At 69.9% G+C, this 56,475-nt stretch carries 48 protein-coding genes, 10 pseudogenes and 1 riboswitch (1 of these 59 only partly in view); of the genes and pseudogenes, 26 read left to right on the top strand and 32 right to left on the bottom strand.

Annotation, left to right across the window (positions count from 1 at the left end):
- The 3 genes from SVTN_RS00275 to SVTN_RS00265 all read right to left on the bottom strand — a co-directional run.
- A protein-coding gene (locus SVTN_RS00275) for an IclR family transcriptional regulator (protein WP_041127295.1) crosses the window boundary here: on the bottom strand, positions 1–281 show its start. 442 nt of this gene lie to the left of the window's left edge; 281 of the gene's 723 nt are visible here — the first part of the coding sequence; its start codon is at positions 279–281; its stop codon lies off the left edge, out of view.
- Between the two features lie 190 nt (positions 282–471).
- A riboswitch (SAM riboswitch) is annotated at positions 472–613 on the bottom strand.
- A 154-nt stretch (positions 614–767) separates the two neighbouring features.
- Positions 768–1,049 (bottom strand): hypothetical protein, encoded by a 282-nt coding sequence (locus SVTN_RS00270; protein ID WP_041127294.1) that lies wholly within the window; start codon positions 1,047–1,049, stop codon positions 768–770.
- Positions 1,046–1,483, bottom strand: coding sequence for a hypothetical protein (locus SVTN_RS00265; RefSeq protein ID WP_041127293.1), 438 nt, complete (start codon positions 1,481–1,483; stop codon positions 1,046–1,048). The genes SVTN_RS00270 and SVTN_RS00265 overlap by 4 nt, the downstream gene beginning before the upstream one ends.
- 392 nt (positions 1,484–1,875) lie before the next feature.
- On the opposite strand from SVTN_RS00265, the gene SVTN_RS00260 reads away from it, so the two are divergent.
- On the top strand, positions 1,876–2,289 hold the full coding sequence (locus SVTN_RS00260; protein ID WP_041127292.1) for a hypothetical protein: 414 nt from the start codon (positions 1,876–1,878) through the stop codon (positions 2,287–2,289).
- Positions 2,290–2,418: 129 nt separating this feature from the next.
- Here SVTN_RS00260 and SVTN_RS00255 read toward each other — a convergent pair whose 3' ends face one another.
- Both SVTN_RS00255 and SVTN_RS00250 read right to left on the bottom strand, forming a co-directional pair.
- Entirely contained in the window at positions 2,419–2,682 is a 264-nt protein-coding gene (locus SVTN_RS00255) for a hypothetical protein (protein WP_041127291.1), read from the bottom strand.
- Between the two features lie 202 nt (positions 2,683–2,884).
- Positions 2,885–3,403 carry a helix-turn-helix domain-containing protein gene (locus tag SVTN_RS00250; protein WP_041127290.1) on the bottom strand — a complete coding sequence of 173 codons (519 nt, stop codon included), beginning with the start codon at positions 3,401–3,403 and terminating at the stop codon, positions 2,885–2,887.
- Positions 3,404–3,920: 517 nt separating this feature from the next.
- Between SVTN_RS00250 and SVTN_RS00245 the strand changes: the two genes are divergently transcribed.
- A complete protein-coding gene (locus tag SVTN_RS00245) occupies positions 3,921–5,066 on the top strand; it encodes an SMI1/KNR4 family protein (protein WP_041127289.1) in 1,146 nt (381 codons plus the stop codon).
- Positions 5,067–5,212: 146 nt separating this feature from the next.
- Complete coding sequence (locus SVTN_RS00240; RefSeq protein ID WP_078908104.1) at positions 5,213–6,019, top strand: transposase family protein; 807 nt, start codon at positions 5,213–5,215, stop codon at positions 6,017–6,019.
- Positions 6,020–6,052: 33 nt separating this feature from the next.
- Here the strand turns inward: SVTN_RS00240 and SVTN_RS00235 are convergent, their stop codons facing one another.
- From SVTN_RS00235 to SVTN_RS00220, 4 genes and pseudogenes are all read right to left on the bottom strand, one after another.
- On the bottom strand, positions 6,053–6,457 hold the full coding sequence (locus SVTN_RS00235; RefSeq protein WP_041127287.1) for a RidA family protein: 405 nt from the start codon (positions 6,455–6,457) through the stop codon (positions 6,053–6,055).
- A 313-nt stretch (positions 6,458–6,770) separates the two neighbouring features.
- Positions 6,771–7,327 (bottom strand): annotated as a pseudogene (locus SVTN_RS46485) (winged helix-turn-helix domain-containing protein); the annotation flags it as partial.
- 82 nt (positions 7,328–7,409) lie between these two features.
- A complete protein-coding gene (locus SVTN_RS00225; protein WP_041127285.1) occupies positions 7,410–8,222 on the bottom strand; it encodes a hypothetical protein in 813 nt (270 codons plus the stop codon).
- A 277-nt stretch (positions 8,223–8,499) separates the two neighbouring features.
- Positions 8,500–9,098: pseudogene (locus SVTN_RS00220) on the bottom strand (transposase family protein); the annotation flags it as partial.
- 582 nt (positions 9,099–9,680) lie between these two features.
- Here SVTN_RS00220 and SVTN_RS00215 point away from each other — a divergent pair.
- On the top strand, positions 9,681–10,226 hold the full coding sequence (locus SVTN_RS00215) for an RICIN domain-containing protein (protein WP_041127284.1): 546 nt from the start codon (positions 9,681–9,683) through the stop codon (positions 10,224–10,226).
- Positions 10,227–10,416: 190 nt separating this feature from the next.
- Positions 10,417–10,920 (top strand): hypothetical protein, encoded by a 504-nt coding sequence (locus SVTN_RS00210; RefSeq protein WP_041127283.1) that lies wholly within the window; start codon positions 10,417–10,419, stop codon positions 10,918–10,920.
- A 4-nt stretch (positions 10,921–10,924) separates the two neighbouring features.
- Here the strand turns inward: SVTN_RS00210 and SVTN_RS00205 are convergent.
- Positions 10,925–11,293 (bottom strand): annotated as a pseudogene (locus SVTN_RS00205) (transposase); the annotation flags it as partial.
- 5 nt (positions 11,294–11,298) lie between these two features.
- On the opposite strand from SVTN_RS00205, the pseudogene SVTN_RS00200 reads away from it, so the two are divergent.
- The 4 genes and pseudogenes from SVTN_RS00200 to SVTN_RS00190 all read left to right on the top strand — a co-directional run.
- Positions 11,299–11,697, top strand: a pseudogene (locus SVTN_RS00200) (transposase family protein); the annotation flags it as partial.
- Positions 11,698–11,705: 8 nt separating this feature from the next.
- Positions 11,706–11,871 (top strand): annotated as a pseudogene (locus SVTN_RS43000) (transposase family protein); the annotation flags it as partial.
- A 132-nt stretch (positions 11,872–12,003) separates the two neighbouring features.
- Positions 12,004–12,690, top strand: coding sequence for a hypothetical protein (locus SVTN_RS00195; RefSeq protein WP_245727399.1), 687 nt, complete (start codon positions 12,004–12,006; stop codon positions 12,688–12,690).
- Between the two features lie 85 nt (positions 12,691–12,775).
- Positions 12,776–13,999: pseudogene (locus SVTN_RS00190) on the top strand (IS1380 family transposase); the annotation flags it as partial.
- Between the two features lie 209 nt (positions 14,000–14,208).
- Here SVTN_RS00190 and SVTN_RS00185 read toward each other — a convergent pair.
- Complete coding sequence (locus SVTN_RS00185) at positions 14,209–14,622, bottom strand: hypothetical protein (RefSeq protein ID WP_041127281.1); 414 nt, start codon at positions 14,620–14,622, stop codon at positions 14,209–14,211.
- 16 nt (positions 14,623–14,638) lie between these two features.
- Complete coding sequence (locus tag SVTN_RS00180; RefSeq protein WP_167352184.1) at positions 14,639–22,027, bottom strand: polymorphic toxin type 27 domain-containing protein; 7,389 nt, start codon at positions 22,025–22,027, stop codon at positions 14,639–14,641.
- Between the two features lie 1,150 nt (positions 22,028–23,177).
- On the opposite strand from SVTN_RS00180, the gene SVTN_RS40805 reads away from it, so the two are divergent.
- The gene (locus SVTN_RS40805) at positions 23,178–23,687 is read left to right on the top strand and encodes a transposase (protein ID WP_052498799.1); all 510 of its coding nucleotides are present in this window, start codon (positions 23,178–23,180) and stop codon (positions 23,685–23,687) included.
- Between the two features lie 15 nt (positions 23,688–23,702).
- Here SVTN_RS40805 and SVTN_RS00170 read toward each other — a convergent pair whose 3' ends face one another.
- Complete coding sequence (locus SVTN_RS00170; protein ID WP_159026392.1) at positions 23,703–24,500, bottom strand: hypothetical protein; 798 nt, start codon at positions 24,498–24,500, stop codon at positions 23,703–23,705.
- Positions 24,501–24,900: 400 nt separating this feature from the next.
- Between SVTN_RS00170 and SVTN_RS00165 the strand changes: the two genes are divergently transcribed.
- Complete coding sequence (locus tag SVTN_RS00165) at positions 24,901–25,860, top strand: serine/threonine-protein kinase (protein WP_041127279.1); 960 nt, start codon at positions 24,901–24,903, stop codon at positions 25,858–25,860.
- A 3-nt stretch (positions 25,861–25,863) separates the two neighbouring features.
- A complete protein-coding gene (locus SVTN_RS00160) occupies positions 25,864–26,934 on the top strand; it encodes a hypothetical protein (RefSeq protein ID WP_052498798.1) in 1,071 nt (356 codons plus the stop codon).
- Positions 26,935–26,964: 30 nt separating this feature from the next.
- Here SVTN_RS00160 and SVTN_RS00155 read toward each other — a convergent pair.
- The 4 genes and pseudogenes from SVTN_RS00155 to SVTN_RS00145 form a co-directional block, all read right to left on the bottom strand.
- Positions 26,965–27,135, bottom strand: a pseudogene (locus SVTN_RS00155) (transposase); the annotation flags it as partial.
- A gap of 8 nt (positions 27,136–27,143) precedes the next feature.
- Positions 27,144–27,893, bottom strand: coding sequence for an IS5/IS1182 family transposase (locus tag SVTN_RS00150; RefSeq protein WP_041127278.1), 750 nt, complete (start codon positions 27,891–27,893; stop codon positions 27,144–27,146).
- A gap of 106 nt (positions 27,894–27,999) precedes the next feature.
- Positions 28,000–28,659 (bottom strand): annotated as a pseudogene (locus tag SVTN_RS41580) (IS5 family transposase); the annotation flags it as partial.
- Positions 28,660–28,954: 295 nt separating this feature from the next.
- On the bottom strand, positions 28,955–29,623 hold the full coding sequence (locus SVTN_RS00145; protein WP_041127277.1) for a P-loop NTPase family protein: 669 nt from the start codon (positions 29,621–29,623) through the stop codon (positions 28,955–28,957).
- A gap of 181 nt (positions 29,624–29,804) precedes the next feature.
- Between SVTN_RS00145 and SVTN_RS41575 the strand changes: the two genes are divergently transcribed.
- The 3 genes from SVTN_RS41575 (at position 29,805) to SVTN_RS00125 (ending at position 32,218) form a co-directional block, all read left to right on the top strand.
- Positions 29,805–30,730 (top strand): IS5 family transposase gene (locus tag SVTN_RS41575; RefSeq protein WP_425428935.1). Its coding sequence is split into 2 segments (ribosomal slippage): positions 29,805–30,216 and positions 30,216–30,730, totalling 927 coding nucleotides; the frame shifts between segments, so codons are not numbered across the junction.
- 133 nt (positions 30,731–30,863) lie between these two features.
- Positions 30,864–31,496 carry a CBS domain-containing protein gene (locus SVTN_RS00130; protein WP_041127275.1) on the top strand — a complete coding sequence of 211 codons (633 nt, stop codon included), beginning with the start codon at positions 30,864–30,866 and terminating at the stop codon, positions 31,494–31,496.
- 35 nt (positions 31,497–31,531) lie between these two features.
- Entirely contained in the window at positions 31,532–32,218 is a 687-nt protein-coding gene (locus SVTN_RS00125; protein WP_041127274.1) for a response regulator, read from the top strand.
- Between the two features lie 8 nt (positions 32,219–32,226).
- Here SVTN_RS00125 and SVTN_RS00120 read toward each other — a convergent pair whose 3' ends face one another.
- From SVTN_RS00120 to SVTN_RS00105, 4 genes are all read right to left on the bottom strand, one after another.
- The gene (locus SVTN_RS00120) at positions 32,227–33,960 is read right to left on the bottom strand and encodes a sensor histidine kinase (protein ID WP_041127273.1); all 1,734 of its coding nucleotides are present in this window, start codon (positions 33,958–33,960) and stop codon (positions 32,227–32,229) included.
- A gap of 51 nt (positions 33,961–34,011) precedes the next feature.
- Positions 34,012–34,428, bottom strand: coding sequence for a cation-transporting P-type ATPase (locus SVTN_RS00115; protein WP_078908103.1), 417 nt, complete (start codon positions 34,426–34,428; stop codon positions 34,012–34,014).
- A gap of 35 nt (positions 34,429–34,463) precedes the next feature.
- Complete coding sequence (locus SVTN_RS46320) at positions 34,464–34,673, bottom strand: universal stress protein (protein WP_342669639.1); 210 nt, start codon at positions 34,671–34,673, stop codon at positions 34,464–34,466.
- Between the two features lie 647 nt (positions 34,674–35,320).
- On the bottom strand, positions 35,321–36,223 hold the full coding sequence (locus SVTN_RS00105; protein ID WP_041127271.1) for a universal stress protein: 903 nt from the start codon (positions 36,221–36,223) through the stop codon (positions 35,321–35,323).
- Between the two features lie 268 nt (positions 36,224–36,491).
- Here SVTN_RS00105 and SVTN_RS00100 point away from each other — a divergent pair, with 268 nt between their 5' ends.
- Positions 36,492–37,115, top strand: a complete 624-nt coding sequence (locus SVTN_RS00100) for a CBS domain-containing protein (RefSeq protein ID WP_041127270.1) — start codon at positions 36,492–36,494, stop codon at positions 37,113–37,115.
- Between the two features lie 34 nt (positions 37,116–37,149).
- Positions 37,150–38,136, top strand: coding sequence for an Acg family FMN-binding oxidoreductase (locus SVTN_RS00095; protein WP_041127269.1), 987 nt, complete (start codon positions 37,150–37,152; stop codon positions 38,134–38,136).
- Positions 38,137–38,174: 38 nt separating this feature from the next.
- Here the strand turns inward: SVTN_RS00095 and SVTN_RS00090 are convergent, their stop codons facing one another.
- From SVTN_RS00090 to SVTN_RS00080, 3 genes are read right to left on the bottom strand one after another with little or no spacing between them, the layout of a single operon-like run.
- Entirely contained in the window at positions 38,175–40,565 is a 2,391-nt protein-coding gene (locus tag SVTN_RS00090; protein ID WP_041127268.1) for a glycoside hydrolase family 65 protein, read from the bottom strand.
- The gene (locus tag SVTN_RS00085) at positions 40,562–40,954 is read right to left on the bottom strand and encodes an HAD family hydrolase (protein WP_041127267.1); all 393 of its coding nucleotides are present in this window, start codon (positions 40,952–40,954) and stop codon (positions 40,562–40,564) included. The genes SVTN_RS00090 and SVTN_RS00085 overlap by 4 nt, the downstream gene beginning before the upstream one ends.
- Positions 40,951–42,033: a zinc-dependent alcohol dehydrogenase family protein gene (locus SVTN_RS00080; protein ID WP_041127266.1), complete on the bottom strand. Its 1,083-nt coding sequence runs from the start codon at positions 42,031–42,033 to the stop codon at positions 40,951–40,953. Before SVTN_RS00080 ends, SVTN_RS00085 begins: the two co-directional genes overlap by 4 nt.
- 176 nt (positions 42,034–42,209) lie before the next feature.
- On the opposite strand from SVTN_RS00080, the gene SVTN_RS00075 reads away from it, so the two are divergent.
- From SVTN_RS00075 to SVTN_RS00055, 5 genes and pseudogenes are all read left to right on the top strand, one after another.
- Entirely contained in the window at positions 42,210–43,658 is a 1,449-nt protein-coding gene (locus SVTN_RS00075) for an MBL fold metallo-hydrolase RNA specificity domain-containing protein (protein ID WP_078908102.1), read from the top strand.
- 93 nt (positions 43,659–43,751) lie between these two features.
- Positions 43,752–44,222, top strand: coding sequence for a Crp/Fnr family transcriptional regulator (locus SVTN_RS00070; protein ID WP_041127265.1), 471 nt, complete (start codon positions 43,752–43,754; stop codon positions 44,220–44,222).
- A gap of 10 nt (positions 44,223–44,232) precedes the next feature.
- A complete protein-coding gene (locus SVTN_RS00065) occupies positions 44,233–44,883 on the top strand; it encodes a CBS domain-containing protein (protein WP_041127264.1) in 651 nt (216 codons plus the stop codon).
- Between the two features lie 22 nt (positions 44,884–44,905).
- A pseudogene (locus tag SVTN_RS00060) lies at positions 44,906–45,361 on the top strand (CBS domain-containing protein); the annotation flags it as partial.
- A 36-nt stretch (positions 45,362–45,397) separates the two neighbouring features.
- Positions 45,398–45,727: a DUF4389 domain-containing protein gene (locus SVTN_RS00055; RefSeq protein WP_174518216.1), complete on the top strand. Its 330-nt coding sequence runs from the start codon at positions 45,398–45,400 to the stop codon at positions 45,725–45,727.
- A gap of 109 nt (positions 45,728–45,836) precedes the next feature.
- On the opposite strand, the gene SVTN_RS40800 is transcribed toward SVTN_RS00055, so the two are convergent.
- The 5 genes from SVTN_RS40800 to SVTN_RS00030 form a co-directional block, all read right to left on the bottom strand.
- On the bottom strand, positions 45,837–46,430 hold the full coding sequence (locus SVTN_RS40800) for an Rv1733c family protein (RefSeq protein ID WP_052498796.1): 594 nt from the start codon (positions 46,428–46,430) through the stop codon (positions 45,837–45,839).
- A 47-nt stretch (positions 46,431–46,477) separates the two neighbouring features.
- On the bottom strand, positions 46,478–46,933 hold the full coding sequence (locus SVTN_RS00045) for a flavodoxin domain-containing protein (protein WP_041127263.1): 456 nt from the start codon (positions 46,931–46,933) through the stop codon (positions 46,478–46,480).
- A complete protein-coding gene (locus SVTN_RS00040) occupies positions 46,930–47,382 on the bottom strand; it encodes an Hsp20/alpha crystallin family protein (RefSeq protein WP_041127262.1) in 453 nt (150 codons plus the stop codon). Before SVTN_RS00040 ends, SVTN_RS00045 begins: the two co-directional genes overlap by 4 nt.
- 282 nt (positions 47,383–47,664) lie before the next feature.
- Complete coding sequence (locus tag SVTN_RS00035; protein WP_063782226.1) at positions 47,665–48,777, bottom strand: universal stress protein; 1,113 nt, start codon at positions 48,775–48,777, stop codon at positions 47,665–47,667.
- Complete coding sequence (locus tag SVTN_RS00030) at positions 48,774–49,679, bottom strand: universal stress protein (RefSeq protein ID WP_052498795.1); 906 nt, start codon at positions 49,677–49,679, stop codon at positions 48,774–48,776. The genes SVTN_RS00035 and SVTN_RS00030 overlap by 4 nt, the downstream gene beginning before the upstream one ends.
- Before the next feature lie 212 nt (positions 49,680–49,891).
- Here SVTN_RS00030 and SVTN_RS46080 point away from each other — a divergent pair, with 212 nt between their 5' ends.
- Positions 49,892–50,140 carry a universal stress protein gene (locus tag SVTN_RS46080; protein WP_041127261.1) on the top strand — a complete coding sequence of 83 codons (249 nt, stop codon included), beginning with the start codon at positions 49,892–49,894 and terminating at the stop codon, positions 50,138–50,140.
- On the opposite strand, the gene SVTN_RS00020 is transcribed toward SVTN_RS46080, so the two are convergent.
- Both SVTN_RS00020 and SVTN_RS00015 read right to left on the bottom strand, forming a co-directional pair.
- Positions 50,141–50,836, bottom strand: coding sequence for a helix-turn-helix domain-containing protein (locus SVTN_RS00020; RefSeq protein ID WP_041127260.1), 696 nt, complete (start codon positions 50,834–50,836; stop codon positions 50,141–50,143). It abuts the gene before it with no gap.
- Positions 50,836–51,747, bottom strand: a complete 912-nt coding sequence (locus tag SVTN_RS00015; protein WP_041127259.1) for a universal stress protein — start codon at positions 51,745–51,747, stop codon at positions 50,836–50,838. Before SVTN_RS00015 ends, SVTN_RS00020 begins: the two co-directional genes overlap by 1 nt.
- A 469-nt stretch (positions 51,748–52,216) precedes the next feature.
- Between SVTN_RS00015 and SVTN_RS44080 the strand changes: the two genes are divergently transcribed.
- From SVTN_RS44080 to SVTN_RS41560, 3 genes and pseudogenes are all read left to right on the top strand, one after another.
- A complete protein-coding gene (locus tag SVTN_RS44080; protein ID WP_159026391.1) occupies positions 52,217–52,363 on the top strand; it encodes a BON domain-containing protein in 147 nt (48 codons plus the stop codon).
- A gap of 462 nt (positions 52,364–52,825) precedes the next feature.
- Complete coding sequence (locus tag SVTN_RS45185; RefSeq protein WP_041127258.1) at positions 52,826–53,062, top strand: CBS domain-containing protein; 237 nt, start codon at positions 52,826–52,828, stop codon at positions 53,060–53,062.
- Between the two features lie 939 nt (positions 53,063–54,001).
- A pseudogene (locus SVTN_RS41560) lies at positions 54,002–54,875 on the top strand (IS5 family transposase); the annotation flags it as partial.
- 465 nt (positions 54,876–55,340) lie between these two features.
- Here the strand turns inward: SVTN_RS41560 and SVTN_RS00005 are convergent.
- Positions 55,341–56,432: an IS630 family transposase gene (locus tag SVTN_RS00005; RefSeq protein WP_041127257.1), complete on the bottom strand. Its 1,092-nt coding sequence runs from the start codon at positions 56,430–56,432 to the stop codon at positions 55,341–55,343.
- Positions 56,433–56,475 lie beyond the last annotated feature (43 nt).

Here is a 56,475-nt window from a genome sequence, read left to right as displayed (position 1 = left end):
AGGGAGGTGAGGACCGGGCCGGCGGCGGCCAGCAGGCAGTCCTCGCCCGCGGCGGCCGAGAGCTCGCCGAGTCGAGGGCCGAGGACGAAGCGGCCCTGCAGGTCCCTGGTGACCAGACGGTGACGTTCGAGTGCGAGGGCGAGTCGGTGCGCAGTGGGCCGTGCCAAGCCGGTGGAGGCGACCAGCCCGGCCAGAGTGGCCGGACCCGACGCCAGCGCACCGAGGATCACCGCGGCCTTGTCGAGGACGCCAACGCCACTAGAAATATCTGAAATGTCCATGAAAGGGGGTACTCCAGTCTCGGTCCGCGAGTCGAGGCTCGCGGCGGCCTTGCCAGAAAAAGGGCAGGGACGATCAGCGGGAAAGGGCCGAAGCGGTCGACCGATATGCCGCGGCGATCACGAGATGGGTACGCGGAAAGCCCGGGGCGGACAGAACCGGGGCGAAAGGCAGCACAGAGAGCACCGTGTCTCCTCATCTTTTCCCGCGCCACGTTGGCGCGGGCCGGAGTTGGCACTGATCCCGACGGCGCGGCGCGAACATGGAACGCCGAGTCGACCGGGGAGTTGCCGGGGCTTCGTAGGGCCGGTCCCTCCACCCCTCTGGATGATTCGCGAGAAACCATACAAGACTTCTGGGACTACCCGCCAACGGCTTCCTGCACAGGATGGCTGCAGGTCAGGCCGACTGTGACGCCGCCGCCGGGTGAACCGAATCCGGGCGGGGGAGAGGCAGAGCAAGAGACCCTGGGTGGTTGTGCTGGCCCACTACGGGCAGCCAGATTGCCCAGGCCCATGAGCATGGTATGTGCAGCAACCACTATGCCGTCGGAGCCGGACTGCGCCGACCAGGACCACGACCTCGTCGCCCTCGCCATCGCCGCCGAACGCGCCGAGGCGCTCTGCAACCTCTGGGGAAGAGGTGAGCCGAAGCTGGAGGCTCTCTTGGCGGACGGCACCGGTGTGCTCCCCGCTCCCGCTCAGCCAGAGGCCCGGCTTGTCGATGTCGAGCCAGGTGACCTGCTCGCTGTACTCGTCGTCGTCGATCACGCACTCGACTCTGTGTCTGATCCATGAAGCGGCTCTCCAGGGCTCTGCGCGTGGACGCGGCGCACGCGCTTCACCGTCACCGCCGCCGGGAGACCGGCCAGGAGAAGGGACAGCCCCACAGGCAGCACCCCAGCCCACACCGTCGGCGAGACGTACGCGGTACCGGACGCACCGTCCACCAGCCACGCACGGACCGGTTGCGCATCGATGTCGCCCTCGACGGGGACGTCGAACGACGAGCCGCCGCCGTCCGGGCTGAAGACGCCCGAGCAGGACGTCGACGTTCCCGCATTCGCCACGGTGTTGTCGTACGTCCGGCAGCTGGCTTCGGTCACGGTGCCGGGCTCGCCCCACAGCGCCGCCCGCAGCTCTGCGGTGAAGTTCGCCAGCACGACGTAGGCCAGAAACAGCCCGACCAGACAGGCCAGCGCCAACCACGGGGCGGGTCCGACCTGCTCCGACCTGCTCCGGCCTGCTCCGTTGCCCGTCCAGAACGTTCCCACCCTCGCTCACCCCCACCCTCGGGTCGCCGATGGACCTCCATGGTGACCGATCCGAGGTGCCCTCGGAAGCCCTCCATGACGTGCTGATGGGCTCGCACGATCGTCGAGTCGACCGACACCGGCCAGTCGATGCCACCGGTCGTGCGACCTCTTCACCGACCGGCAGCAGGTCTGCATCCTTCCAGCGGAGTGCCCGCGTCACGCGTATACCTGACAGCCCGGAAGGGACCGGTCCTGCCCCGCATCGCGCCGTGCCGTAGGCCCCCTATCGGCATGCAGTGCAGCGAATGTGTACTGGAGGTCTGCCGCATCGAGGGGGAGGCATGCCGAACACACCGGATCCGGGAACACCAGAGCCGGCGCACGAGGAGGAGCCCTGGCTCAGCAGCGACGAAGTCGCGAAGCTGTGGCCAGTGCGTAAGGACTGGCTCCCGGGCGTGGCCCATCGTACGGATGTCCGCGTCCGCAGCTCCGGCGGGGCGAGCCGGGGCACGTGGGGGGCGGAGCCGACCTTCTATTACTTCCACCCAGGGGACGTACGCAGGGCCGCCTCGGTCATCGCCGACGGACACGTCGACATCCCGTCAGACTGGCGCACTGACACTCCCGACGGTCGGCGGGCAGAGTTCTGGGGTGCGCTGAGTGCCCGTGTCGCCGGCACGCTGTTCATCGCGGCCGTCCTGTGCGCGCTCATCATCGGCCTGGCCACAGTGATCTTCTTGCTGACAGTCGAATGATCACCAGCGTCGTAGCCGACGGGCAACTTCACCCGGTACTACCGGTTCGGGAGCGCCCCGGCCGGGAACGGCGACGGCGCCCCTCCCTCTCGGGGGCGCCGTGGTGATGCGCGATACGGGGGCTGCGGTTCAGCCGGCTAGCCGAAGGACGGGCCGGGCCTCGGGGGCGGGCGCGTCCTCGCCGCCATCCGGGTCGGGGTCGAAGCCGGTGCCGGTGCGCCCGTCGCGTACGCGGGGCGGGCGGATGTCGCCGACAGGGAAGTCGATGGGCCACACGTGGGTGTCCGGGGCCTCGAGGCGGTCGGTCATGTGGGCGAGCGACTCGTAGCCGGCCAGCAGGGGGTGAATGAGCAGCGTGCCCTTGCTGCGCGGAGGCCCCTGTCTGCTGCTCATGCCGCACGGTCAACCCTTGCTGACCGATCACGCAGTTCGGTGACGCTACTGTCACCACCTCCGTGGCAGCAGCGTCACCAAGCGGGACGGTGGCCTGCGCCTTTCCCCTCCGGGGAACCGGGCACGTCTCGAGCATGCGAACGGCGCCGCACCCTGGCGCGGCGCCGTAAGTCGCCACGTATCGCCCAGATGGACGGCTGGATCAGCCGACGGCATGCAGCGTGCCGCGGCGCTTACCGTTGGCGGCCTTCTTGGCGGCGGCGAGGGCGGCACGCTTCTTGCGCTGCTGGGCGAGCTGGTCCTGGTAGACGGCGACGGCCTTGTGGTAGTTCGCCACATGGTCTTTGTCGTCCAGGCGGTCGGCCCTGGGCATCGCCCTGACGTCGGCCTCGTCGGCCTCGTCGGCCTCGTCGGCCTCGGCGTCCTCGTCGGCCTCGGCGTCCTCGGGGTAGGCGTAGCCGGCGAGCATCGGGTTGAGCTGGTAGACACCATGACGAACCTTCTTGACCAGTCGGGCCAGCTCCAAGCTTCTCAGGGCGGCGTTCACGCTGGGACGGCTCAGTCCGAGCAGCGTCGCCAGGGTGGCCTGGTCCGTGGCGATCTGCCCGCCCGGCTCGCTGCGCCCACGGAGCTTGAGGAACGCGCGGTAGGCGGCCGGGGGCAGGTCCAGGTCGGCGAGCAGGCTGTCGGCGTTCGTCGCCGCCCACTTCAAGGTGCTCACGCTGCTGTTCCCTTCTCCTGTCGCTGCGCACGGGCCAGCCGGCGCGCAGCTCGTTCTGCGGACCTCTGTTTGCGCAGTTCCTCGATTGCCTCGCGCATGTGCTCCAGCAACGGGAACCCGCACCAGGTCCGGCAGGCTCTCATCCTTGCGGATGTTCACGATCGCCTTGTCCCGGTCAACCCTCACGTACTGGGCCTCAACCAGCTCCGTGCCCGGGACGAACTCCGCTGCACGGGACGAGTAGGGCGGGTTGAACTGGTAGAGGCCCCGGCGCACCTTGAACAGGATGCCGAATTCCATGATCTCGTTCAGTGGGCTTCTTCGGGTTGGCCACCGATCGGGTGATTGCGACTGAGCGCTTCAGTGTCGAGTGGGCGGCTGCAGCGTCCGGTGCCAGCAGCTTGGTGAGCCGGGACAAGGGGCCGCTCGAAGCTTGCCGGCCTGAACGCCAACCCGGCGGCAAGGCCGGTGAGCGACGATCAAGCTGTTGTCAGCCGCTGGTTCTAAGGTCGGCCCTATGACATCAGACCTGGTCCAGGACTCATGGACTCGCATCGACGCGTGGCTGCGCGAGCACGCGCCCCGCACGTTTGCCACGCTTCGGCCGCCCGCAGGCGACGAAGAGATCGCAGCAGCGCAACGGGAACTGGGGGTCATCTTTCCTCCGGACCTGGTCGCTTCACTCCTCCGGCACAACGGGGCGCTGGAGGGACCTGAGGCTTTCCGCTTCAGCACGGGCGACCGGCTGCTCGGAGTGAGCGGAATCCTTGGGAACACCGGGTTCATGCGCGGCATCGACCAGGGCCTCGACGGGGAGACCGAGGACTACTGGCTTCACGATTACGTGAAGTTCGGTTCTTACGACGCGACGTCGGACGGTCTTCTGATGGATTGCCGTACCGGGCGGGACTCCTTCGGTGCGATCGGACGGTTCTTCGACGAGACCGGTACCAGTTTCGGGCAGGCCGGCTCGCTGGGTGAGTATCTGGCCGAACTGGCCGGCACGCTTGAGCGCGGCCAGGACGCCGGTGTCGTCACCTTCAACGGCCGGCTGTTCTGGGAGGGGCGTCCGCCTGCCAGGCCGCAGTACAGTGCCGACGAGCCCCTTCCCGCACCGGATGAGCAGCTGCCAGAGCTGAACCTGTCCTACAGTCCCACCGACCTCCTCCACGTGAGCCACCTGGACGGGCATGGGGAACTCGGTGCGCTGATCGCAGTCCTGCCGTATGAGCAGGTGGTCGACGCCGCGCGGAAGCAGCTGCGCAGACTGGCGGTCGAAACGGGCCTGAACAACTACCCGGAGGTCAAGACAGCCCTGGACGCGTGGGAGTGCGGTGTGGCCCCGCCGCAGCCGGACCAGACCGGCCCGCTCGCCTTGCGACTCCGCGCGGTGCTCGCACAGGCCGACACCGGCCGAGACCACACGCGCAGGTGGGCCGCGGAGAAAATAGCCCTCGGGATCTGGGGGTCCCCGTACAGGTCCGTGTGCGAGAGCGCGGAGACCCGGAGTCACTTCACTCTCGACTGGCGTGCGGATCTGCATGCGGACCTGGGCAATCAGCCCCTGCCACCGATACCTGACGACCGATTCTGGGGGGCGCTGCGCAACCCCGCCATCGACTCCAGTTGGTACGCGGCCCAGTACAGCCAAGATCAGGACTGACCCCAGGGGTTTCGGTTCCGCGTGAGCGCTTCATGGGGCGGTTATCGCCGGACGAAGCGCTCACTGAACCTCTTTCATCCTGTGCTGGAGGATGAAATGGGCTGGTCAGCAGGGCTGGTGACGAGGCAGGGCCCCTCGTCGTCGGCGTGGTGATTCCACTCATCACACCGGCGACCGAAGGGGCCCTGTTGGTTCCGTATCCTGCCATGCTCGACGTCCCGCATGAGCTCGTCGAGCATGTTGCCTGGCTGCTGTACGAGCATCGCCTGGCCCGCAACACCCGCCGGCGCAAGCTCGGCTGCTTCCAGCAGGCGTTGCTCACTCTCGTCCACCTGCGGAAGAACGAGACGTTCTCCCAGCTCGGAGTGGGTTTCGGGATATCCCAGGCCACGGCCTGGCGGTACGTTGACGAGACCCTGGACATCCTGGTCTCCTGGGCGCCCGGCCTCCACGAAGCCCTCGCCGGCCTCGGTGAGGGCGACCACGTCATCGTTGACGGCACCCTGATTCCCATCGACCGGATCCACGCCGACGAGCCGTACTACTCGCAGAAACACAAGAAGCACGGCATGAACGTGCAGGTCATCGCCCGTCCCGACGGCACACCGCTGTGGTTCTCCCGGGCAACACCGGGCCGCACCCACGATCTGACCGCGGCCCGTGCCCACGGCATCGTCCAGGTCTGTCTCACCCGGCAGATCCTCGTGCTCGCGGACCGCGCCTACCAGGGCGCCGGCGCCACCTTCCGGACCCCGTACTACCGCCACCGAGAACAGCCCTCGCTTTACCAGCAGTTCAACCGCGACCACGCCCGGCTGAGGGCGCCTGGCGAACGGGCCTTCGCGCAGTTGAAGTCCTGGCGGCTACTACGGCGAGCCAGATGCTCCACCCGCCGCATCAGCACGATCGTCCAAGCTGTCCACACGCTGCTGACCTGCAACTATTCAGGATGAAAGAGGCCGAAGGAATCAGGCCGGCCTCCTCACCTATGGCTTCACATCGAGACGCACGAGCGCGCCGATCTCCACGAGTTGGTCCGGCAGTGCCAAGTCGGAAACGCCCATGACCGTGCTGGCGGGCCGGTGCTCCCCGAAGTACTCGGCGTGGAGGCGTGCTGTCGTGTCGAAGTTCTCCCGCAGCTTCCTCACCAGAACCGTGGTCTCCACTATCTGGCTACGCTCGGCCCCGAACTGCCTCAGCACCAGGTCCAGGTTCTCCAGCGTGGTGCGGACCTGCAGTTCAAAGTCGTCGGCACCCACGAAGTTGCCGTGACGGTCATGAGACAGCTGCCCCGACACATAAACCGTGTCACCGATCTGAGTGGCCTGACTGTACCCGTACAACGACTCCCACGGCATGCCGAACCCGAATGCCTTCACCTGAGAACTCATGGCTCACTCCCTTGATACAGCGCGCGGGACCGTCAGTTGCAGACAGGTCCCTTGCGCATAGAAGTTACGGGTCCGTACAAACGATGCTTGTCTGGTAGCGCCTTCCAAGTGTTCTCTGCGCGCACAAAATTGGCTGCAGTGGGCTCCTTCGGGCGACCGGTGTGATGAGTGGACCACTACGCCGACGACAAGATGCCCTGCCTCCTCACCACACCCGTCGGCCAGCCCGTTTCACCCTCCAGCAGAGGACGAAAGAGGCTCACTAAGGATCTTCAGCGCTGCCGCTCCAGCGTGAGGATGGCCTTGACGATCAGGTCTTCGCCTGCGGCGGCGTCATGGAGAATCCGGCTTCGTCTTCGAAGGCCAGCCAGGCTCCACGGGCCGCCGCGAGCCTTCCGCGCAGGGCCACACCTCCTTCACCCATCCGGCCACCGCGTCGTCGTCCCGCTCCATGGCGCGTCGGACCGGCATCTGGCAGGACCAGCCGTTGCGGACCAGGAGCTTGCGCACGCCCTGGACCGTGTAGGTCAGGTGGAAGCGCCGGCCGATCACCGTCTTCACACGACTCAGGGTCCACCGCTGGTCCTCCCAGCCGTGCGCGGCCGGCCCCTTGGTCAACTCCGCCTCCAGCTGTGCGAACTGCCTGTGACTCAGTCGCGGTAGTGACGCAGGCCCCTGCGACCGCAGAGCCCGCGGACCACCGTCGCTCCACGTCCGCCACCGCTGCACCGACCGGACACTGACCCGCAGGTCCTTGGCGATCGCCGGGCTGGCCTCGCCCAGGGCAAATCGTTCCGCCGCCTGGAGCCGTAACCCTTCGCGGAACTGCTGTCGTTCGGCGGTCAGACCGCCTCCTTGTGGATATCGCATCCCCGGTGGTACCGCAGAGGACGACCAGCCGTCAGCCCCTACGACACCACGAGTCGAGCCTCAATAGCCATGCACGAGCTGGTTAGCCGTCGAGGAGGAAGACCACCGCCATCACGACGTGGATGAGGGCCAGGAGGCCGCCGCAGACGACCAGGAAGGCGCCGGCGTAGGTGTCCACCAGGTGTGTGAAGGGGGCCACCGGAACCAGCACGTCCGCCGGGTCCTCCGGCGGGTGGGCCACGGTGATCGCGGGACCGGCCTCGCCGTGCAGGAAGCCGCGGTACGTGCCGGTCGCGTCCGGGTAGACGTATCCGCCGCGGGTCATCGTGGCCCGGGTGGCGGTCACCATGACGCCGTGTCGGTACAGCCACCGTTCCCGTCGTGCGCGGATCACCCCGTACAGGCCGATCCACAGGCCCAGCCAGGCCAGGCCGCCGACCGGGATCGTGAGGATGACCACGTCCCACTTGTCCAGCGCGCCGGCCACCACGCAGAGGACGACGAGCGCCAGTAGGTGCCACAGCGCGCCCCGCAGGATCCGGCGGTGGAACCTCGTCCGCCAGGTGGGGGCGAGCGAGCGGACCACGGCGAACGGGGCCCCGTCGACGTCGTCGCTGTCCGTCCGGTTCGCCAGGATCGCGTTGACCCCGTCGGCGAAGGCGGTCGCCGCCACCTCGTCCACGTCGTCGATGCGGTGGACGCGCGGTGTCGTCCCGGCCTTCGCCCGCAGCTCGATCAGGACCGAGCCCCCCTCGGCGCGTATCCGGCCCAGCCCGTCGGGGGTGAAGGTGACCTGCTCGCGCGGGAGGTCGAGGACCAGTCCGATGTCCTCGGCGGACAGGACGGCCCCGCCCCGGCCTCGGAGCACCGGGAGGGAGGAGATGGGTGTCGACATGGGCATGATCGTAGAGCGGGTTTTCGCCCAGGTCAGCCCCTCGGATCCCCGTTCCCCCGGCCCTTGCGCGGGAGGAAGGGGCGAGGACCGCCGCGATCCCCGGCCGGCGGCTCCGGCGCGACTCCGGGGCGCGGGGCGCGCTGGTCGTGACGAGTGCGGCGCCGTCGGGCGCCGGGGTGTCGAGAGGGGTGGCGGTGACGACCTCCGCGAAGGCGAGCGCCCCACTCCCGTCGACATCGGCGAGCAACCGCACGACACCACGAGTTCAATCTCAGTAACCGGCGGAAAGAGTGTCCCAGCGGCCCCAATACGAGGTGCGGACGGTTCCGCCGGAACCCCGATAGGCCTTGTCCGCCCAGCACTTGATGCCAGCTGCGGCGAGGGCGTCGACGATGCCGTGTTCGCGAGCCGCGCGGACATCGTGGACGGCGCCGGGCAGGGCCGGCGAGGCCCACAGCAGCCGGCCGAAGGGATCGGTGAGGACCTGCAGGTTCCTCCCGTGTTTCTTGTGTTTTCCGGAGCAGAAGGGCCGGTCCGCGGCGATGCGGTCGATCGGCAGGAGCGTGCCGTCGAGAATCACGAACGCCTTCGTCGACGCGGTCCGTATCGCGTTGTCCAGGGTGGGCGCGAGGTCTGCCAGCAGTTTGACCGCCTCGGTGGCATGGCGGTAGGCGGTAGTAGTTCCGATGTCGAATCCTGCTGCGAGCTGGGCATACGTGTGTCCCATCCTCAGGTGGGCGAGTGCGAGCAGGGCCTGGCGGCGGGGCCCAGACGCCGTCAGCGGGAGCCAATCGCGCGACGGTGCTGCCGCAGACGGGCGGACAGGAAGCACAGGTCAGAGCTGGACACGTCGACGCCCGACGGGTAGACAAGCACGCGAAGCCTCTGGTGGAGACGGTTCTCTTGGTCGAAAACCCATCTACCAGGGGCTTCACCGTGTTGTCATCCCAACTGGCAACCTCCCGTGCCAGGTTGGAAAGAGCTCAGTGGGGCGACGAGCAACCCTGGCCAATTTCAGAGATCCTCATCATCGACGGATGTCTTGTGTTCGGTCATGGGTGTGCTCGTATCTTCTGTCGGTGGCAGGCGAGTTGGTGGCCGTAGATGGCGGCGCACTCGTAGCCGAGGTATTCCGCGGGGATGTCGTGGGACCAGCCGCAGGGACACTCGGCCCGGCACCATCAGTACCGGAGGCCCCGGTACCGCCAGTACCGGAGGCCCCGGTATCCCCGGACGCGGATCTTCACCGGGCCCCTTACAAACACCCTAGATGCCCTCCCCTCAGCGCCCGGCGCTTTGAGGGCGCACCGGGAGGGGGGCGGAGGAATCGGTTCCGCCAAGCCGTGCGATTGCGGCTCGTGTAATGGCACAAGTGGGCTGCTCGTGAGGCTTGTTGGCCGAAAATCTGTGCGATCATGATCATCAGTTTCCGGCCGGTCGCCGGATTTCCCTTCTTGATTGCAGAGGATCATGAAACTCACCGCGTTTGCCCGTGCCAGGCACGGGCTGCTTGTTCTTGCCGCCTCCCTGGGGCTCGTCTTCGGCGTCTCGGCCGTTCCGGCCCAGGCCTCGTCCTTCATTTATCTGGGCACCGTCGAGATCCAGGCGGCGCACTCTGGGAAGTGTCTTGAGGTGGCGGACTGGAGCAAGGCGGATGGCGCGCCCGTCCGGCAGTGGGACTGCCACCATGGCGACAACCAGAAGTGGTACCGCTGGGGCCTCTCGGACGACCCCAACGCGTTCTTCTACATCAACGTCAACAGCGGTAAGTGCCTGGAGATCGGCGGCTGGAACCGCAACAACGGTGCGACCGCCAATCAGTGGGGCTGCCACTACGGCCTCAACCAGATGTTCCGCGGTGATCGCGGACTCCGAATGGACGGGGCGTACGCCTACCAGAAGTGCCTGGAGATAGCTGACTGGCGCACGGACAACGGCGCCCCGGCGCGGCTGTGGGACTGCCACAGCGGCGACAACCAGTACTTCTACATCTACGCCGCGTAACTCCTAAGGGCTGTCCCGCGAACGAGTCTGGTGCCGCTATGGAACACGTGGTCCACTGAGCGATCGAGGTGGGGTTTCAGTGGCCACGTGGTCTCGTCTGCCCTGGGCTGACCAGCTGGGTCACACCTGCCCCAGTAGCCCCCATCAGCTTCGATAGTCTGCGCTAGTGGCTGACGTTTCGCTGAGATTCATGATCGATGCCGATCACGGACAGTTCTACCTTCAAGACCTTGATCCCTATGACGCGTGGATCGCCGAGCACGCTATGGACCCGGATCTGGCACCCGCCGGCTGGACGGACGAAGCGGTCTACGTCCACCGCATCGGTGTGGAACCGCACTCGATCTCTGTCGGCACGGCTCGGGACGACATGGTCGAGTCGTTCATCACTGTTCATGCTTCCGCGCCAACGACGGACCCGGCGGCCGAGCACATCGTGGAGACCGACCTTGACGCCCCCACGGGTCAGCTCACCATGTCCAGCCCCGGGACCGATCCTGCCGACGGGCCGAGCCTGGCCGTTCCCGCTGGATTGCTCCGTGCTCGGGTCTCCTACATTCCGGCCGGACCACCACCGGTCGGCACTGGTGGCGGTCCCGGTGACCACTTCCTGTACCAGGTGGATCTCTGGCCCTCCGACCGGACGTACGGACTCGTCATCGTCAAGCAGGGGCCGGAAATCTGGGCAGGGTAGGTCCTCATCTACCGCTCGCCTGCCGACTGAGTGCGAGGTTGTGCAGGCGGGCGATGCCTCTCATCGCGTGATGGAGGCCATCGCCCTTCAACCGGCAGTCGCGGAGGATCTTCCAGGTCTTCATACGGGCGAAGGCGTGCTCGACACGGGCGCGGACCTGGCGGTGGGAAGCGTTGTGCTCTTCCTTCCAGGCCGGCAGCTCGCTCTGCCTGTGCTCGCGGCGGTGCGGGATGACCAGGCCGGTGCCGCGGTAGCCGCCGTCGGCGATCACGGTGGTGCGGCCGACGGCGTCCTTGGCTCCGGACAGTGCCCACGCCTTGCAGTCGTTGCGGTTGCCGGGCAACGGCCGTCCGACCACGACGACGCGCCGGGTGGCAGAAGCACCGCCGTCACGGCGTGAACGTGCAGGTCGTCGCCGACCCCGCGGGCAAGCTGCTGTGGATCTCGCCCGCGCTGCCCGGCCGCACCCATGACCTGACCGCGGCCCGCATCCACCGCATCATCCGGATCTGCGAACGTCAGGGCGTTCTCGTCCTCGCCGACCGCGCCTACATCGGCGCCGGCCCCTGGGTGACCACACCCATCAGACGGTCTCCTCGCCAGGACCTCACCATGACCCAACAGACGATCAACCGGGCCCTTTCAGCGGCGCGAGCGCCGGTCGAACGAAGCATCGCAAGGCTGAAGTCCTGGCGAACCTTCCGCAGAGCCTGCTGCAGCCCCCACCGCATGACCGCCATCGCCGCCGCAATCCTCACCCTGGAGCGGCAACGCTGAAAATGCTCAATGAGGCGTTCTCGCAGCTCGGAACCAACTTCGGGATATCCCAGGCAACGGTCCTGACGATACGTCGACGAGACCTTGGACGTTCTGGCCTCCTGGGCGCCTGGCCTGCACGAAGCTCTCACCGGCCTCGGCGAGGGCGACTACGTCATTGTTGACGGCGGACTGTAGCCGAACCGTAATCCGGCGCTCTCGCTGCCGTCGGTAAGATCATTTCGTTTGTGATCCGATCCACACGCCTGCGAACACCCGGAAAGAACAAAGAACATGAAACTGCGCAGGGTCCTTCCCCTAGTCGCCGTGATACCCGCCCTTTTCCTGGCGACCGCGTGTAGCGGTGAATCCGCGGATTCCGAGGAGAACAAGCCGAAGCCCTCCGGGAAGAGTGCGCAGAGCGCCCAGGAGAAGGAAAGCGCCGAGGCGAAGCGGCTCGGCGCCCTCGACACGCCCGCCCTGGAGAAGGTCGTCCTCACCGGCCGCGTCGCCGGCTTCGACGCGAAGAAGATCGCCAAGGCGGAGGTCGAGGCCGGCCGGGGCATGAAGGCCGATCGGAAGGAGTGCCAGCCGCTGGCCAGCCTCATCGGCGGCTTCACCCACATTGCCCCGGTCGCCACCGCCCACCGCTCCCTCCAGGGCTTGAAGGCCACCGACGCCACTGTCGGCTCCATGTGGCTCGCCTCCCACTCCGAGCAGAACGCCACCCGGGTCATGGACGAACTCGGCGCAGCGGTCACCGCCTGCCCCAAGGGCTTCAAGACTCTCGGCCTCACCTACGGCAAGGTCGAGAAGCTGCCCGCGCCGAAGCTGGGCGACCAGGCAGTGGCGTACCGGATCACCGGCGACATCGGTAAACAGAAGATGCCGATGACCTACACCGTCGTCCGCGGCGGCGGCGTCATCGCCGCCTTCTACGGCGTCAACATGCTCGACCCGAATCACGCGGCGATCCCGGAAGCGGTCGTGAAGGCCCAACTCGACCGGCTCTGAGCCCTTGACCTCGCCGTTTCGCTTGGCCTGAGGCCGGTTGCTGGCCGGGAACGCGAAAGTGCCTTCCGAGTTGGGACGATGAACCTTGTCGAGGGGTTCTGTCGGTCCAGCGGAAGGCACTTTCTGCGTGCAGGGTATCGGTTCACGTCCCAGGCTCCACGTCTCCGCCGACGGTGCGGGGGTGGTCGGTCACGCCGGAACACGGCTACTGGCTGATCTCGCCGACGCGACCGGGCCGACGGCGGCGTACTCCACGGCACTTCGGCCCCTTCGGCCCCGTGGGACCGGCCACGACCCGGCCCGGATCGCCGTCGATCTCGCGGTGACGCTCGCTGACGGCGGCGAGGCCATCACGGATCTGGCCGTGCTGCGCGACCAGGGCGAGGTATTCGGCCCGGTCGCCTCCACGCCGACGGCCTGGCGGCTGCTGGCCGCCATCGACGAACGAATGCTGGACCGGCTGCGGTCCGCCCGCGCTCAGGCCCGGGAAGCGGCCTGGCTGCAGGCCGAGGAGACCGGCTCCGGCACATCCGCGGTGAAGGCCGGCGGACGCGAGGCGACCGGCCTGGTCCTGGACCTCGACGCGACCCTGATCACCTGCCATTCCGAGAAGGAAGCGGCCGCACCCACCTACAAAGGCGGCTTCGGACTCCACCCGCTGCTGTGCTTCCTGGCCAATACCGGCGAGGCGATGTCCGGCATCCTGTGGCCCGGAAACGCCGGAGCCAACACCACCACCGATCACATCACGGTGCTCGACCAGGCCCTCGCACAGATCCCCGACGCCCACCGGCACGGCACCGACATCCTCACCCGCACCGACAGCGCCGGATCCGCGAAAGCCTTCCTCACCCACGTCCGCAACCAGCGAACACGCGAAATCCGCACCTTCTTCCCGGCCGGATACGCCATCACCGAGCCGGTCCGCCGCGCGATCCGGGCCCTGCCCGCGCAGGTCTGGCACCCCGCCCTGGACCAGGACGGCACGCTGCGCGAGTCCGCCGAGGTCGCCGAACTGACCGGCATGGTCGGCCTTGCCGGCTACCCGGCCGGCACCCGCATCATCGTCCGCCGCGAACGCCCCCACCCCGGAGCCCAGCTCTCGCTGTTCGACCAGGACGAGGGCCTGCGGAACCAGGTATTCCTCACCGACACCCCCATCACCTCAGGCTCGGCCCAGTTCCTGGAGGTCCGCCACCGCCAACACGCCACCGTCGAGGACCACATCCGGTGCGGCAAGACCACCGGCTTCGGCCGCTTCCCCTCCCGCCACTTCCCGGTCAACGCCGCCCGGCTCGAGCTCAGCCTCTACTCAAGGACCTCGGAGAACCCGACCCCGCGCCGGACCCTCACCATGTCCACCGGCCGACACGGCCTCAAACAACCTTGCTCAGCCGCCCAGCAACCCCAACTGAAACGGCGAGGTTGAGCGAAAACCCGTACACGGAAGAAGGGGGCCTTCCCGGTGCACAGAGCACCGGGAAGGCCCCCTTCCTCATTCACTCGGGCGGCAGACGGTCAGCTGACGTGTCCCGATTCCGCCGGGAACTCCGGCGGCCAGGGCTCACGCGGGTCGTACAGCGACTGCCGTTCGCCCATCAGGGCGTACTCCGCCTCCCGCCAGCTCGGATTGGCGCTGACGACGAAGCTTTCGCCGTCCGGATCCAGGATCCAGGTGTAGTCGGCGTCCGCCTCCGGAATGCCGTGCCGTGTGCTGAGCACGCTGAACTCGGCGGCGGTCGCCCGCCGGATGTGGAGCCCGTTCCGGTAGAGGGGCTTGAGGAACATCAGTTCCACATGCCCGAAGGAGACCTCGATCCTCGTCGTGGTCCGGTCCACCAGCGTGGCCTCACTGGTCAGAAAGAGCTGCCGGTGCGACGGGAGGAACCCGCCGACTCTGAAGAGCCGCCCTTCCCGGACGAAATCCGTCATGCCCACCATCTCCTCATCAGTCGGCGACCGGCGTCCCGTTGGCGTACTTCCACTTCTCCGGGTAGACCTGTACGACCTTGCCCTCCTCGTTGGTCATCCACCAGTCGATGGACTTCCAGCCGCGGTCCTCCATCCGGACGGCCGAACGAAGCTTGACCATCTCCCATGCGGTTCCGAAGCCGCCCGTCCGGACGGTCTCCCAGTCGCCGACCGCGATCGTCTCCCCTCGCTGCAGAAGCATATTCAGCGCCTCGTCAGCAGTCTTGGCGCCTTCGACACCGTCCAGGGACACCGAGATTTTCACGCTGCCGTTGGACACCGCTTGCTCCACTCCCACCGTCCAGATCGGGCGTTCTCCCAACCCCATCTCCTTCGGCAGTTGAATACCGAACTCCTTGTTGTTGAAGGTGCGCCCACCGGTGATCTTGGTCAGGCCGTCCGAGTAGGGGTTGACTCCGAGGACGATGCGCTCGCCGTCCTTGACGATGTTCTCGGCGATGTCCTTGAGGATCGCCTGGCACTTCTCGATGAGCTCGTTGCTGGCCGACGCCGCGGCGAACGACGCGACCTGGAAGCTCGCGACCTTCGAGGTGACGGGGCTGACCGCCTGGCACGCCTCGCCGGCCTTCCGGAAGATGCGGCTGAGGATGCCCTGGACGGCGGCCTCGGTCAGGCCGATGGTGTGGAGCGCCCGGTAGGCGTCCATGAACCCGATGCCCGTCCTGAACGCCGCGTCCAGCGCGTACACCGCGGCCTTGCCGGCCCGGAAGAGCGGGCCCGCGACGAACCAGCTGGCCGCCCAGGCACAGTCGCCCCAACTGCCCGACTCGCCACCCGGCGTGATCTTCTGGGCGCAGCCGATGAAGTCGCCGAGCAGGACGTCGACCGGATCGATCCCCGAGTTGAACTCGACCATCGACAGCGTGTGGCTGAGCCGCTCGGTCCTGGGTTCCGTCACCTCGGGGCCGAGGTAAACGGTGTCCGCCTGCGGGCAGCGGCCGAAGTACGTGTCCGGCGAGGCCCCGCACATGTACACGTCGACGTGCGCCTTGTACGTGACGTCGGCCGTGATCGTGCAGTCCCCGACGTGGATGATCGGGTTGCAGTTGTCCTTCTTGACGTTCTGCGGCTCGCCGATGTACTCGATGTGGTCGAGGACCACCCACACGTCGCCGATCCCGGTGGTCAGACCCTGCGAGATCTGCTCCTTGTCACCGGTCGTCTCGGTGCGGTCGGCGGCGGCCTGGGCCTCCGCCGCCGCGTCCCTGGCACCGGCCGCGGCCGTCTCGGCCGCCGTCGCGTCGTTTTCCGCCTTGGTGGCGGTGGCACGGGCGCTGGCGGCGTCCTCCTCGGCCTTGGTGGCCACGGCGCGGGCGTTGGCGGCGTCCTTCTCCGCCTCGGTCGCCGCCGCGTCCGCCGCCGCCGCGTCGGACTCGGCGTCCATCGCCGCCGACCCCGCCGCCATCGCGGCGGTTCCGGCCGTCGTGGCGTAGCCGTCGGCTCGGCCCGCCGCAGCCTGGGCCCCCTGAGCCTCCTCAGCGGCCTGGGTGGCCGAGGTCTGGGCCCGCTGGTACGCCTTGGCGGCGCGGGCCGCGTCCGCTGCGGCGGACGCGGAGGCCTCCGCCGCGAGCTTCATGTCCGCGGCAGCCTGGTCGGCCAGTGCCTTCGCCTCCGCGGACATGTCCTCGGCCTGGTTCGCCGTGGCTGCCGCAGCGGCGGCCTGCTGCTGTGCGATCGTCAGCGACTGCTGACCGGTCAGCACCGCGAACGCGGCCGAGCTGTCGACCTCCTGGAACGGGCTGCCGAGCGCGATCGCCTCGTTCGCCGGCTTGGTCACCGCGGCAGCCGAGTCACGGGCCGCGAGCGAGGACTGCACCGCCGCGAGCGCCTTGCCCGCGGTCGTCGCCGCCCAGGACGCGGTCTGCGCCGCTTCCGAACGGGCCGACGCAGCCTCGGTCTTGGCGACCTTGGCCGCCGCGGAGGCCTTCTCCGACTGCTCCTGAGCGGCCTTCGCGTCAGCCGCAGCGTCTTCCGACGCGTCGATGGCCTCGGCCGCCGCCGCGTGTGCCGCCGCGGCGGCACCGGACGCGATCCAGAAGGACGCCCAGGCACTGTCGGATGCGGCCCTGGCGCGGGCCGCGGAGCCCTGCGCCTTGGTGGCCGCCTCGCGGGCGTCGGTGGCCGCGGCCGTGGCCGCGTTCGCCGAAGCACGCGCGCTGGTGGCCGCGGTGGTCGCCTCGTTCGCGGCGGCCCGGGCATCGGTCGCCGCAGTACGGGAGGCGGTCGCCGCGTCCGTGCCCTCGTCCGCAGCGGCCTTGGCCTCCAGGGCCGCAGCCTTCGCGTTCAGCGAGTCCCGCCGCTGCTCGGCCTCGCGGGCCTTGTCACGTGCGGCGACCGCGTCGCGCTCCGCCTGCTCCGCCACGGCCCGCTTGGAGGAGGCCGTGGATCCCGCCGCCTCGGCCGAGGCACGGGCGTCGCTCGCGATCCGGCCCTGGGCGACGGCGTCGGCCTCATGGCCGGCCGCCTTGTCCCGCTCGCGCTCGGCGGTGGCCCGGTAGGCCGCCGCGTTCGCACGCTCCAGCTCGGCCACGGCACGCTGCGCCTGCGCGTCGGCCGCCGCCTTCTTGGCGTCCTGCTCCTCCGCGAGGGCCTTCTCCTTGGCCTTCTTCGCGGTCTCGGCGTTCGCCGCGGCCGAGGCCGCGTAGGCGTCGGCGCTGTCCGCCGCGGCCTTCGCCTGGGCGGCGGCCTCCTGGGCGGCGATCCGGCGGAACTCGGTGTTCACCGCGTGCGCCTCGGTCTTCGCCAGCGCCAGCAGCGCCTCGGACGTCGACACGGTGGCGTTCGCCGCGTTCAGGGCCGTCTCGGTCGCCTTCGCCGCGGCCGTGGCGGCCGCGCCCGAGGCACGGGCGACCTGCACCGACTGCCGTGCGTACATCAGGCCCCGGCCGCGCGGCACCTCGGCGGCGTCCGCGATGACCCAGGCCTGCTGCTGGCCGGTCACCGCGCGCGCGGCGGCGGCGTTGGCGGCGGTGGCCTGGTCCTTGGCGGTGGTGACCAGCGCCTGGACCTTGCCCCGGGCGTTCGCCAGATCGGCCTTCGCCTGGTCGAACAAAGCCTGCTCCGGCTTGAAGATATTGTCCGGATCGGCTTCCAGCTGGTCGTGCCAGTACTTCTGCCAGCGCAGGATCTGGTCCGCGCGCCACGCCTGGCCGATGGCCTCGACCATGGCATCGGTGGCGGACCGGGTCGCGGCGGCGGCGTCGGCCTCCGCCCGCATGATGACGGCGCGCGGCGCGGCCTGACCGGCGTACTCCGCCTCCCACTCGTACGAGGCCTGGGAGACGACCTCGCTCAGGGCGTTGCGCGGGTCGACCGGGTCGGCGTGGTCACACGCGGACCACGCCTGCTTGAGGTTCTCCACCTCGACACGGAACTCGGGCGTCCCCTCGACGGGCTTCTTGTCGAGGAAGCCACCGTGCCGCAGGTAGGACGCGACCTCGCTGGCCGTGGTGCCGTCCGCGTACTCGGTCCTGTTCACACTGGTGTCCAGCAGCATGAAGTCCGCGGCGAAGTCGCGCCAGGGGTCCTTGCCGCGGTTCTGCTCGGTGATCTCCCGGGCCCTGGCGACCGCCTCGGGGCTCGCGTTGGTGTGCCCGTCCCAGCCGAGACGCGCGGACACCTTCGGCTGGGTGGACAGCGTGAACTCGAGGACGTCGGCGCCGAAGCGCGGTGCGTGCAGCGTGATCCCGTCGTCGAACGAGCTCATCGCGTACGGACGGTTGGCGTCCTCCAGAAGGGCCTCACGTGCCGCGAAGGCGTCCCGGTAGGCGTAACCGGCCCGCCGGTCCTGGTCGAAGGCCTGCCCCAAGGGGAAGAGGCCGATCCCGCCGGCATCGCCGACGACTGCCTGCAGATCGTCGTTCGTACCGGTCAGAGCCTCGATGGCCTTGGCCTTCATGTTTGCGCCGCCCGCGTGCAGGGCGACACCCGCGAGACACCGGTTGAGGCGCGGGGCGCCGCGCACGTCACGGATGACGGCCGTCAGCTCGTTGAGGCGGCGCAGCGCGTTGTCGGCGTCGCGGAAGATCGTCCGCATGCCGTCGGAGACCTTCTCGATCGCTTGCGCGAGCGCGGGGACACGGCCGACGATCACGGCGGACGACGGGACGTCGACCAGCGCCCAGAGACACTGCTCGACGTTCGAGGCCGGCAGGCACTGCTTCACCTTGGCGGGGTCGAGCTGTTCGAAGAGGATCTGCCCACCGTTGGCGGTCGCCCACTCGACGACGTTCACGGAGACGGCCGCGAGGCCCTTCCGGTAGTCGTCGACACAGGTCTGGCCACAGGCGTCGAGCAGGATCTTCTCCTCGCGCTCACCGAGCGCGGGCCAGTTGTTCGCACCGCCCTCGATCGGCGTGACGCCCTCGGCGAGCGCTTCCTTGTGCGCCGCCTCGTTCCGCGTCTGCTGCGCTTTCTCCGCCTGCGCGGCGGCTTCCTCGGCGGCCGTGCTGTCGCCGGTGGCGTCGGACGCCTTCGACTCGGCGTCCTTGGCCGCCCGTTCGGAGCCGGCGGCCTTGTCCGCGGCCTCGGCGGCGGCCTCGCCCGCCCGACCGGACTTCTCGTTCGCCTCGGCGGCGTGCCGCTCGGCGTCGGTGGCCTCGCGTTCGGCCGCGGTGGCCGCGTCGCTCGCCTCGTCCGCGGTGAGGCGGGCGGACGCCGCGTCGTTCCCGGCCTGTCCGGCGTGGCCGGCGGCGGCGTCGGAGGCGGCGGTGGCGCCCTTCCCGGCCTCGGAGGCCTCGGCCGCGGACGCCTGAGCGCGCGTCACGGCCTCGGCCGCGCGCACCGAATCGGTAGCCGCCGCGGCGGCGGCCTCGGCGGCGAGCTTCGCGTCACCGGTGGCCTGCGCGGCGGTCTGCTGCGCGGACTCCGCGGCCTTGGCCGCCTCGGTGGCCTTGGCCTCGGCCGCGGCGGCCTGCTGCTCCGCGATCGTCCTCGACGACTGGCCGACCAGTATCGCGAACGCCGCCGAGGTGTCCTTCTCCTTGTACGACGAACCGATGGCGAGGACCTCGTCGGCGGCGGCGACCGCGCCCGTGGCGGCGTCTCGGGCAACGAGTGCCGCCTGGCCGGCCGCATAGGCACGGCCCACCACGACGCCTGCCGACTTCACCGCTTCCGTGGCGTCGCTCTCGGCGGCGGCGGCTTCCTGCCCCGCCTTCTTGGCGAGCCCGTCGGCGTTCTTCGACGCCGTGGCGGCGTTGTCCGCACGGATCGCCGCGTCCCGGGACGCGTCGAGCGCCGTGGCGGCCGCCGCGCGCGCGGCGGAGGCCGCCTTGAGGGAGGCGTAGTACGCCGACCACGCCTTGCTCGCGTCGGCCTCGGCCCGCTTGGCCGCGCCCTCCGCCGTGGTGGCGGCCGAACGGGCGCTGACGGCGGCGGCGGTGGCCTGGTCCGCGGCGGTCTGCGCGGCGGTGGCGGCGTCGGCGGCCTGGTCGGCGGCCGTACGGGCCGCTACCGCGGCCGCGCGGGTCTCCGCGGCGGCTGCCGTGCCCTCGGCGGCGGCGGCAGCGGTCTCCAGCGCCGCCGCCCGGGCCGCCGTGGCCTGCTTCGCCTGGGCGGCGGCAACAGCCCTCTCCCGGTCGACCTGGGCGGTCTTGGCCTTCTCGTCCGCGAGCTTCCGCTTCGTCGCCGCCTCGGTGGCGGCGGTCCCGGCGGCCGTGTCGGCGCTCTTGGCCGAGGTCTGCTCGGCCGCGGCCCGCTCCTCGGCCTCCTGCGCCTTGGCGCGCTCGGTCGCGGCCTTCGCCCGCGAGGCGACGGCCGTGGCCTGCTCCGTCTGGGCCTTGGCACGCTCGGCGGCGGCCGAAGCGGCGGCGGTGGCGGCCTTGTCGCGCTTCTGCTCGGCCGTCGTACGGGCGGCCTTGGCGGTGTTCGCGCTCTCGGCGGCGGCCGTGGCGTTGGCCTCGGCACTGTCGGCGGCGGCCTTCGCCTGCGCGGCGGCCTCCTGCGCCGCCACCCGCCGGAACTCGGCGCCGACCGCGTGCGACTCGGTCTGCGCCTTGGCGAGCAGCGCGTCACTGGTGGCGACGGACGCGTTGGCCGCGGCGAGCGCGGTCTCGGTCGCCTTCGCGGCGGCCGTGGCGGCGGCCGCGGAGGCGCGGGCGACCTGCACCGACTGCCGGGCGTACGTCAGACCCCGGCCGCGCGGCACATGACTCGTGTCGGCGACGGCCCAGGCCTCCTGCTGCGCGGTCACGGCCGTCTGCGCGGCCGTGACCGCCTTGCCCGCGTGGTCCTGTGCCGACGCGACGAGGGCGGCGATGTTCGACCGGTAGCGCGCGAGGTCGGCGTCGGCCTTGTCGTAGAAGGCCTGGTCGGGCTTCTGGAAGATCGTGTTCGGGTCCTGGGCGAGCTTGTCCGTCCAGTACTTGCGCCAGGTGAGGATCTGGTCGACCGCCCATGCCTGGCCGATCGCGTTGATCATGTCGTCGGTGGCCTCGCGGGTCGCGGCGCCGGCATCGGCGTCCGCCTGCATGATCCTCGCGCGTTGGCCGGCCTGGCCGGCGTACTCCAGCTCCCACTCGACCATGGCGGTCATCACGGGCTCGTTGAGCACGCGGCGCGGGTCGAACGGGTTCTGGCTGTCACAGGCGGACCAGGCCTGCTTCTGGTCCTCGACCTCGACGCGGTACTCGGGCGAGTCCTTGGCGGGCGCCACGGTCGGGAAGCCGCCGCGCTTCAGGTAGGCGGCGATGTCGGTGGCGGTCGTCCCGTACGCGTAACCCCTGACGTTGATCTGGTCGTCCGAGAGCATCCAGCCCGACGTCATGTCGTGGAAGGCGTCCTTGCCCTCGTTCTCCTTGGCCACCTCCTTGGCCTTGGCGATCGCCTCGGGGCTGGCGACGCTGTGCTCGTCCGAGCCCAGATTCGACATCCTGGCCTGGGTCTCGAGGGTGAAGCGCGTGACGTCGTCGCCGAACGCCGGCACGTGCCACTCCATGTCGTCGCTCTCCCACGCCGACCGGACGTAGGGGTCGTTGGCGCTCTGCAGCGCGAGCTGCCGGTCCACGACCACGTGCCTGTACGCCTCGGCGGCGCTGTAGTCCTCCCCGGAAGCCTGGCCGAGCGGCCCGTACCCGATCGAGTCCGCGCTGATGACGGTCGCGCGGAGCTCCTCCTGAGTGCCGGTCAACCCCTTGATGGCGCGGGCCTTCTGCAGGGGACCGCCGAAGTGCAGCGCCTCGGCGGTCAGACAGCGGTCGACCCGCCGCTGGTAGCCGACGCTGTTGCGCATCCAGCCGGTGTCCTCCTCCGGCACCGTGTCGGCCGCTGCCGGTACGGCCTGGACCAGGCCGGTCAGTACGGCCGAGGCGGTGAGGAGGGCTGTGGCGCTGGTGGTTCGGGCCACCAGGTGTCTGAAGCGATGTCTGCGTCTACCGACGCCTCGAACCCATGGCACTTCTGTGTCTGCCGATCTCTACGACTGTTCGGCAACATCGGCTATGAGGGTCACGGGCCGCCATGGAGCATCCGGGCAGGGCAATGCCTGCGTGCTCGGCCCCTCCCCCCACGAGACGCGGCTGCCGCTTACGCTGCGACGATGCCACGTCAGGTTCCGCGCGTGAAGATCAAAAAACTCCGCGAACGCCCTATTAGACCTCGCTGACGGACAAAGCGATCGAATCCTTGATCATCTCTTTGCCGCCGCAGGGCTGAGGTACGCGACGTCGTATGGCGGCATCTCGGGCTACCGGTCTGGCGGGCGCCCGCTCTTGCGCTGATCAGGCACCAGTCCGAACCGGTCGTGATGCGCGTGGCGACCGCTTCGCTGTCGATCAGCCACACGTCCAGCGGGCCGGACGGAGCCCCTGAGTCATGCAGGTGCCACGAGGCGACTACTTGCTCAAGACGGCGCCCGACCAGGTAGTCAGGACGCACACCGGCCCCGTGCAACGGGCACTCGCTCGCCCTCTTCGACTCCACGCGTCGACCGTACCGTCAGGCAAACCCCCAGCTCACGTCCTTATACGGGACAGCCCTTGGCTGGGCTTTTAAGGACCGGTCGGCTGTTCCCCGCGTCCGCAGGGATGGTCCCGGCTCCCATCGACTGGGCAGCGAGGTCCTGCTCCTGCTCCCCGCACCTGCGGGGATGGTCCCGGCTGACCGTCGGCCCGGAGGTCGTGCTGGTGGAGGTTGCCGCATGCGCCCGCCGGCCCGTTGCCCGGGCTGCGGGAGCCCGGGGAGACGGAGGCACTCCTCCTACTTGAGGACGCTAGCCGAACGTCCGCTTGTTGGACGGAAGTTGGCGATACGTCTTCGCATCCGCCGCTTCTGCGACCGCGCCCAATGCCGGCGGACAACGTTCGTCGAGCAGGTCCCCGGGCTGAGCGAGCGCCACGTACGTTCCAGCATCGGGCTGAAGCAGTGGCTCCGGGCCGTCGCCACCGAGCTGGGCGGCCGGGCAGGCGAACGGCTGTGCCACAAGCTCAGCATCGCCGCAGGCCGGACCCGCCTCCTCGGGCTGCTGGAAGCGCCCGAGGTACCGGAGGGCGCCGCGGGTGCCCGGCGTCGACGAGTTCGCCTTCCGTAAGGGCCGCACCTACGGGACCGTCCTCGCCGACGTCGAAACCGGCCGCGTCGTGGACGTGCTCCCGGACCGCACCTCAGAGACCTTCGCAGCCTGGCTGTGCGAGCACTCCGGTGCGGAGATCATCTGCCGTGACCATGCCACTGCGTACACCCGGGCGATCAAGGAAGCCGCCCCCGACGCCATCGAGGTGGCAGACCGGTGGCATCTGCTCCAGAACCTCTGGGCCGCCATCGAGAAGACCTGCCACCAGCACCGCTCCTGCCTGCGTAAACACGCCGAGCAGGACGCTCCCGTCCCGGTCCGCTCGTTCGCCGACTTCCTCCGCCAGGACCTCGACGCCGTCCCCGCCGGCCTCACCCTCGAATGGAGCTCCGGCAAGGTCGAAGGAAACGTGAACCGGGTCAAAACACTCAAGAGATCCATGTACGGCCGAGCCTCGTTCCGACTTCTTCGAATCAGGATCCTCACCCGGGGGTGAGTCCAGGGCCCTCGATCAGACCGTTCCGGGGCGTTCTTCCGGATCACCGGCGAGGCGATCGAAGTACTCGTCGATCAGGCCGATCAGGCCGGCCGCGGCGTGCTGCTCGGTCTCGGGCGACCAGGGCTCGTCGGGGCGGCCGTCGGGAAAGATCAGCTTCTCGGCCAAGGCCCAGTACACCAGGTTCGAGCCGTATCCCAGCTTGGCTGCGAGCCACTCCGTGAACCCGTCCAGCAGGGCTTTGCCGGAGGCGATGCCATAGCCGTTGAGGAACCCGACCACCGACCCGAAAGTGACCCGGCCGACGAACATCCCCGGACGACTCTTGAAGCTGTCCCAGATGTCCTGGTGCGACCGCGTCGGCTTGGCCCGGCCGCGCCCCCAGGCGGCGGGCACGTGCGACAGGTCGGTGCCGGCCCCCCAGGTGGAGTACGAGACCGCCTCCGGCCCCACGCCGAGAGCCGCGAGGAGGCTGCCCACACGGGTGGCCGGATCGACAGGCCCACCCTTCCGGGTCCACACGTGGGTTCCCGGAGCGTCCCCCTCGTGGTGGGTGACGACGAAGTCCGTCCCGTCCAGCACGAAGAACGCTGCCCGCACACTGCCGTGCCCGTCCCACGAGGTCTCAAGGGTCAGTCTCAGCCGCCGCGCCACCGCCTCCAGGTCCACCGAGAGCAGGGCCAGCGAGTTCAACGGCCAGGTCACGCTCTGGAACATAGACGCCTGCCGCACCGGATTGCGCCCACCTGCCCGAAGTGCCGTCGCGGGCTCCCAGTCGCCCTCTGCATCCGGTATCTCGATCATCTCAGTCACGACGCACAGTCAACCAGTACATGATCTCGATTCGGCCGGCCGCCGACGGATCCGCAGGGATCCCTTCCCAGTCGTTCACGGAACTCCGGTCAGAGCCAGTTTCAGCGTGCGGCTCGGCCCGTCGGCGGGGCTATCCCGCTCACGGAGTAAGCGAACCGTGTCGAGTCGTCAAGGACGTCTACCGCGGCGCGCTACGTGCTGGGAACGAACCTCTCCTGGCCGAAGCGCTACCCGCCCGGCCCCAATGCCCAAGCAGCCAGACATGAGCCCATTTGATTGGAGTCGGGTGCGGAGGAGTGAATCACTGGGCCAGCCTCCTTTCCTCAGCGAGTGTTTCGATGCTGCGGTGACGACCTTCGAGGCGTCCTGAAGCGGCCTCCGACGAAAGCGTGGTGGCGGATTGAGCGGATTGATCGGAAAACGGATCGCGAACTATCAGGTGGAGCGCGAAATCGGCCGTGGGGACAGATCTCTCGTCTATCTCGCGAAGGATCTGCGGCTGGACCGGGTGGTCGCTCTGAAGCTGCTCGCCCCGGAACTGGCCCGCGACGACACCTTCCGCAAACGCTTCGCGTACGAGTCGCGGGTCGCCGCCTCGATCGATCACCCGCATATCCTGCCGATTTTCGAAGCGGGCGAGACCGACGGTGTCCTGTACATCGCCATGCAGTATGTCCCCGGCCTCGACCTGCGGGCGCTGCTGGACCGGGACGGCCCACTCCCGGTACCGACCGCCCTGCGAATCGCCGCCCAGGTGGCCTCGGCGCTCGACGCGGCCCATGCGCACGACCTGGTGCACCGGGGTGTGAAGCCCAGTAACATCCTGGTCGCCGAGGGCACCGACGGCGACCGCCCGGAGCACGTCTACCTGACCGACTTCGGACTGACGAAGAGGTCGCTGTCCCTCACGGGCTTCACGACGGTGGGCCAGTTCGTCGGAACGCTCGACTACATTGCACCGGAGCAGATCTCCGGCCGTCCCGTAGATGGCCGGAGCGATCAGTACAGCCTGGCCTGCGTCGTCTACGAAGCCCTTGCCGGAAGGCCGCCATTCCAGCGTGATGACGACATGGCGCTGACGTGGGCACACCTGTACGAGCCGCCACCTGCTCTCTCTCTGGCACGTCCCGAGATCGAGCCCGGTGTCGATGCTGTGATGGCCAAGGCGCTGGCCAAGTCTCCTGAGGACCGCTATGCCTCGGACCAGGAGTTCGTCGCCAAGCTGCGATTTTTCGCGAGCTCTGGCTACGGGGCACCAGCGCCGTCGAGGCCATCAGCGGCATCTAGGCCGACCCCGCCCTCGCCTGATGCAGGGACACCGCCCGGGCCACCTTTCGACGACGATGACGACGAGTGGTGACGCGTGGGTGACATCGCCAGGAGCGCTCTCGGCGGCGCATGGACGGTGCTGGTGGGATGGCTCTTGCCGACCGCGTTGAACGTGAGCCTCTTCCTTGTGGCAGTCTGGCCAAGTCTGCGGCGCACTTCGGGATCCGTGAGGCTGTGGTCAGAGGGCGTCACGCATCTGTCTGCCGGGGTGCTGGGCGTCTCGGTACTCCTAGGGCTGGCGCTCTGCGCCCTGCAGAACCCTCTCTACCGCGTGCTGGAGGGTTACGCCCTCTGGCCTAACGCGCTCTACGCGTACGGGTGCGCTCGCCGGCGGCAGGCGAAGCAGGATCTCCAGGACCGCCTCGCGCTGATCAGGCTGGAGCGCCAGGAGCGGGAGAACCGGCTGGCACAGGATGGTGCCGCCCGGTTGACGGCCTTGCGGGCCAATCCTCGGATCGCCCGTGCCGCCCGCAAGGACCGGCGGCGTACGGCTGTGCAACGTGCGCTGCTCCGCGAACGCCTCGCTCGCTACCCCGTCGACGACGCGCAGTTGGCACCCACGAAGCTGGGCAATGCCATCCGGCGCTTCGAGGAGTACGGCTACGACCGGTTCCGCCTCGACACCCAGGTGATGTGGAACGAACTGACCGGGAACGCGCCGGAGCAGGTCCGCCGACAGGTCGATCTCGCCCGCGCGAATGTCGACTTCTTCGTGGCGCTGCTCTACGGCCACTGCGCCGTCGTCCTCTGTGCGGCAGCAGCACTGGCCATGGCTGGCCCCGATATCCCGCTGCTGATCACGGCCATTGCCGTGCCAGGCTTGCTGATTCCGGTGTGGTACCGCGCGGCCGTGTCGGCAACCGACGAATGGTCTGCGGCTGTAAGAGCGCTCGTGAACACAGGGCGCAAACCGCTCGCCGAATCCCTGGGCCTCCTTCTACCGGGCGAGTTGGAGCGTGAACGCGAGATGTGGGCGCTGGTGTCCAAGATGTCGCGGTTGCCGCATCACGAACGTGCCGCAGGACTGGACACCTTTCGAGAAAAGACGCCCGAAAGCTCACCGACGCTTGTCGGGGGCAGCGGTGTCAGCCAGAACGCGACGTAGCCTGAACCACCACGACACTCGGACCGTGTCCTATGTGGTGAGCCGGGGGAGACGCTTGTAGCAGCAGATGGCCGCGGCGAGGCCGAGGAAGGCCAGGTAGGTGCGGGGGTGTCGTTCGTAGCGGTGGTTGAGTCTGCGGTATCCGGTCAGCCAGGACATGGTCCGCTCGATCACCCATCTGCGGCGCCCGAGTCGTTCACTAAGGATCTTCAGCGTCGCCGCTCGAGGGTGAGAACGGCCTTGGTGATTGACGTGAGTCGGTTGGGGCTGATGCGGGCTTTGCGGAAGATCCGCCAGGCCTTGAGGCGGGCGAAGGCCCGCTCGACCGGGAAGCGGAGTCGTGCGTGTGCACGGTTGACGGCTGCTTGTCTCATGGTGAGAGGGCGTCCGAGGTGGCGTTTGAACGGCACCTGGAACGTTCCGCCGGCCCCTGCGTAGGCCTTGTCGGCGAGGACGGGGATCCGCAGTCGTTCACAGACGGTGACGATGCGGTGGGTGCGGGCGGCGGTGATGTCGACGGTGCGGCCGGGCAGTGCCGGCGAGTACCAGATCAGCTCGCCCGCCGGATCGGTGACGGCCTGGATGTTCACGCCATGCCGACGGGCCTTGCCCGAGTAGTCCCGTTCGCGATCGCCGACCCGGTCGCACTCGGCGATGGTGCCGTCCACCAACACGTATGCGGGACGCGCCCGGCGCAGTGCCTGGGTCAGGGACGGTGCCCTCGCGGCGAGGAGCTTGATCACGCTCTGTACGTAGGCGTGGGCGGTGCCCTCGCTGATCCGGAAGCCCGCGGCGAGCTTGGCATAGGTGGTGTGCTCGCGCAGGTAGACCAAGGCGATGACCGCGCGCTGCGAGGGCCGCAGTTTGCAGCGGCGGTCACCCTCGCGGGTGACGATCAGCATCGTGACCCACTCCACGAGCGCGTGCGGCAGGTCGAGTGCGGCAGGATAGGTGACCAACGAGGCCTCCGGTCGCAGCGGTTGAGACGTCAGACATCTCGAACCATTGCCCGAAGGCCTCGCCTGCTATCCAGCCTCGACCGTCACCCGATCGGTGACCACTCTGAAGATCCTTACTGGACTTGATGCCTTTGCGCGCGATGCGGACGCCGATGCGCTTACCTCGTGGCCATTTCCGCAGTTCAGGTACGTCGTAGGCCTTGTCGGCGTGCAGGCGCTGGGGTTTGAAGTGACGGCCGCGGTGGGGGTCATGTTTCGTTTGGAGGCCCATGCCCATGGGCTTCAGGGCTTGGCTGTCGTGGGTGTTGGCGGCCGAGACGCCGACGAGGAGGGGCAGTCCGTTCGCGTCCGACAGGATGTGCATCTTGGAACCCGGCTTGCCTCGGTCCACGGGGCTCGGGCCGGTGAGGTCGCCCCCCCTTTTTCGCCTGGACGTGGGCGGAGTCGAGGACGGGTCGGGAGAGGTCGAGCAGGCCGGCGTCGTCGAGGCGGTGCAGGATCTCCTCGTGCAGCCGGCCCCAGACACCGGCCCTGGACCAGATCAGGAACCGGCGGTGGGCCGTGGACTTCGATATGCCGAAGCACGGTGGCATGGCTCGCCAGGCGCAGCCGGAGACCAGTACGTAGATGATCGCGGCGAACAGCGTCTCATCAGGCGTGTCCTGCGTTCCGCCGCCCTGTGGCCGCCCCTCGACGGCGGGATCAGCGGCTGCGCGATCTCCCACAACCCGTCCGGAACGATCCAGCTCCACGTACCCCGCCCCATGACCTGCCCAACGGCCGCCTCACCACATAGGACACGGTCTAAGGGCGCGACGTCACCACGCTGGCCTGACGCTTACGAATCAGGCCAGCGGCCGCGCCTCATCGGGCACGGCCGCCAACTCGCTGCTCGTTCTACGCGCCACTCACCAGTCGGTCAGTCGAGGGTGGGCGGCTTCGCCGAGTCGGAACGAGCACTGGCACGAGCGCGCCGGAACCTGAGGGCCCAGCACTTCCGTATTCGGTGGTGCTAGGCAGTGTCCTGGTGATCAACAGCGGAAACCTCTTGGGCCGAGCGATCACGCAGCCGTCGCCGCGCCAAGGTATGGGGCGAAATGCTCGGCGACCTCTGCGGCCACAGCCACCGCGTCGAGCGTCCCGTCGACTTCGATGACGCGGATGCCGAGGCGGCGGGCGTTCCGTGTTGCGTCCTCGGCGACCAGCCGGTCACGGGCGAGACGGTTGGCCTGGGAGCGGGCCGGGTCAGTGACAGGGACGTTGAGAGTTCCCGCGCGCGGGAGAGTCCGGAGTTGGTGCTGACGGAAGTCCTCGGTGGGGACGAGGACGACCATTCGCCGGAGTGAGTCGAGCAGCGGCGCGACCAGCTCCGGTCGCAGCCCCCATCCCTCGGCGATCGCCGGCCGGCCGGTGAACAGTGCGCGCAGGTCGTCCAACGCCCACTCGAAGCGGACCGGGAAGCCGGCCAGCGTCTCGGCAGCCATCTCCTCCGGGTCCTGGTCCAGCCAGACATGGTCGGGGGTGGGATCTTCCACGGGCTCACCCAGGGCGACACGACGCGCGATCCGGCGATCCTGGTGGCCGCGGGCGTCGTGGTAGTCGTAGTGATACACCGTCAACCCGTACTTTCTGGCAATGAGTTCGGCAACGGTGGTCTTGCCGGACCACTGTGCGCCGCCGATCCACAGCGCGCGCTGCAGGCTGCCATGTGTATCCCAGACGTCTGACATGAGTGTCCTCCCGTGGGAGAGCGGTGCAGACCTCCGCTCGGGAACGAGTTTCCTGGTTTGACAGCAAAAATTGCAGTCTTGTCTTCGCTGGGCGGTTCACAGAGAGTGGAAAGGGAGGGGTGGATCGTTCCCCTCGCGCTCCTGGCCATGGCTACTGCCCAGTGGAGTCGTTGATACGACTATGGGAAGTGGGAGTGACCTGACGAATGCCCAGTGGGAGCGCCTGGAGCCACTTCTGCCGGTGAGCAACGGACGTTGTGGCAGGTGGCGGGACCATCGTCAGGTCGTGAACGGGTTGCTGTTCCGGATGCGCACGGGCGTGCAGCGGCGCGATCTGCCGGAGCGGTACGGGCCGTGGACGACGGTGCACGAGCGGCATCGCCGCTGGTCGGCGGACGGAACGTGGGAGATGCTCCTGCGGCGGATCCAGGCCGAGGCGGACGCGGCCGGCGAGATCGACTGGGACGTCTCGGTCGACTCGACGTCCGTGCGCGCACACCACCACGCCGCCGGCGCCCGGCACGCTCCGTCGCCCCCTCAAAGGGGGCTCCGCCCGGACGGTCAAAACCGCTCGGGTCCGGGCGGAACTGATCGACCGGCTGCGGAGGTGGTACGGGAGGTGAGGCGCTCGGCCGCTCGCGCGGCGGGGTCACTACCAAGATCCATCTGAGCGCGGACAGGCGCTGCAGGGTGCTCTCGCTGGTCATCACGTCTGGGCAGTGCGCCGATTGCACCCAGTTCGAGCCGGTGATGGACAACATTCGCGTGCCGAGGCTGGCCTGCGGCAGACCGCGTCCCAAGCCGAACAGCATCAGCGCTGACAAGGGCTACAGCAACCGCCGAACCCGCCGCTACCTGAGCAGACGCGGAATCCGGCACGTCATCCAGGAGAAGGCCGACCAGACAGCCAACCGAGTCCGACTCGCCAGGGCCAGGGGCCGACCGCCCGGTTTCGACAAGGACCGCTACAAGAAGCGCAACACCGTCGGACGGGCGATCAACAAGCTCAAGGCATTCCGCGCGGTTGCGACCAGGTTCGACAAGCGCGGCCACGTCTACCTCGGTATCGTCACCGCAGCCGCGCTCGTCATCTGGCTCCGCTCGTGATCGCCAGGACACTGCCCAGGGCAGCCAACCGAAAGACGGGCCCGAGTGGGCCATCCGGCCCTCCTCACGCCTGGCCCACAGGGGGAGACTCGTTAGGGAAGACCCCCGAAGCCTCCGTTCTGAGGAGCACACGATGCCCTCCTCGCGCTACACCGTCAGCGACGTCATGACGCACACCGCCATCGCGATCGGCCGTGACGCGCCCTACAAGGAGATCGTCGCGCTCATGGACGAATGGAAGGTGAGCGCCCTGCCCGTCCTTGAGGGCGAGGGGCGTGTCATCGGGGTCGTATCGGAGGCGGACCTGCTGCCCAAGGAGGAGTTCCGGGGCGTCGAACCGCGCCCGGAGGAGTTCCCCGAGGCCGCCAAGGCCGGGGCCGTGCGGGCCGGGGAGCTCATGTCGAGTCCGGCCGTGACCGTGCACGCGGACGCCTCGCTGGCCGAGGCCGCGCGGATCATGGCACGGCGGAAGGTGAAGCGGCTGCCGGTGGTGAACGGGATCGGGATGCTGGAGGGGGTCGTCAGCCGCAGCGACCTGCTCAAGGTGTTCCTGCGGAACGACGAAGAGATCGCGGCGGAGATCCGCCGTACGGTACTCGGCGGGTCGGCCGCCCTCGCGGACCTGGACGTCGCCGTGGTGGAAGGTGTGGCCATCCTGCGTGGTGCGCTCCCCGACCGGGCCCTGGTGCCGCTGCTCGCCCGTGCCGTGCGGGCCGTGGAGGGCGTGGTCGACGTACGCATGGATCTCGACGGACAATCCTCGTAGGGGCGGGCAGGAACCCATCGACCACAGGGGTCGCCATGACCGAGCTGCCGGCAGCCGCATCGCCCACGCGGGTCTTCCTCGTGGACGATCACGAAGTGGTCCGACGGGGCCTGCGTGACCTGATCGACGACGAACCCGACATGGAGGTCGTCGGTGAGGCGTCGAGCATGGACCAGGCGCTGGCCAGGGGGCCCGCCCTGCGGCCGGACGTGGCCGTGCTCGACGTACGGCTGCCGGACGGCGACGGGATCTCGCTCTGCCGCGAGCTGCGCTCACGGATGCCCGAGCTTGCATGCCTGATGCTGACCTCGTTCGACGACGAGGACGCCCTCATCGACGCGATCATGGCCGGGGCCGCCGGGTACGTCCTCAAGCAGATCAAGGGCTCCGATCTGGTGTCGGCGGTACGGACCGTGGCCACGGGCCAGTCGATGCTCGACCCCGCCACCACCGCCCGGCTCATGCACTCGCTGCGGGATCCCGAAGCGGCCAAGCCGCCCGAGGACGAGCGGCTCGCGGTGCTGTCCGAGCGGGAACGGTCGGTGCTCGACCTGATCGGCGAGGGGCTCACCAACCAGCAGATCGCCAAGCAGCTGTACCTGTCGGAGAAGACGGTCAAGAACCACATCTCGCGGCTGCTCGGCAAGCTGGGTGTGGAGCGGCGGGTGCAGGCGGCCGTGATCGCCGCACAAGCCCACGAGCACGACGCGGGCGAGAAGTAGGTCGGCGTTCAGTCGCGTTGAGTCAGTAGTGGAACACGCCATTCGAGCAACGTGCCGCCGGTCGGTTCCGGCCGCGCGCGGATCGACAGCTCACCGTGCAGGCGTTCGGCCCGTTCGGCGAGGTTCCGCAGTCCGCTGCGGGCGCCGCCCGGCCGTACGCCCACTCCGTCGTCGCTCACCGTCACCGTCAGGACGCCTTCCTCGGCGACGACCGCCACCTCCGCGCGGCGTGCGTCCGCGTGGCGCGCCACGTTGGTGAGGGCCTCGCCGATGACCGCGACCACCTCGTCGGCCACCTCGGGCGGCACGTCCGTGTCGAGGAGGCCTTCCATCCGCAGCGCAGGGGCGAATCCGAGCGTCGGCACGGCCGCGTCGACCGCCTTCACGACGCGGTTCCTGAGCCTCGGTGCCGTCCCGGGAGTGTCGTGTTCCCGCAGTCCGAAGATGGTCGAGCGGATGATCTTGATGGTGGAGTCCAGGTCGTCGATCGCCCGGGTCAGCCGGTCCACGGCCTCCGGGTGCTCGACGAACCGGCGAGCACTCTGCAGGGTCATACCGGTGGCGAACAGCCGCTGGATCGCCAGGTCGTGCAGGTCGCGGGCGATCCGGTCGCGGTCTTCCAGGAGGCTGACCTGCTCGGCGTCGCGTCGCCGGTCGGCCAGTTCGAGGGCGAGGGCCGCCTGACCGGCGAAGCCGGGCAGGACGCTGGTCTCCACGCCCGTGAAGGGGGAGCGTCCCGCGGACCGCGCCAGGATCAGCACACCGCTGAGTCGTTCCTTCGTGCCCACGGTGACGGCCACCGCCGGCCCGAATCCCTTCCAGCGTTCGGGCTGCACCGTGATGCGGGGTTCGTTCCCGACGTCGGCCACGGTGACCAGACCGTCCCGGGCCAGGGCCGCGGCGGCGAGGGTTCCCTCGACACTGGGCAGCACGACACCCCGGTGTGCCCCGGCGCCCTCCCCGCTGGCCAGGGATCCACGGAGCTCACCGCCCGGTCCGACCAGGTAGAAGACCCCGATGTCGGCGTCGGCGGTGTCCACGGCGCGCTCCAGCATGCCGCCGAGGACCTCGGTCTCCTCCGCGCCGGACAGGAGAGCGCTGGTGAAGTCGGAGCTCGCGGCCAGCCAGCGCTGACGCAGCCGTCCCTCCTCGTAGAGGCGGGCGTTCTCGATGGCGATGCCGGCCGCGACCGCCAGGGTCGTGACGACGGCCTCGTCCTCCGCGTCGAAGTCGGCCCCGCCGCGCTTCTCGGTGAGGTAGAGGTTCCCGAACACCTCGTCGCGCACGCGGATCGGGACGCCGAGGAACGTGTGCATCGGCGGATGGTGGGCAGGGAAGCCGTACGAGGCAGGGTGCTCGGACAGCTCCGGGAGGCGCAGCGGCTCGGGGTTCCGGATCAGCTCGCCGAGGATGCCGTGGCCGGACGGCAGGGCGCCGATCCGCTCGCGCACATCGTCGTCGATGCCGACGGGGACGAATTCGGAGAGCTTCCGGCCGTCGCCGATGACGCCCAGGGCCCCGTACTCGGCGTCCACCAGGGCCACCGCCGCCTCCACGATGCCGCGCAGCACCTGCGGCAGGTCGAGCCCGCGACCGACCGACATGACCGCTTCCAGGAGCCCCTGGAGCCGGTCCCTGGTGCCCCGGACCTCGTCGATGCGCGCCTGCAGCTCGTCGAGGAGTTCGTCCAGTCTCAGTCGTGGCAGCCGCGTGTCCGCGGACCCGGTGTTCTCCCGGCCCATCGAAGCCTCCGGTCGTGTCGAGCGCGCGCACGACACCCGTCGCGCCCGGTTTCACGGTAGTCCGGATGCCCCGGCCGTTCCTGCTGGGCCGGGCGCCCGGAACGCCGTCCGGAGGAGCCGCGCGGCGAGCAAGTCGCGGACGGCGCCGTCGCGCCGCACGCGCGCGTGCGGGGCGCTCAGGGCCGAGAGGGCGGCGACGGCGTTGTCGGCCCGAACCTCCTGGGCGACGCCGACCGTCGTGTTCACGACGACGACCAGAGCGACGACGATCGCGTCGGGATGGTCACCGATGGCGAGCGTGAGCACGACGGCCCCAAGCAGCACCATGATCGGTGGGTCTCGCAGCTGTGCCAGGACACGGGTGTGGAGCCGCGGGGACTTCCTCGCCGCCACCTCGTCGGGTCCGGTGTCGGCTAGCCGGCGGGCGGCCTCTGCAGCGGTGAGGCCGGTTGCCGCGCCGGCCGACAGGGTTCGACAGGGTTGCCGAGGACGTCATGGCGGCCTCACTCGGCAGGGACGGTGATCACCGGGCAGTGGGCGCGGTGCAGGAGCCCGTGGACGACGGAGCCGAGGCGCATTCCCGAGTATCCGCCCCGGCCACGGCGGCCGACGACGACGGCCAGGGCGTGCTCGGCTGCGTCCGCAAGGGTCTCGACGGGCGAGCCGATGAGGACCTCGTGGGTGAGCCGGACGTCGGGTACTTCTCCGCCCATCCGGCCGTGGTCTCGGAGAGCATCCGGCGCTCGGCGTGGAACAGGGTGTCGCCGGTGTGCAGGGTGAAGACGGGCGGGGCCCAGACGGCGATGGCGCGCAGCGCGCAGCGCCTGAGGTCCGCCTCCTCGAAGGCGAGGGCCAGCGCGGCCCGGAAGGATGCGCTGCCGTCGACGCCGACGACCAGGTAGGGCGGGTCCTGTGTGCTGTGCTCGGCGTCGCCCACGACCGCCACGGGGCACCGCGCCTGGGCGGCGACCGGAACCACGAGGGAGCCCGCGCTCAGGAACTCCTCGGTGCGGCTGAGGTGCCGGGAGCCGAGCACCACCATGGCGGCCTCCCGCGACAGGCCGGCCGGCACCTTCGCCGGGGCCCGTCGAGAAGGGCCGTGGTCACGCGGACGTCGGGCTGCCGGTCCTGCGTCCAGGCCGAGGCGACGCGCAGCACGTCCTCTCCCGCGACCGCCCGTGCGTGGCGCCGATCGATGTCCTCGCCATGAGGGATGTCGTGCGAGGGCGGTACGGCGACCACGAGACGCAGTGCGCGGAGACGCCGGTGGGCCTCGTCGGCGGCCCAGGCCAGTGCGAGGTGCGCCAGTTCCGGACGGGGCCGAGGCCGATGACGATGTCGCGGTGTTCGAGCGTGCCGGTCATGACATGCTCCCGTGTCCGGGTCCGTACCGTGGGATCAGCTCCACCGGGCAGTGGGCGTGCTGCAACAGGCTCAGCGTGGTCCGGCCGAGCGTCGGTCCGAGGTATCCGGGCGCCCGCCGGCCGCCGACGACCAGGAGGTCGGCTCGGCGTGACGCCTCCACGAGCGCGCCGGGCACGCTGCGGCTCTTCTCGCCCTCGGCGTCCAGTGCGAGATCCGGGAACTCCTTCCGGATCCGGTCGGCGACCTCCACCGACGCGCGCACGTGCGCGCGGGCGTTCCCGGCCGTGCCGCTGTGCAGCACGCCCCGTACCCCGGCGTAGGGGTCCGTGCCCCAGACGTGCAGGAGTCTCAGCGGCACCTTGCGCAGCAGGGCCTCGCGTGCCGCCGCCCTCGCACAGCCCACGTCGTCCTCGTCCCGGACCGCAGCGAGAACGGCGTCGGCTTCGGCAGGCTCCGCGGCTCCACGCACGACGACCACCGGTGTGGTGGCGCCGGCGGCGAGTTCGAGGCCGACCGATCCGAGCAGCAGCGAGGAGAACCCGCCGCGGCCCCGGTGCCCGACCACGATCGTGCCGCTCAGCGCGGCGGCACCGCGCAGGGTTTCGACGGCCGAGCCTCCGCCGAGTTCCGTGACGGTCACGAGGCCGGGGTGACGTGCCGCGACGGTCTCCGCGGTCCGGTCGAGCAGCTCTCGACCGGCCTGCTCGGCCCGGTCGGCCTCCGCCGGGGAAAGGAACCGGGACGCCGCTTCGACGTCCGTCGCGTGGACGAGGCACAGGGTGCTGCCACGCAGCACCGCCTCGTGCGCGGCCCACATCACCGCTGTCCGGGCGGACGGTGATCCGTCCACGCCGACGACGACCCTGCCCAGGCCGGGACCGTCCCTGGTTCCGTCCATGGCTCCTCCTCGTCCGGTCCGCAGCAGTCCAACCGGTAGGAGTCCGGTTCGTAGGACTGTTCTCCACCCTCACAGCGGAGGGCGGCGCCGACGGAGGGCCGCTGGGGGCAATACGGGGACCAAAGGTCCCCTCGGGTCGCGGGCCGGATCCGAGTCCTATCGGGCCCCGCTGTGGACCGTTCGGCCCTCGCCGACCGCCGGCCGTCCGATCAGGGTGGTGACACGGAACAGCGCACGGCAGCGGCACGCGCGAACAGGAGGCGCGGCGATGAAGCACATGAAGGTCGGCGGCCTGATGACCGGCAACGTGGTCTCAGCCACCCCTGGAACCTCGTTCAAGGAAGTGGCGAAGCTGCTCGCCGAACACGACATCACCGGAGTCCCCGTCGTGGACGAGGACGACCACGTGCTCGGCGTGGTGTCCGAGAGCGACCTCCTGACCGCCCGGGAGCCGACCGCGCGGGCCCTGATGACCGAGCCGGCCGTCACCGTGCACGCCGAGCAGTCGGTGGCGGACGCGGCCCGTCTGATGGTGCGGCGTGGAGTCGAGCGCCTTCCGGTGGTCGACGAGGAGGAGCGGCTGGTGGGCATCGTGACCCGGCGCGATCTGCTGTGCGTGTACCTCCGTCCGGACGCGGAGATACGGCACCGCGTGCGCGAGGACGTCCTCTCCGACGTCATGGGCCTGCCCGCTGACGCGGTGGACGTGCACGTCCTGGACGGTGTGGTGACCCTGGCGGGCCGCCTCCGGTGGCAGAGCCAGGCACGGCTGCTCGTGAACCTCACCGAACGCGTCGACGGCGTCGTCGCGGTCGTGGACCGCACCTCCGCCCAGGAGGACGGCATCCGGTTCACGCCCGCCGCGCGGACCGCACACGACGCCTTCGAATGAATCCCGTGAACCCCGCACACAGGCAGGAAGAGCCGTGACCACCACCGATCTGCCCCCGGCGCTCGTGACTGCGCTGGTCGAGGACGCCATCACCGCACCGTCCATGCACAACGCCCAGCTGTGGAAGTTCGTCCACCGTGCCGGCACCGACACCATCGAGTTGCACGGCGACCCCTCGCGCGAGATGCCGCGCGAGGATCCCGAGCACCGCGCCCTCCACCTCGGCTGCGGCGCCGCCCTGTTCAACCTGCGCGTCACCGCCGCTCACCACGGCCGGAGTGCTGTGACCCGGTTGCTGCCCCGCCGCGACGACCCCTGGCACCTCGCCGACGTGCAGATGCGGCAGGCCCCCGTCGACGACGACCTGGCCGCACTCCACCCTGCCCTGCGGAGCAGGCACACCAGCCGGTTCCCCTTCACCGACGAGCAGATACCCCCGGAGATCCTGGACGGTCTCCAGGCCGCCGCCCTCCTGGAAGGGTGTCGCCTGGTCCTGCCGGGAGCGTGGCACACCGACACCGTCATGGGCCTCGTGCACGTCTCCGAGCTGTTCGAGGCCGCGGACGCCTCGGTCCGAGCGGAGATCGCCGCCTGGATCCGGACGGGCGCGGCCGACGAGGGAGACGCGTACGAGGGCATCCCCTCGTACGCCCTCGGTCCTCGCCAGTACGACGTGACCTCTCCGGTCCGGAACTTCGACACTGCCCGCCGTGTGACCGGCCGCCCCTCCGTCCGGTTCGAGAAGCGCCCCCTGATCGCCCTCCTGGGCACGGCCAAGGACACCCCGGGGGACTGGCTGAAGGCGGGCCAGGCGATGCAGCACGTACTGCTCCAGGCCACCCTCGACGGTCTCTCCAACTCCCTCATGTCCCAGCCTCTCGAATGGCCCGAACTCCGCGCCGAAGCGCGTGACCCGAGTTCCTCGATCGGCTACGTCCACATGGTGATCCGCCTGGGTTACGGACCCCGGGGCCGTGCCACCCCACGGAGGCCGGTCTCCGAGGTGCTCGCCTTCGACTGAGAGGCCTTCCCACCGGTCGCTCACGTCACGGCCTCGGATCACAGGCGGAACCAGCGCTCCTCTCCCGGTGCGACCGCGAACCGCCGTTCGCCCGGGAGTACGACGGTGAGCGGGGCCTTCGGCGAGGCCGGGACCTGTACGGCCAGGCGCCCGGGAAGCACCCGGAGGTGCACCCCTCGGTGGCCGGCGACGCAGAGGGTGAACGCGAACCGCGGGAGCTCCCGCAACACCACCGGAGCGACCCGAAGCCCCTCCGAGTTCGCTTCGAGGCCGGTGATTCCGCGCTCGACGAGGTCGATCGTGCCCGCCATCGCACCGAGGTGGATGCCCTCACCGGTCGTGCCGCCCTGCACGTCGGCCACGTCCGCGAGGAGGGCCTCCTCGCAATACCGCCAGGCGTCGGCGCCCTTCTGCCGGGCCAGGACCCAGCCGTGGACGAGGCTGCTGAGCGTCGAGCCGTGGCTGGTCCGCCCCAGGTAGTACGTGACGGTGGCGCGCCACACCTCATCGTCGAGCCGGTGGCCGAGCCGGTCGAACAGCGCGTACAGCTCATCGGGCCGGAAGAGGTGGCCGAGCATGAGGGCGTCGGCCTGCTTGGACGCCTGGTAGCGGTTGACCGTGTCGCCCTCGGCCTCCAGGATCCGGTCCAGGCGGCGGATGTCCCCGTACCTCGCCCGGTACGCGTCCCAGTCGAGCTCCGCCAGGTCGCCGTAGCCCTCGAACTGGCTCACCACACCCTGGTGGAAGGGCACGTGGAGGCGGCGGGAGACGTCTTCCCAGTGGTCGGCTTCCGTGTCGTCCAGCGACAGGAGTGCCCGCAGCTCCGACCGCCGGGCGGCGGGCAGTTCACGCAGGAGGTCGAGGCCGCGGGCGAGCACCCAGGCGGCGGTGACGTTCGTGTAGGCGTTGTCGTCGATGCCCGGTGCGGTGCTGTCGGGGTAGGCGTCGTGGTACTCGTCGGGGCCCACGACGCCACGGATCCGGTAGCGCCGGAGCGACGGGTCGAAACGGGCGGCGCCTGCCCAGTACCGGGCGATCTCCAGGAGCGTCTCGGCCCCCTCGCCGTACAGGAACCCGCGGTCGCCGGTGGCCTGCGCGTACCGCCACACGTTGTACGCGACGGCCGATCCCACATGGCGCTGGAGGCGGGAGAAGTCGGGCAGCCAGCGCCCGGAGCGCGGGTTGAGGTGCAGCTCCTGGGTCTCCTCTCGGCCCGAACTCGCGCTCTGCCACGGGTACATGGCACCGACGCCGCCGGCCGCGCGGGCCGCGGCACGGGCGGCGGGCAGGCGACGGTGCCGGTACAGGAGCAGGGACCTGGCCACCTCGGGGAAGTGCAGGTCGAGGTACGGGAGGACGAAGAGCTCGTCCCAGAAGACATGGCCCCGGTAGGCCTCGCCGTGCAGACCCCGCGCCGGAACGCCCACGTCGAGCTCCGCCGTGTGCGGGGACAGTGTCTGCAGCAGGTGGAACAGATGCAGCCGCAGGATGCGGCCCGCCTCCCCGGGCACGTGCAGCTCGCCCTGTTCCCACAGTCGTCGCCAGGACGCCTTGTGGGTGGACAGCAACCGCGGGAAGTCCGGGGCACGGCCGGCCCCGTCGCAGGCCGTCTCCCGGGGATCGCCGGGGGGCCGGTCCGTCGACGTGTGCAGGACGAGTGTCTTCACGACGGTCACCGAGCGGCGGGGAGCGATCGGCAGGTGGTACGTCTGGACGGTGCCGGTCCTCGTCACGGTCTCCCGGGCGGGGCGCGCGGGGCGGGTGACCGTGCGGACGGCCGCGGCGATCACGGCCCCCGGATCGACCGTACGGCAGGTGAGCCAGGCGACCCCGCCGGGCTCGAACCCGCTTCTGTGGCCGGTGAGATGCCGCCCTTCCAGATGCCGGTAGCGTTCCACACCGGCGTTGACGACCGCCCCGTCGAGGACGGACCCGACCTCGACGGCTCCGCTCCAACCGTAGGCGCGGAACATCGTGCACTGGGCCGCGAGCGAGGAGTCGCCCATGTGCACGATCCTGAGGTGGCTCACCCGCAGGCCGTGGCCGCGGGCGTCGCGGAAGAACAGGTGCCGGGTCAGCACGCCTCCACGCAGGTCGAGTTGTACGTCGTAGTGGCACAGGTCCTCGGAGTCGGGCGCCAGCCAGCCTCCGGGTGATCCGTCGTCCGGCAGGCAGCGATAGCGCAGCCGCGTCCAGTCGGGAAGGTTGACGAGGTCCTCGTTCTCGACGTGTTCCCCCGCGACGACCGAGGTGAGCCGGTCGTAGCAGCCTGCCAGGTAGGTACCCGGGTAGTGGATGGCGCCGGCGGTGCACTCGGGGGCGGAACCCCGGGTGGCGAAGCGGCCGTTGCCCAGGGTGCAGAGCGCTTCGACCAGCCGTTCGCGTCCCGGTTCGTAGTGGTCGTAGGTCCACGTCCAGCCGGTGGTCATCCGCGCTCACCCCAGACGCTCCGGACCAGCGCCGCGAGGTCGGGAACGACGAGGTCCGCCCCCGCTCCCCGCAGACCGGAGCCGGCGTGCGCGTCCGATGTGCGGTCGACTCCCATGACGAGGCCGAAGCCGCCTCGGCGCCCGGCACGTGTTCCGGCGAGGGCGTCCTCGACCACCGCGGTGTCGCCGGGGCGGGTGCCGAGAAGGCCGGCCGCGTGCAGGAAGAGCGCCGGATCCGGTTTTCCGGCGAGGCCGAGCCGAGCGGCCTCCTCGCCGTCCACGACGGCGGCGAGGAACGGGACGAGCCCGGCGGTGTCGAGCAACGCCCGGGCGTGCCGGGACGCCGACACGGCGGCACAGGGCACGCCGAGGGAGCGCCGGGCGTTCATCCGGCCACCGGAGGAGCAGGGGCCTGGAGGGCCGTGTGCTGCGGGCCGCCGAGCGTGACCTTCAGGGCGCCGGTGTCGGCCGCACGGCCGAACACGTCGTACGCCTCCTCCATCTGCCCCAGTTCGAAGCGGTGGGTGACCAGCTCCGCCGCCGGCAGCCGGCCTGCGGCCATCATGCGCAGCAGCATCGGCGTGGACGACGTGTCCACGAGGCCGGTGGTGATGGTGACGTCCCTGATCCACAGGTCTTCGAGGTGCAGGACCGCGGGCTTGCCGTGGACGCCGATGTTCGCGACCCGGCCACCGGGCCGGACCATGCGGGTGCACATCTCGAAGGTCTCGGGAACCCCGACCGCCTCGATGGCGACATCGGCGCCCAGGCCGTTCGTCAGATCCTCGACGAGCTGCTCCGGGCCTTCGCTGACGGTCACAGTGGCGTCGGCGCCGAGCGTGCGCGCTGCGGCGAGCCGGGACTCGGCGAGGTCGACGGCGATGATGCGGCCGGGGCTGTAGAGCCGTGCCGTGGCGATGGCGGCGAGGCCGATGGGGCCCGCGCCGACCACGACGACCGTGTCGGCCGGCCGTACCCCGCCGTTGAGGACGCCCACCTCGTAGGAGGTGGGGAAGATGTCCGCGAGCAGGACGGCGTCGAAGCTGTCGACCGCGTTCGGCAGCGGGTGCACGGACAGGTCGGCGAACGGCACCCGGACGTACTCCGCCTGCGTGCCGTCGATGGTGTGTCCGAGGACCCAGCCTCCTCCGCCGGCGCACTGGCCGTAGCGGCCCTCGCGGCAGAAACGGCAGCGGCCGCAGGCCGAGATGCAGGAGATCAGGACGCGGTCCCCCGGCCGTACGGAACGGACGTCCCGGCCGGTCTCGACCACCGTGCCCACGGCCTCGTGGCCGAGCACACGGCCGGGCGCCACCTCGGGCACGTCGCCCTTGAGGATGTGCAGATCGGTGCCGCAGATGGTGACGACGTCGACCCTGACGATCGCGTCGCCGGGATCCTTGATTCCCGGGTCGGGCACGTCCCGCCAGGTGATCGGGCCCGGTCCCTCGAAGACGGCTGCCTTCATGGCGCCCACCCACTTCCTTCGGTGCGTTCGGGTGTCCTCCTCGATCAGGCTCGGTCGCCGTGCCGTGGCGGCGCACGTGCCGATCGGCCCCAAGGAAGGGACCGGTCGGGCCCTGCGGGCCGTGCGGTCCGGTGCGACGGTGGAGAGGCGCACCACCTTCCGAAAGAGGGCCGACCATGTCCGAGGCAGCCCCGCGCACCGCCCCTGCTCCCGGCGCCGCGCCCCTCGTCACGCCACGACCTGCTCTGCTCACGTTCCTGGGTGGCGTGGGAACGGTCACGGGCAGCAAGTTCCTGGTCGAGAGCGACCGCGCACGGATCCTCGTCGACTGCGGTCTCTTCCAGGGTTTCGCCCACCTGCGGCACCGCAACTGGGAGCGTCTGGCCCGTGACGCCGCCGACATCCACGCCGTGGTCGTCACCCACGCCCACCTGGACCACTGCGGCTATCTGCCCCGCCTGGTCCGGCAGGGCTACCGGGGCCCGATCCTCACCAGCTCCCACACGGCCCGGCTCACCGGCATCGTGCTGCGCGACAGCGCACGGCTCCAGATGGAGGCCGCCCGGCACGCCGACGAGCACGGCTGGTCCAAGCACCGCCCGGCCAAGCCCCTCTACGACGACACGGACGTCGACAAGACGGTGTCCTTCTTCGACCCGGTTCCGGTCGGCACCGATGTGGAGATCATGGCCGGCACCCGGCTCACGCTCCACCACGGCGGGCACATCCTCGGCTCGGCCTGGGCCCACCTGACGCTGGAGGACGGCCATACCCTGGCCGTCTCCGGCGACCTGGGGCGCCCCGGACACCCGCTGCTGCTGCCACCTGAGCCGTTCTCGGGCGCCGACGTCCTGCTCATGGAGTCGACGTACGGCGATCGCCGTCACGACGAGGAGTCCGGACGCTCGGAGTTCGCCTCCGTCATCGGCCGGACCCTCGCCCGGAACGGCACTATCGTCATCCCCGCCTTCGCGATCGACCGCACCGAGGTCGTCCTGCACGAGCTGACCCGCCTGCGCCAGACGGGCGTGCTGTCCCGGTCGGTACCGGTGTACGTGGACAGCCCGATGGCGCTGGCCGCGCTGGACGTGTACCAGGACGCCGTACGCGAACGGTCCGCCGAACTGCGGCCGGAGATCCTGGCCCGGGGCGAGGCCGCCCTGAGCCCGGCGCCGTTCCTCGCCGCCCGCACGGTCCAGGAATCCATCGACATCAACAGCGCGCACGGCCCCGCCGTCATCGTCTCCTCGGCCGGCATGGCCACCGGTGGCCGGGTCCTCCACCACCTGCACCGGCTGCTGCCCGACCCCCGCAACGCCGTGGTGATCGTCGGCTTCGCCGCCGCCGGCACCCGGGCGCGGGACCTGGTGGACGGGGCACGGGTGCTGAAGATGTTCGGCGAGTACGTCCCCGTACGCGCCGAGATCGCCGACGTACCGCACTTCTCGGCCCACGCCGACGCCGGACAGATCCTCGACTGGCTCCGCGGCGCCCCGCCCCCACACACCACCTACCTCGTGCACGGCGAACCGGCCGCGTCGGAGGCGCTGCGTGACCGCGTCGACCACGAGCTGGGCTGGACGGCCGTCGTCCCCCGCTCCGGCGAGGCCGTCCTGGTCCGCTGACCCGGGCCCTTCGGGCCCCGGGTATGACCTGCGCGGCCCTCCCCGGCACCACCCGCCCAGGGCGAGTCTGTGAGGGAAGGGCTGGAGGACATCATGACCACCACGCGGACGCTGCTGAACGAGCTCTCCCCCGAGGCACGTGACCGGCTCCTGGAGCACTCCCGCCCGGTCCACTTCGCCGCCGGGACGCGCATCTTCCACGAGCGGCAGCGCGCCGACCGGTTCTGGATCATCGAAACCGGCAGGGGCGATCTCGACACGCATGTCCCGGGGCACCGCGACGCCGTCGTGGACACGCTCGTGGGCGGCGCCCTTCTCGGCTGTTCCTGGATCATGCCGCCCTACCACCGGCACCTCGGCGCCACGGCGGTCACGGAGGCCCGCGCCCTCGAGTTCGATGCCCAGGCCGTGAGGGAGCTCTGCGCGGAGGACCTGTCCGTCGGTGAGGCGGTGTTCGCGTGTGTCGCCGCGACGATGGCGCGTCGGCTCCTTTCGGCCCGCAGCCGTCTCATCGACGAGGTCATGCCGCCCGTAGGAGCGGAACCCCTGGCATCCGCCCGGTGAGGAGAGAGCCATGACCAGCCGGCCGTTCACCGTCGCCGACGTGATGACCAAAAAGGTCGTCGCAGTCCTGCCCGGCGCCGACTTCAAGGAGATCGTCACCACGATGCAGCGCTGGAAGGTGACCGCCGTCCCCGTGGTCGAGGGCGAGGGCCGTGTCGTCGGCGTGGTCTCCGAAGCGGACCTGCTCCTCAAGGAAGAGTTCCATGAACACCGCCTCGGCCTCATCGAACAGATGCGACGACCCGAGGCGACGGCCAAAGCCGGCTCCAGCCGGGCCGAGAACCTGATGACCTCGCCCGCCGTCACCGTCGCCTCCGACGCGTCCCTGCCGCAGGCCGCCCGCCTCATGGCCACCCACCGCGTCAAGCGGCTACCGGTCGTCGACAGGCACGGCGCGATCCAGGGCATCGTGAGCCGCTCCGACCTGCTCAAGGTCTTCCTGCGCCCGGACGACGACCTCGCCGCCGAGGTCCGCCGCGATGTCGTGGAGCGTCTCTTCCCGCTCTCGCAGCGCGGGGTCGACGTCCGGGTCGACGCCGGCGTCGTGACCCTGTCCGGCACGGTCCGCGACAGCGAGCTCATCCCCGTCGCAGCCCGTCTGGCCGGCGCTGTCGAAGGTGTGGTGGACGTACGGTGCGGGCTCACCGTCGACGCGGAATAGCCATGTCGGGGCGATGACCGACGTCTCCGAGGCGGACCTGGTACGTCACCGTGCCACCGGCACGCGTCCCGGCACAGCGGGCACGCTCATGACGAGCCCCGCCGTCGTCGCCCGCCCGGACTGGAGCGTGGTGCGGGCGGCCCGCGTGATGGATCGGGCCAAGGTCAAGCGCCTTCCCGTCGTCGACGACGACGGGCGGCTCGTGGGCGTCCTCAGCCGCAGCGACCTCGTCCAGCTCTACCTGCGCAGGGACCGGGCGATCCAGGAGGAGATCGTCGAGGACGTGATCACCCGCACGCTGAGGCTGCGCCCGTCGGCGATCACCGTGGAGGTCGTGGACGGACGGGTCACCCTCAGCGGAACGGTACGGCGCCGCAGCTTCGGGCATGTGCTGCTCATGCTCTGCGACAGCGTCGACGGCGTCGTGGGGGTCGTCGACCGGCTGCGGTACGAGGAAGACGACCTGCCAGGGAAGTGACGATCATGGACACACCGCGCGCCCTATCCGCCGGTGGTGGTGACGGCCGAACTGGACGGCAAGCTGTCCCGCTGGCTGTGGCTGATCAAGTGGATCCTCGTCATCCCCCACTACCTGGTGATCGCCTTCTTCGCCAGAGGCATGCGCGCCGGCTGGTGGGGCGGCGGTCTGATCACCCTGCTCGCCCTCATCGCGGGCTTCGCCCTGGCCTTCACGGAACGGTATTCCCGTGACCTGTTCGCCCTGATCATCGGCCTGAACCGCTGGGTCCTGAGGGTCGCCGCCTACGCGAGCCTCATGACCGACGCCTATCCGCCGTTCCGGCTCGACCAGGGCGGCGAGGAGTCGGGGGCGGACCTCCGCTGACGGCGCCGCCGAGAGCGGAGACGCGAGGGAAGAGCGCGCCCTGAGCCGGACTTCATCCGGCCGCCGCTCTACCGCGGGTGCCATCGCTCATCGCCCGCCGCGGTCACGATCACTCATCGCCGGTCCCCGGGCCGCTGCCCCGCCGGAGCCGGCCGGACCAGACGGGCTCCACCTGTTCCCACTCCCGCTCCCAGGCCGCGAGGCGTCGGCCTTCGGTGCTCCGCCGGACGAGGGCGAGTGCGCCCGCCGCCGTCGCCCCCGCGGCGCCCGCCACAGCCGTTCCGCCCGCGATGGCACTCAGCGCGAGGTCCGCGGTGGTGCCCGGCGGACGCGCCGGAGCGCCGCTGTCGTCCACCCAGATGGTGACGGCGCGGCCCTGAGGTGTCCTGGGCGGGACGTGGACGGGTCCGGACCTGCTGATGTGGTCCGGGTACTCCCAGACGGCCGGTGCGACGGACTGCGCCTCCGCGCCCGGCCGGACGGCGGCCGGCGGATCCTCGGACCGCGCGGTGGTGGTCGCCTGCACCTGGTGGCGGTGTGCGGCGATTTCTCGGTCGGCCCTGGCCCCGGTGCGCCACAGGATCCCGGCGGCAACGGCACCGCAGATCAAGGTGATCGCCAGGACGAGGACCAGAGCGGCACGCCTGGCGGACCCGCGCCCGGACACGGTGGGCTCGTGGCCTATCGGCTCCTGGTGCAACATGGATCACCTCCGGGACGGGACGCCCGCCGGACGTCTCAGCCGTGCGCTCAGCGTGCGGTACCGAGCTCGCTTCCGATGTGATGCGCCCACGCCTGGATCCGCGCCGGATCGCGGAAGTCTCCGCCCTTGCCATGGTGGACCATGGACCGGGCGATGCGCCCGGGCGTCTCGGCGGTCACGGCGCCGCCGAACGTGACGTGCTCCCGCGCACCGATCTTCTTCATGCGACGGGCGACGCCGGGCGTCGGCGGAATGTCGTGTTGCTCGGCGGAGCTGTCGACCGGGCCGCTGCTGAAGAACCAGACGGGTCGACGGCGGAGCTGGTCGGCGTTGAGCCGGGCGCACCGACGCGCCTTGCCGTTCCAGCGTCCGGCGTAGAGGGCACCGCCCAGGACGACCACGTCGATGCCGTCGGCCCGGAGCGTCTTGCCGATCTCGTCGGCGATGCCCGCGGTCGCGCCGTGCTTGCTGCCGTAGGCGACCAGGACGCGCTTGGCGTTCATGACTTCCGTCCCCCTCCGGTGTCGTCGGCTCGCCGCACGGGGATGGTCCGTCGGGTCTCGGCCTTCTCCTCGGGCATCGGGATCCGGATGGTGAGGATGCCGTCCTGGTACGAGGCGTCGACGTCGTCCGGGATCGTCACCGGGAGTCGTACCGTCCTGCGGAACGATCCGTAGCGGAACTCCGAGTGTTCCTTGTCCTCCGTGCTCTCGCTGTGCTCGGCGCTCACCGTGATGAGGTCGTCGTCGACGGTGATCGCGATGTCCTCGGGGTCCATGCCGGGCAGTTCTGCCCGGAGCACGTACGCGTTTCCGGCGCTGGTCACCTCCACGGGGATGGAGTGGGCCGCGGTACCGGGGCGCCATCCGGGCAGCCCCGGGAATTCTCGGTTGAACCAGTCGTTGAAGTCGGGGAAGCGGCTGTGCCTGCGTTCCACCTTGTCTCCGGTCATCGTTCTGCTCCTCAGAGGAAAGCCGCGGACACCTGGATCGTGTGCACCGGACGCCAAGGGCGCCCGTTCGTCGCCACGGAACGCGAGACGGTCCCGGGCCGCTGCGGCGGCAGCTCGTCCGTCGCCGCCCACCGCCCGCCACGGGAACTCGGCTCCGAGTCACGGGCGAGACGGCGTCGTGTCTTGCGGGGCATGATCACTCCGTTCTTCCGAGGTGCTGACGAGGGGCGGCTCCGCCTTGGCTGTCTGCCGCTCGATCGCGGCGAAGCTGCCCGGCCGCGCTCAGTACGGAAGCGGGCGGCCGGAAGGCGTCCGCAGGTCGAGGGGGCGGGGTTGGCGGGGCCCCTGAGGGCGGCGGCTGATCCGGATCCGCTGCATCGTTCTCACCTCTCCGGGAGATCCGGACCGCTGTCCAGGGTCGTTCCTGTCCTCCCACCGTGCCGCCCGGGGGCGGGGAACCCCAGTGCCGAGGGGGTCAGCCCGTCGGGGCCGGTCGGTCCGTGCGGGACCGGGGCCGGTCGGCCCGGAAGCGGTACCGTCCGCCACTCCCGTCCCGGGGAGCGGGACAGTGATCACGGGGCAGGCGGCATGGTGCAGCAGTCCGTGGACCGTGGAGCCCAGCCGCATGCCGGAGTAGCCCCCGCGGCCCCTGCGTCCGACGACGACCGCGAGGGCCTCGCGGGAGGCGTGGGTGAGTTCCTCGACGGGGTGTCCACGCAGGATCACCTGTTCCACGTCGACGTCCGGGTAGCGGTCCGCGAAGCCGGCCACCGACTCGGCGAGCAGTCGGCGGCGGTCCGCCAGGCCTTCGGCCCCGTCTCCATGGGACAGCGGGGCACGGGGCCACACCCAGGCCGCCACGAGTCGTGCCTCGCGCAGGCTCGCCTCCGCCGCGGCGAAGGCGACGGCGGCCCTGCAGTCCCTGCTGCCGTCCACGCCGACGACGATCAGCGGCGGGTGGACGGACGTGTGCTCCGGTGTACGGATCACGGCGACGGGGCAGTCGGCGCGTGCCGCCAGGGGGACGGCCACCGAGCCCTCGCTGAGGACCTCGGCGGCCCTGCCCAGGCGGCGGGAGCCGACCACGGCGAGTGCCGCATCGGGTGTCCTGTCGCACAGCACGGTCGCGGGGGCGCCGTCGACGAGCTCCGTCGCGGTCCACAGCCCGTCGTGCAGCTCCCGTACGAGGTCCTCGGCGTTGACGAGCGCCGACTCCGCTCGGCTGCGCAGGGAGCCCTGGTGGGCGACGGCGGCGTACCAGAACCGGTCGTGGACAGAGGGAACGGCGACGACCATGCGCAGCCTCGCACTTCTGCGGGCGGCTTCGTCGGCGGCCCAGACGAGGGCCGGGACGGACAGTTCGCGGGGGTCGATGCCGGCCAGGACGTCGCTCACGACTGCCCGGCCTCCGTGACGAAGGCGGAGGGGATGACCTCCACCGGGCAGCGGGAGTGGTGGATGAGCGCGTGGGCGACGCGGCCCAGGGACGGCCCGACGCCGAGCGGGCGGCGGCCGCGGCCCATCACGAGCAGGTCGGTGCGGCCGCTCGCCTCGATCAGGATGCCCGGGGTACTCGTGCCGGTCTCCACGTGGTGCCCGACGATCAGCCCGGGGTGGACCTCGCGGACCCGGTCGGCGAGGGCCTTCACCTCGTGCACGCGCTGACGGGCGATCCCGTCGAGGTCGTCGAGCATGCTCGCGACACTGCCGACATGGGCCAGCACGTTCCACACGCTCACGATGCGCAGGGCCGCCTTGCGGGCCTCGGCCTCGGCGGCGGCCAGCAGGAGCCAGTCCAGGTCCGCGGCGTCGTGCACGGCCGCCGTCACCGAGCCCGTCTCGGGTCGCTCGTCTCCCCCGCGTACGACGATCACGGGCACCTCGGCACGCGCCGCGACGCCCAGGCCGACGGAGCCGAGCATGAGGGCGGAGAAGCCGCCGAGGCCCCTGCTGCCCACGACGATCGTCCCCCGGTCGCCGGCGGCCTCCTGGAGCCCGGCGACCGGCTCCTGGCGGAGGAGCCGCCTGGTGACCACGAGATCCGGAAAACGCTCATGGACCGCGGTCGCGGTGCCGACCAGCAGGTCGCGCGCTGCTTCACGTACCGCCTGGATCGTCTCGGCGTCGGTCCAGTAGGCGCGCCGGTCGGTGTCGGCGGCGTGGACGAGCCACAGGGAACGACCCCGGCGGTCCGCCTCGACGGCAGCCCAGAGCGCGGCCGTGCGCGCGGAGGGGGAGCCGTCGACCCCCACGATGACGTCGCCGAGGTCCGGTCGGGTGAGGATCTCGCTGGTCATGATTCCTCCCGCGGAGTACGCCTCCCAGGCACTGGGCCGGAAGGGCAATTCCACGCTGGCACCGTGGTGGTCCTCCTGGGATGGGCCGTTCGGCCCTGATCGAGACCTGCCCGGCCCCTCCGTCTGACGGGCCGACGGGCACAGCCTGATGTTCTGGAGTCCGTACGCGATCCGGCTTTCGGACGCGGCTCACCCGGCCGAGGAGGCAGGTCATGACAGCCCAGGTCACCGTCGGTCTCGACGGCTCGGAGGAAAACGTCGCCGCCGCACGCTGGGCGGTGAGGGAAGCGGTCCTGCGTGAGGTGCCGGTCCGCCTGGTGTACGTGGACGAGTGGCCGACCGCGCCGGAGGTCCCCGTCTCGTACGCCCGCACCCGCGCCGGCCGCCGTCGAGCCCGGACCCGATCCGGGCCGTCGAGCCCAGGGCGCCCACTGCGGGAGAGTCGGCGCGGCTTCCGCTGATCAGTGCCCCGCCCCGGGTTCCGTGCCGGGAGCGCCCCGCACCCGGATCCGCCGCCCTGTCACCCGGTGCGGGGTGAGCACGACGACGGTGTCCCGCTCGCCGCCGGCCCACGGCTTCGAGTAAGCGGCGTCTCTGAGCGCCCGGGCCGTGGCCGGATCCGACACCGTGCGCGCAGGCCCGACGAGAAGGACGCTCCAGCCCTGGCTGAAGGCCTCGTCCACCTGATCCTCCTCGAAGGCGATCGTCACACCGGCGGCCGCCGCCTTCGCGAGCGACGAGTCCTCCGCCGTCATGAACATCACTTCCCTGCCGACGACCTGGTAGTTGACGGGGAAGAGCTCCGGCTCGTCGTCCGCCATGACGGCGACGCGACCGACACCGCGGCCGCCGAGCAGCGCCCAGCATTCCGGCTCCTCGATGTCGTCCATCCGGGCGTGCCGGCCTGCCCGCCCCGTTCCAGGAGCGACGTCCGCGGTGTACCCCGTCAGGTCCTGGACGGTCGTCTCCAGCGCGTTCGCGAGGCGGACCAGGAACTCGACACCAGGGATGGGGAGTTGTTCTTCCAGGAGGCCGATGTAGCCCGGTGTGGATCCGGTCCGCGCGGCCACCTCCTCGCGGGACAGGCCGAGGTGGGTGCGCTGGGCCTCGACCCGACGGCCGAGGTCGCTCATGTGGTGCCGGGCGGCGGGGTTCATCACTGGTCTCCCTCCGAGATGACGGGGTGGTGCTGCGGGACGACGGCGACCGGGCACGAGGCGTGGTGCAGGGCCCTGTGGACGACCCTGCCCAGCTCCAGGCCGACCAGCCCGTCCCGGCGTCGCGCCCCGACGACCAGCAGGTCGGCGGCGGCCGAGCGCTCGGGCAGCACCTTGTGGGCCGGTCCCTCGACCGAGCTCCTGTGCAGACGCACCTGGGGATGCTCGGACGCCGCGATCCCAAGGGCCTTGTCGAGCAGCTCGGACGACTCATCCGCGAAGTACGCGCCACCGGCGCGCCTCATCAGCAGGTGGTCCGCCGGTCCGTGCGCCGGCCGTCGCCAGGTGCGGACGACGTCGAGTTCCGCGTCCCGGACCGCCGCCTCGCGGAAGGCGAACCGTACGGCCGGGGAATCCACGTCACGGTCGCCGACACCCAGCAGGACCCGCCGGTGGCGCGCCTCCAGCGCGTACGTGTCCCCACGGATCACGACGACCGGGCCGGGGGCCCGGGCGGCCACGACGAGGCCGACGGATCCGAGCAGAAGGTCGGCCAGCTCTCCCCGTCCACGCGCCCCGACCACCAGGAGCACGGCTTCCTGCCCCTCCCTGAGCAGCGCACTGGTCGCGTCCTCGGCGAGGACGTCCGCGGTGAGGGTGAGAGCGGGAGCGCGTCGCCGGGCCCGTTCCTCGGCCGTGCCGATGATGTTCTCCGCGAGGACCTGGCCGGAGGGCCGGTCCGTGGACCAGGCCGGCACGACCCCTTCGTAGTGTTCCCACAGCGAGGCGTGCACGATGCGCAGCGCCCATCCGTGCCGTACCGCTTCGCCGACGGCCCAGTCCAGCGCCGTGAGACCGGCGTCGGAACCGTCGACGCCCACCACCACGGGGCCTACCACGGGCGAATCCATCGTCCCCACCGCCTTTCGCGTACGAGGGGGATCACTGCCACGCTCGCACCGGAACGCGGGGGCCGATAGGGCCGGTCGGTCCCGGCCTCGGCCCGTCAGTCCCGGTCAGCGCCCGCGGGGGAAGGAACACGAGGTGCCTGGGCGGCCGGACGACGGAGGAAGGACCCATCCGCTTCTCGCGGATCCCGATTGCGCGGTGCACGGCCTGACGCCGCTGCTCCGCGTCCTCACGCAGGTCCTTCCTCACTCTCAGCGAACCACGCCCACACGGCCCGCACCAGGGCCGGCCGGGCCCGAACGGCCCCCGCTCGGCCCTTGCGGGGCCGCACCGACCGGCGCAGATTCGCGGCGCCGCGCGGCCGGGCTGGAACGCCGCGAGTACCTGCCCCTCGGAGGCCGTCATGAAGCATCTGCCCACCGTCGACGACGTGATGACCCACGCCGTGGTCTCGGTGAAGCTCGACGCCCCGTGCGGGAGATCGTCCGCGTCGTGGACGGCGCGGTGACGCTCACGGGGCGGCTGCCGGAGTCCGTGCCCGCGGACCTGGCGGTACGTCTGGCCCGTGCGGCGTCCGAGGTGGTGGACGTCTCGGCGGAGTTCACGGCCGCGGCGTAGCCGTCTTCCCGCCAGGGTCCGGGAAGTGCTGGACACGCACGTCCGGGCCCGGGAAGACCAGCGTGACCCGCCCCATGTCCGACCAACGAACCAACGAACGTCGAAGGGCGGGGTGCCGTCCACGTGGTGCAGACCGATGATCTCGCCGTCGCGCCCCTCGTCCCCGACGGTGACTCAGCCGACGATCAGCCGGTCGCCGACGCGGGCTCACAGCCCGGCACGGTCCTCGTCCGGGTGTCGTGTTCCGGTCCCGGTCCCGGTCATGGTCCTTACTCCTCCCGGCACGGCCGCGGAACACGTCGTGTGCGCGGCCTGCGGCTGTTCCCTCCACCCTGCGGGCGACACGGCCGCTCCCATAGGGGCCAACGGTCCCGGAAGAGGACCGCTCGGCACTCCTGCCGGAAGGTTCCGCGTATGAGGGTGGACCCACGGAGATCGCCCGCCTGGCGAAGGAGAGGCGTCATGCAGCACCGCACCGTCTTCGAGGTGATGACGCACGACGTGGTCACCGCCGCTCCCGCCACCTCGTTCAAGGAGATCGCGCGTCTCTTCGCGGATCACGACATCTCGGCGGTACCAGTGGTCGACGAGGACCGCCGCCTGCTCGGCGTCGTCGAGGGAGGCGACACCGTCGCGGTGACAGGCGACTCGGCCCCGGACTCTCAGCTCGGACGCCAGGGACAAGTGACCAGCAAGTAGCGCCCTGCTGGCGGCGACCAACGTGGACAGCAACCGCAGACGGGGCGATCTTATTCAGCTGTGGGGGGAGAAATTCCCAAACTGACTACTCCAACGACATAGGAGCCGCAATAGACACTCTTCGCAGGGAGCACATGCCGGACCAGTACATCTTGGATGCAGAGAAGGCCGTTCCTGATTACGTTCTTTTCTCGTGTCGAAAGAGGCGGAACTATCTCGGCGAGCCCGTGTCGAACTTGCCTGACATAGGCATCATGAGAGGAGGACGAACTGCCCGTGGTTGTAGTGCACTTGTAGGCTGACCAGGATCCTGTTTCACCTTCCCCGTTTATTGCCCGCACTTGGAAGCACTTATATGCGCCTTGCGTAAGCCCGCCCCAGGTGTAGGCGCTCTGATCTGAACCTACGAAGCGTGTTGTCAAGCCATCACTGACCTGGTAGCCATCGGCGTTGTCGACTTGATTCCAGTGAACCGTGACGCTGTTGCTGGAGGGTGTGACACTCACCGAAGGAGTGTCCGGCGGAACGGCGGAGGCGACCGGAATGGAAAATGTCAATCCCGCTCCCGCCATCACCCCTGCAGCACTGATCGCTACAAGTTGACGCTTCCACTTCTTCACGACTCCTCCATTCTTCTGAAGTGGCCTTGGGGGAAACTTCAGTGGGGGAGAGAAATCCACCAACTTCCATTGCAGCACCGCAAAGTAGGTATTGCATCTGTGCTGCTTGACGCCGCACTCCCAGGTCGAACGCTAACGAGCTCGTGCGTGGTTAGCGGTGCGACGCTGGGTCGTGATCGCTGATCATGTTCGTGTGGTGAGGAACGGGTCTCGTGCAGCGATCATCAGCGACCGGAGGGTCACGGGGCTGTCGGCCGATGTGATCGCCGAACTAGGGCCTGTTGCGAAAGTGGATCTTGTTCTTTGATGATCACCTGTCGTGGTACGTGGGGATCTGACGAACGGCCAGTGTGCCCGGCTTGAACCGTTGTTGCCGCGGGGCATCAAGCCGGGTCGGCCACACGTGTGGACGCGGCGGCAGCTGATAGACGGCATACGGTGGCGGACGCGGACCGGTGCTCCGTGGCGGGACGTGCCCGAACGCTATGGTCCGTGGGATCGGGTCTACGACCTGTTCCGGCGCTGGCAGCGGGACGGCACCTGGGCCCAGATCGTCACCCGGCTCCAGGCCGAGGCGGACGCGAAAGGCTTGATCACCTGGGACGTCAACGTCGACTCGACGGTCTGCCGGGCCCACCAGCACGCCGCTGGGCAGCGAAAAAGGGGACCTCCAGAAGGAGCCCCCCGGCGGGATCTTCTCCGAGCCGGCCGACCATGGGCTCGGACGATCGCGCGGCGGCCTGACCAGCAAAATCCATCTTGCGGTCGAGCAGGGACAGAAGCCGCTGTCCGTGGTGATCACAGCCGGCCAGCGAGGTGACTCCCCGCAGTTCGAACCGGTCCTGGAAGCGATCCGAGTTCCCCGGCTGGGGCTCGGCAGACCACGTAAACGCCCGAACCGAGTCCGAGCTGATAAGGCATACGACTCCCGAAAAAACCGCGCCTACCTGCGCAGACGCGCTATCAAGGCGACAATCCCGGTTCCGGCGGACCGGGTCCGCAACCGGCGCAAGCTTGGCTCCCTCGGCGGCCGGCCGCCGAAGTTCGACAAGACCGACTACAAACAGCGCCACGCGGTCGAGTGCGGCATCAACCGGCTCAAGCACCACCGCGCTGTCGCCACTAGGTACGACAAGCTTGCCGTCCGCTACGAAGCGACTGTGCTGGTCGTAGTCCTCAACGAAAGGCTGTGGCCGGACACCGCAGTCGCTCCATCAACGCTCGGGCTCAGGCGTCGCAACACCTTCAACGAACAGATGCCGAAGATGTTCGGCCAGCAGATTGGGGGCAACGGAGGGGGCAACGGGGAGCCAGGTTGCGGCCTCAAGCACGGGGTTGCCAGCCGCATCGAGGGAGGCGCAGCCCCAGCCGCGACGTGCGCCTCTGGTCCCCCAGAACACGACGATTCCGTTCGCCCAGGGCCCATGGGCGAGCGCAGGATCACCCTTCGGCCAGTAGAAGGCTGTCCCGCCGGACTCGTCCCATTGCTCTGCGGGCGACAAGCCTGCGTCCTCGAGAGCCTGAGTCGAGGCCGAGCAGTACTGCCGAACCTCGCCATAGCTAACGGCAGCCGAGGCGCCACCCCAAGTAGTCATGGTCCTCCTTCACCTCGAACTACTCAACCACAACGGCCACTGCCAGCACTTTCGCAACAGGCCCTAGTCTTCTGAGTCAGGAATTCTGTTCAGATATGAGGCGAGGCGTTCGAGGATCTCGTTCGCGGTCTTGGTCCAGACGTAGGGCCTGGGGTCGGTGTTCCAAGCGGCGATCCAGGTCCGGATGTCCTGCTCCAGGGCTTGGACGGTCTTGTGGACGCCTCGCCGTATCCGCTTGTTCGTCAGCTCGGCAAACCATCGCTCCACCAGGTTGAGCCAGGACGACCCGGTCGGCGTGAAGTGCAGGTGGAACCGAGGGTGGGCCAGTAGCCAGGTCTTGATCGCCGGTGTCTTGTGAGTGGCGTAGTTGTCCAGCACCAGGTGGACGGCGAGGCCGTCCGGAACTTCCTTGTCGAGCTTGATGAGGAACTTCTTGAACTCCTCGGCCCGGTGGCGCCGGTGCAGGGAGCCGATGACCTTGCCGGTGGCGACCTCCAGAGCGGCGAACAGGGTGGTCGTGCCGGCCCGGACATAGTCGTGCGTGACGCGTTGCGGCACTCCGGGCATCATCGGCAGCACCGGCTGAGAACGGTCCAGGGCCTGGATCTGCGACTTCTCGTCCACGCAGAAGACCAGGGCCCGCTCGGGCGGGTCCAGATAGAGGCCGACGACATCGTGGACCTTGTCGACGAAGTACGGATCCGTCGACAGCTTGAACGACTCCGAGCGGTGCGGCTGCAGGCCGAACGCCCGCCAGACCCGCGACACGGTCGACTGCGACAGGCCCAGTTCCTTCGCCATCGACCGCGTCGACCAATGGGTCGCGTTCTTCGGTGCCGCCTCTAGCGTCCTGGTGACCAGTGCGGCCACCTGCTCGTCGGTCACCGTCCGAGGGCCGCCCGGGCGGGGCATGTCGCCCAGGCCGGCGATCCGGTGCTCGACGAACCTCGCCCGCCACCGGCCCACCGCATGCGGCGTCGAGCCGAGCCGGGCCGCGACATCCTTGTTCGAAGCGCCCTCCGCGCAGGCCAGGATGATGCGGCAGCGAAGAGCCCACGCCTGCGGCGTGGAACGGCGCCGCACCCACCCCTCGAGCGCAGTCCGTTCCTCGCTGGACAGGATCAACTCGGCCTTCGGCCGCCCAGTACGCGCCACAGGGCAAGCCTATACATCTGAACAGAATTCCTGACTCAGAAGA

The organism is Streptomyces vietnamensis, assembly GCF_000830005.1.
In the GTDB taxonomy this organism is placed as follows: domain Bacteria; phylum Actinomycetota; class Actinomycetes; order Streptomycetales; family Streptomycetaceae; genus Streptomyces; species Streptomyces vietnamensis.
Note: the sequence above shows the minus strand (reverse complement) of the source record. Positions and strands in the feature narration are given on the sequence as shown.

Coding starts and splice junctions, on each gene's coding strand:
- SVTN_RS00225 (WP_041127285.1), bottom strand. CDS start 8,222: ATGTCGACACCCATCTCCTCCCTCCCGGTGCTCCGAGGCCGGGGCGGG.
- SVTN_RS46320 (WP_342669639.1), bottom strand. CDS start 34,673: ATGGGCGGAGAAGTACCCGACGTCCGGCTCACCCACGAGGTCCTCATC.
- SVTN_RS00125 (WP_041127274.1), top strand. CDS start 31,532: ATGACCGAGCTGCCGGCAGCCGCATCGCCCACGCGGGTCTTCCTCGTG.
- SVTN_RS00030 (WP_052498795.1), bottom strand. CDS start 49,679: ATGACCAGCGAGATCCTCACCCGACCGGACCTCGGCGACGTCATCGTG.
- SVTN_RS00040 (WP_041127262.1), bottom strand. CDS start 47,382: ATGACCGGAGACAAGGTGGAACGCAGGCACAGCCGCTTCCCCGACTTC.
- SVTN_RS00185 (WP_041127281.1), bottom strand. CDS start 14,622: ATGACGGATTTCGTCCGGGAAGGGCGGCTCTTCAGAGTCGGCGGGTTC.
- SVTN_RS00260 (WP_041127292.1), top strand. CDS start 1,876: ATGCCGAACACACCGGATCCGGGAACACCAGAGCCGGCGCACGAGGAG.
- SVTN_RS00145 (WP_041127277.1), bottom strand. CDS start 29,623: ATGTCAGACGTCTGGGATACACATGGCAGCCTGCAGCGCGCGCTGTGG.
- SVTN_RS00065 (WP_041127264.1), top strand. CDS start 44,233: ATGACCAGCCGGCCGTTCACCGTCGCCGACGTGATGACCAAAAAGGTC.
- SVTN_RS00130 (WP_041127275.1), top strand. CDS start 30,864: ATGCCCTCCTCGCGCTACACCGTCAGCGACGTCATGACGCACACCGCC.
- SVTN_RS00020 (WP_041127260.1), bottom strand. CDS start 50,836: ATGAACCCCGCCGCCCGGCACCACATGAGCGACCTCGGCCGTCGGGTC.
- SVTN_RS40800 (WP_052498796.1), bottom strand. CDS start 46,430: ATGTTGCACCAGGAGCCGATAGGCCACGAGCCCACCGTGTCCGGGCGC.
- SVTN_RS00120 (WP_041127273.1), bottom strand. CDS start 33,960: ATGGGCCGGGAGAACACCGGGTCCGCGGACACGCGGCTGCCACGACTG.
- SVTN_RS00235 (WP_041127287.1), bottom strand. CDS start 6,457: ATGAGTTCTCAGGTGAAGGCATTCGGGTTCGGCATGCCGTGGGAGTCG.
- SVTN_RS46080 (WP_041127261.1), top strand. CDS start 49,892: ATGACAGCCCAGGTCACCGTCGGTCTCGACGGCTCGGAGGAAAACGTC.
- SVTN_RS00210 (WP_041127283.1), top strand. CDS start 10,417: ATGATCGATGCCGATCACGGACAGTTCTACCTTCAAGACCTTGATCCC.
- SVTN_RS00080 (WP_041127266.1), bottom strand. CDS start 42,033: ATGAAGGCAGCCGTCTTCGAGGGACCGGGCCCGATCACCTGGCGGGAC.
- SVTN_RS00070 (WP_041127265.1), top strand. CDS start 43,752: ATGACCACCACGCGGACGCTGCTGAACGAGCTCTCCCCCGAGGCACGT.
- SVTN_RS00045 (WP_041127263.1), bottom strand. CDS start 46,933: ATGAACGCCAAGCGCGTCCTGGTCGCCTACGGCAGCAAGCACGGCGCG.
- SVTN_RS00085 (WP_041127267.1), bottom strand. CDS start 40,954: ATGAACGCCCGGCGCTCCCTCGGCGTGCCCTGTGCCGCCGTGTCGGCG.
- SVTN_RS00100 (WP_041127270.1), top strand. CDS start 36,492: ATGAAGCACATGAAGGTCGGCGGCCTGATGACCGGCAACGTGGTCTCA.
- SVTN_RS00255 (WP_041127291.1), bottom strand. CDS start 2,682: ATGAGCAGCAGACAGGGGCCTCCGCGCAGCAAGGGCACGCTGCTCATT.
- SVTN_RS00015 (WP_041127259.1), bottom strand. CDS start 51,747: ATGGATTCGCCCGTGGTAGGCCCCGTGGTGGTGGGCGTCGACGGTTCC.
- SVTN_RS00090 (WP_041127268.1), bottom strand. CDS start 40,565: ATGACCACCGGCTGGACGTGGACCTACGACCACTACGAACCGGGACGC.
- SVTN_RS00105 (WP_041127271.1), bottom strand. CDS start 36,223: ATGGACGGAACCAGGGACGGTCCCGGCCTGGGCAGGGTCGTCGTCGGC.
- SVTN_RS00075 (WP_078908102.1), top strand. CDS start 42,210: ATGTCCGAGGCAGCCCCGCGCACCGCCCCTGCTCCCGGCGCCGCGCCC.
- SVTN_RS45185 (WP_041127258.1), top strand. CDS start 52,826: ATGCAGCACCGCACCGTCTTCGAGGTGATGACGCACGACGTGGTCACC.
- SVTN_RS00245 (WP_041127289.1), top strand. CDS start 3,921: ATGACATCAGACCTGGTCCAGGACTCATGGACTCGCATCGACGCGTGG.